A 57340-nucleotide genomic window follows, 5' to 3' on the forward strand; every position below is an offset into this window, starting at 1 on the left:
GGTCCGCAGATATTCCTGTCGCGGGCCCATCCGGACTTCATGGCCGCCCTGTTCGCGCAGGAAGTGCCCGAAGTCTATGAAGGCATCATCGAAATCCCGTCTGTCGCTCGCGACGCGGGTTCTCGCGCCAAGATCGCCGTGATCTCCAATGACGGGTCGATCGATCCGGTCGGCGCCTGTGTCGGTATGCGCGGTTCGCGCGTCCAGGCCGTGGTCTCCGAGCTGGCCGGTGAGAAGATCGATATCATCCCGTGGTCCGACGACCCGGCGACCTTCATCGTCAATGCCCTGCAGCCGGCGGAAGTCGCCAAGGTCGTGCTCGACGAGGAAGACCAGCGCATCGAAGTCGTGGTGCCGGATGAGCAGCTTTCGCTCGCCATCGGTCGCCGCGGCCAGAATGTGCGCCTTGCCTCCCAGCTGACCGGCTGGTCGATCGACATCCTGACCGAGGAAGAAGAGTCCGAGCGTCGTCAGAAGGAATTCGCCGAGCGGACCCAGCTCTTCATCGCGGCCCTTGATGTCGACGAAGTCATTGCCCAACTCCTGGCCACGGAAGGCTTCACTGACGTGGAAGACCTTGCCTATGTCGATCTCGGCGAAATTGCCGCTATTGAAGGCTTTGACGAGGACACGGCAGAAGAAATCCAGGCCCGCGCTCGTGACTATCTGGACCGCTTGGCTGCCGAGCAGGACGCCAAGCGCAAGGAGCTGGGTGTCGAGGATGCCGTGCTTGAGGTCGAGGGCGTGGAACTCGCCATGACCGTCAAGTTTGGCGAAAGTGACGTCAAGACGGTCGAGGACCTGGCCGGCCTGGTCACCGATGACCTGCGTGGCTGGTTCGAGACCAAGAATGGCGAGCGTGTGCGTGAGCCGGGCATTCTCGAGGACTTCAACCTGTCCTCTGAAGATGCCGAGATGATGATCATGCGCGCGCGGGTTAATGCCGGCTGGATTTCGGAAGAAGACCTGCCGCAGCGTGACGTCGTCGAAGAGGAGGTGGATGAAGCCGCCGCAGCCTTCGACGTCGAGAACATGGATCTGGCGGCGCTGGAAGCCGAAGCGGAGGCCCTGGGTCTCGACCTCGACGCCGAGCTGCCGGAAGAGGGCGAGGAGGCGAAGGCTGACTAACCCTCGGGCCAGCCTGTCCAGGGAACGGCGCTGTGTGGCCAGCGGAGAGGTTCGCGACGAAGCGGCGCTGATCCGGATGGCCCTCGGCCCGGGCCAACAGCTGGTTCCTGACCTCGCAGCGAAGCTGCCCGGGCGTGGGGCCTGGGTCAGTGCGCAGCGGGACCTGATAGAGAAGGCGGTCAAGAAATCCGCCTTCAACCGGGCCTTCGGGTGTCCGGTGACAATGCCGGAAGACCTGCCAGGCCTGATCGAGGCCCAGCTGGTCGAGCGCGCGCTGAGCCTTCTCGGTCTGGCGCGCCGCTCCGGAGACCTGGCCCTGGGCTATGACGCGGTGCGTCTGGCGCTCAAGGCCGGCAAGCCCGCTTGGCGCATCGAAGCGTCAGACGGGGCCGAGGATGGCCGGTCCAAACTGGACCGACTGGCCTTTGCGGCCTGGGGCGATGTCCCGGTCGCTGGATGTTTCACGGCGGAAGCCATCGGCATTGCGACAGGTCGCAGCCCGGTGGTCCACGCCAGCATGTCGGTGGGTTCGCAAGCGCGGGCTTTCACGACTGTGATGGGGAAGCTTTCGGGCTTCCGGCCGCTCGTCCCGCAAGGCTGACGTGCGGAGATTGCCGCGATAGCGGTTGATATCGGCCTTGAGCTGGCTAGTTTAGCGAGCCATCAGGCCGGGCAGTGGTTTGAACAGTGCGGGTTTCCGGCATTCGGCTACCGGAAGACCCCGCGGAACGAAAGCCGATTTGGAAGGCTCGTATGAGCGACGCAGACGACAACAACTCCTCCGGCCGCCGGCCGCTCTCTCTGAAACGCTCCGGCGGTGGCACCGTGCAGCAAAGCTTTGCACGGGGACGCTCCAAGGCAGTCGTGGTGGAGAAGAAGCGCAAGCGCGTGGCTACGCCCGCCAAGGATGGCGGTGCGGGTGGCAAGCAGTCTGGCAATGCCAAGGGTGGTGAATCTGCCCTTGCGGCCAAGGCGCGCCAGCTCGGTCTGTCCGAAGAGGAACTCGTCGCGCGCCAGCGGGCCATCGCCCGGGCTCGCGCTGAAGCTGCCGACCGGGAAGCTCAGAAAAAGCAGGCTGACGCCGAGATGCAGCAGCGTGCTGCCGATGAGCGTCGTCAGCTGGAGGAGCAGCGTGAACGCGCCGCCCGCGAAGTCGAGGAAGCCGAAGAGGCGGCCCGCCGCGCTGCCGAGGAAGAAGCGCGTCTGAAAGCGGAAGCCGAAGAGGCCAAGGCCGCCAAGGAAAGTGGACGCAAGCGCGATGACGAACCGCGTCGCCGCCCGGCGGCCAAGGATGACAAGCGCGCACCGGAGGCGTCGCCAATGGCGGATCCCGCCAGCGCGCTGGAAGCGCTTGGTGGCCGTGTGAAGCGCAAGGGCGGAGGCGCTGGTCCCGGACCAGCTGCCAAGCAGCAGCCGGCGCGGGCCAAGACCGACAATCGCCGTCGCGGCAAGCTGACCATCCAGAATATTTTGGAAGGCGATGAGGAGCGGCAGCGCTCACTGGCCTCGGTTCGCCGTGCCCGCGAACGTGAAAAACAGCGTCGTCAGGACACGTCCGGCGGTCGCGAGAAGATCGAACGTGAAGTCATCGTGCCGGAAGCCATTACCGTGGCCGACCTGGCCAACCGGATGGCCGAGCGCTCGGTCGATGTGATCAAGTATCTCATGAAGCAGGGCCAGATGGTCCGCGTAAATGATGTCCTGGATGCCGACACTGCCGAACTGGTGGTCGAGGATTTCGGTCATATCGTCAAACGCGTCTCGGAAGCGGACGTCGAAGAAGGCTTCATCGCCGATGATGATGCGGACGAGGCAAAAGTGCCGCGCGCACCGGTCATCGCCGTCATGGGCCATGTTGATCACGGCAAGACGTCTCTGCTGGACGCACTGCGCTCGACCGATACCGCATCGGGCGAAGCCGGCGGCATCACGCAGCACATCGGCGCCTATCAGGTGCAGCTGAAGGGTGGCGAGAAGATCACCTTCCTCGACACGCCAGGCCACGCCGCCTTCTCGGCCATGCGTTCACGCGGAGCCATGGCCACCGATATCGTGATCCTGGTTGTGGCCGCCGATGACTCGGTCAAGCCACAGACCATCGAGGCAATCAATCATGCCAAGGCGGCCGGAACGCCGATCATCGTCGCGGTCAACAAGTGCGACAAGCATGAAGCCAACCCGCAAAAGGTCCTGACCGACCTGCTGCAGCACGAAATCGTTGTCGAAGCGATGTCGGGTGATGTGCAGTCGGTCAATGTCTCCGCCAAGACCGGCGACGGGCTGGACGAGTTGACCGAAGCCATCAACCTGCAGGCCGAATTGCTCGACCTGAAGGCCAATCCGGAGCGCAGCGCCGAAGGCATCGTGATCGAAAGCCAGGTCGACAAGGGCCGCGGCCCGGTCGCAACCCTGCTGGTCCGTCGTGGTACGCTCAAGCGTGGCGACATCCTTGTCGCCGGCGCCCAGTGGGGCCGCGTGCGTGCCCTGGTCAATGAACGCGGCCAGCAACTCGACGAAGCGGGGCCCTCGGTCCCGGTCGAAATCCTTGGTCTAGCCGGTGCGCCGGATCCGGGTGAGGTCTTCGCTGTTCTCGACAGCGAATCCCGCGCTCGCGAGATCGCCGACTACCGTCAGCGCAAGGAGCGTGAAGCCTCCGGTGCATCCTCGTCCACGGGCGCCTCGCTCGAGCAGATGATGGCGCGCCTGAAGCAGGATGCGACTCAGGAAATGCCGTTGCTGATCAAGGCAGACGTGCAGGGTTCGGCCGAGGCTATCAAGCAATCGCTTGAAAGCATCGGCAATGACGAAGTCCGTGCCCGCGTGGTCCATGCGGCTCCGGGCGGCGTCAATGAAAGCGATGTTCTGCTCGCCAAGTCGTCGGGTGCACCCGTGTTCGCCTTCAATGTGCGCGCCAACAAGCAGGCGCGCGCACTGGCCGAACGCGAGCATGTCGAAATCCGCTATTACTCGGTGATCTATGATGTGATCGACGATGTTCGGAATACGATGGAAGGCATGCTGGCGCCGGAGAAGCGCGAGAACTTCATCGGCTACGCCGAGATCCTGGAAGTCTTCAATATCACCAAGACCGGCAAGGTGGCCGGTTGCCGCATTACCGAAGGCACCGTCAAGCGCGGCTGTGGCGTTCGCCTTCTGCGCGACGACACAGTGCTGCACGAAGGCAAGCTCAAGACGCTCAAGCGCTTCAAGGATGAAGTGCCTGAGGTCAAGGCGGGTACCGAGTGCGGCATGGCGTTTGAGCGCTATGAAGACCTGCAGAAGGGCGACCAGATCGAGTGCTTCGAGGTGATCGAGGTGGCGCGCAAGCTGGAAGCCTGATCCGACGGATCAGTCGAGAACAAGAAAGGGCGGCCCGAACGGGCCGCCCTTTTTCGTGCGGACAGGCGGGAGGGCGTGCGCCGCAATCAGTGATCAGTCGGGGCTGCGATCAGGCCCTGCTCGGGCGTCGCGTAATTGGCGAAGTCTTCATGGCGGACGATGAGGCCATCTTGCACGGTGATCACGCTGACCTGCTCGGAGCGCCAGCGGAAGTGTTGGCCTTCGGTCTGGGTCGGGTAGAGCGCGTTGACGTGACCGATAAAGACCACACGGCTGTTTGATGTGTAGACTTGGTCCCATTCGAAGCCGAGTTCGATCGGCTGATACGTGTCGACGAATTCGCGCAGCAACCCGATCATCGCTTCGCGCCCGTCATCGGACAGACCTTCAAATCCATATTCTTCGGACTCCGCCGTTGGATCACGAAAGGCAACATCCTCGGCTAGCATGGCAGCCATCGCGTCCAGCTCGAGGTCGGAATAATGCGCCATATAAGTGCGCGCGACCGCTTCCGCGCTAGCATTGGCCTCGCCTTGGGCAAGGGCGGTTGTCGGGACCAGAAGCAGCGCGGCGGCGCAGGTCAGCCCGGCGAGTACAGAATGTGATTTCATGAGGCTCAAGCTCCAATGCACAAGGGGGTCAGGCCGGTGACCCGGGGATTTTGGCTCGGGCAGTAGGTCCCCGAGCCACCGGCCCGGTCCAGGCAGGGGGCACACACCCTGCTCGGACCATCTCGAACAGCAGCCAGGGCTGCTCGTAACTGATCAGTGAGGGACCGCAATGCGGCTGGCGCCATTGAAGTCGGTATAGTCGCGATGCTCGGCCACACGACCGTCCTCGACCGTAATGATGGTTGTGATGGGATAGCGGAAGGCCTGTGCGTTTTCGCCTTCGCCGTAGATCACGTCGATATGGCCATTGAAGATGACGCGCCCGGATGCCTCATAGCTGCGGTCAACCGTGTAGCGCCCGTGATTGATCCCCCAGGCGCTAACGCCGGCGGTTATGGCCTCGGGGCCGCGCCACTCAATCCGGTCTGTGACCATGTCGATATTAAAAGATGTCGGATCAATGAAGACCGTGTCTTCAGTCATGAGCGCGGTCATGACCGCAAAGTCCTGGCTGGAATAAGCGTCGAGCCAGGCCTCGGCGACGGCGCGCGGCGTCTCTTCATGATGATCAGCGGCAGCAGCGGCAAAGCCGGTCAGGCTGCCGGCCAGAGCCAGCGAAAGCGTTGTCAGTCGAACCATGATTGTCGTGTGTCCTGAAAATATCCCGGCCGCCCTCGTCAGGCGGCGTGTGGCGTCGAATAGCGCTGGGACGGCCGCCGCGGTAAAGGGCCGGTCATGCTCAAAGTGACGAGCGCGGGAGGTCGAGGGACGAATGGGGGCTTCCGGGCGGGTCTTGCATCGCCCGGCCAAGGAGCGTACACCCGCGCGCCTCGCTTCCGCCGGGATGGAGAATTGGATGGCCCGCCGCAAGACCCAGACGCCGAAAGGCCCGAGCCAGCGCCAATTGCGCGCCGGTGAACTCGTCCGTCATGCCCTTGTCGGCATCCTGACGCGCGAAGAGCTGCGCGATCCGGACCTGGAAGGCCAGTTGATTTCCGTCACTGAAGTGCGCCCAAGCCCGGATTTGCGGGTGGCCAAGGTTTATGTGGCACCGCTCGGCCGTGGCGATTCCGCCAAGCTGGCCTCAGGCCTGAACCGGTGCGCCGGCTTTCTCCGTGGACGCCTGGGCCGTGAGATCGAGATGAAGTTCACGCCGGAGCTGCATTTCCACCCGGACAATTCCTTCGATACGGCCAGCCATGTCGACGATCTGCTGAACCGCCCGCAAGTTCGTCGTGACCTTGATGCGGACGAGGATCACGACGGCGAGGCCGAAGACTAGTTTCCGGTCGTCTCCGCTTCTGCGACCGGCAAAGGCGGCAGGTCCGTGCGCTCGAGGCGGTAGCTCCGTCCTTCTCCGGTGAGCCCTGCCTGGTTTGCCGTGATGGCGGCCACCCGCCCGGCTGCATCGCGCTCCAACGTCATATCGGTATTGAAAAGCCGCCAGTTGAAGGTGTCGATCCCGGTTGGCGTGAGGTAGAAACGCCAGTCACGTTCCGTCAGAACCAAGTCCAGCCCGCCCTCGGTCTGCATGAGCGCAACCGGGCCGAACGGGCTTCCTGAATAGGTGCCGACGGCTTCCAGATGGCCAGAGGTCAGGCGATCGGTGGCGGGCCGGCTGGCGGCTGGCGCCACGGGGCGACCCAGCACCAGCGCGTGCAGGACATCCCGGATTTCCCAATTGGGATAGGATTCAAGGCTGGTTCCATAGGCGATCGCGATGTCGCGTCCGGGCAGGACCGAAATTCCGGCACTGTATCCGGGCACCGAACCCTGGATGGTGTAGATTGTTTCGCCGCCCGATTGCTCCACACTCCAGGAGCCGACCATCTGGCCATCCGGCTCGAACAAATCGATCCGGCGACTCGCGACCGCATCCGCCAAATGTATCAAGTCCCCCATCGGCGCGACCAGGCCGGACGCCCCAAGGGCGGGCGTGTCGGTCATCGGCGCGCGCAGATCGAGCGGGAGCGGGCCTGCGGTATAGCCGGTTGGAACGCCCGGGAGCGCGGACCCATCGGCGCGCATGATCCGGCTGTTCTGCATATCCAGCGGTATCAGGAATTCAGTCGTCAGCAAGGTTTCGAAGCGTGCGTTGACGGCGCGCTCGATGATCACGGCGAGCAGGCCGTAGCCCACATTGGAATAAGCATAGCCATGCGGCCCAGCGGCAGGCGCCGGCTGGTCGGCCAGCCAGGTAATGAGCGTGTCACTCGCACCATCGGCGAGCGCACCCGGCGGCACATCGCGCGGCAGTCCGGCGGTATGGTTCAGAATGTCGCCGATCCGGACCGTCTCATAGCCGACGAGTTCCGGGACGAAGCGCGATACGGCCATGTCGGGTGACAGGCGGCCCTCATCGACCAGTCGGCGAGCCATGGCCGCGGTCAGGCTCTTGGTGATGGAACCGGTCGGAAAACGGGCCTGGGCCGTCATCGGCTCACCGGTGACCCAGTCGGCATACCCAAAGGTCAGGGCGATGGGCAGGTCTGCGCCCGCGCGGATCATGATGACGCCGGAGAAGTCGCGGGAGTCCACAAGCGGCTGGAACCAGTCGCGCACGCGTTCGTCCAGCGGACGTGTCTCAGCGGGCGACTGAGCCGCGCTCTCGATCATGAGGCCAAGCGTCAGGCCGAGCACAGCAAGCGCGGTTCTAAACATGCGAAACTCCCCGGTTCGGTTTCCACACCTAGGTGCTTCGCCCGAAGCCAGCAAGCCTGTAACCCTTGCCTTGGCGGTGCCGATCCGATAGGCCCGCCCCTCCCGCGGACGGGTCCGATCCCCGCCGCCAGATGGAGACTGATATGGGCCGACGCCGCAAGGGCGAGGACATCCACGGATGGGTGATCCTGGACAAACCGCTCGACATTACCTCAACCCAGGCCGTTTCGGCTGTCCGGCGCCTCTTCAACGCGAAGAAGGCCGGGCATGCCGGAACGCTCGACCCGCTGGCCTCCGGCATCCTGCCGATCGCGCTGGGTGAGGCCACCAAGACGGTGCCTTTCGCCGTCGAAGGCTCGAAAATCTACCGCTTCACCGTGCGCTGGGGCGAGCGGACGACGACGTTGGACCGGGAAGGCGATATCATCGCGACCAGCGATGTCCGTCCCGGTCGCGAGGCGATCGAGGCGGTCCTGCCGGATTTCATCGGGGATATCCAGCAGGTTCCGCCGGCCTTCTCCGCGATCAAGGTCGATGGCGAGCGCGCCTATGATCTGGCTCGTGGCGGGGAAGATGTGCAGCTCGAAGCGCGCGAGGTCCATATCGAGGATTTGCGCCTTCTCGACTGTCCGTCAGAGGATATGGCGGTGCTGGAAATGCGTTGTGGGAAAGGCGCTTACGTCCGTTCACTGGCGCGCGACATCGCCTTCGCCCTGGGCACGGAAGGCCATGTTGCCGCCCTGCGCAGAATTCGCGTCGGCGGATTCGCCGAAACGGAATCCACAAGGCTGGACGTTTTGGAAGAAATGGCCCATAAGGGCGCCGCTTCGGAAGCTCTGCTCCCGGTTCAGACCGCGCTGGACGACATCCCGGCGCTGGCCGTTACCGACGAGGAAACCTTCCAGTTGAAGCTAGGACGTCCGATCGTCCTGCTCCCGCGTCAAGCGCAAGAGCTGAAGGCGCAGCGCCGACCCCGTGAAATTGCGGGCAAGGACTGTACCTTTACCGCTTTGGCTCTTTGCGACGGTGTGGCAGTGGCGCTCGGAGACGCGAGAGCAGGAAAATTCCAGCCCTCGCGTGTTTTCAACCTCACACCCTGACATCAGGGTGTCGACATAACGAGTTTAGGAGAACCCGATGTCGATTACGCAAGAGCGCAAATCCGCGCTGATCGCTGAACATGCCCGTGGCAAAGCCGACACGGGATCGCCGGAAGTGCAAGTGGCCATCCTCACAACGCGGATTGCCAATCTTACCGAGCACTTCAAGACCCACAAGAAGGACAACCACTCGCGTCGCGGCCTTCTTAAGATGGTCTCCCAGCGCCGCCGGCTTCTCGACTACGTCAAGAACAAGGACGTGGCCCGTTATCAGGCTCTGATCGAGAAACTGGGTCTGCGCCGCTGATCCGCGACGCCATCCGTACGAAAGACGATATGTTCGATATCCAGAAAGAAACGATTGAGTGGGCAGGTCGCCCACTCACCATCGAAACCGGGCGGGTCGCCCGCCAGGCTGACGGCGCCGTCATGGTGTCTTACGGCGAGACGACAGTTCTCGCCACCGCCGTCGGCGTCAAACAGGCCAAGCCGGGAGTCGATTTCTTCCCGCTGACGGTCAATTATCAGGAAAAATACTTCGCAGCGGGCAAGATTCCCGGCGGTTTCTTCAAGCGTGAAGGCCGTCCGACGGACAAGGAGACGCTGACGTCGCGCCTCATCGACCGTCCGATCCGTCCGCTGTTCGTCAAGGGCTTCAAGAATGAAGTCCAGGTGATGCTCACCGTCCTGTCGCACGACCTTGAAAACGATCCCGACATTGTCGGCATGATCGGGGCCTCTGCGGCGCTGGTCCTGTCCGGTCTTCCCTTCATGGGTCCGATCGGCGCGGCTCGCGTTGGCTACAAGGACGGCGAATACATCATCAACCCGCCTTGTGACGAGATGGAAGACAGCGAGCTCGATCTCGTCGTCGCCGGTACGCAGGACGCGGTCATGATGGTGGAATCGGAAGCCAAGGAGCTTTCCGAGGACGTCATGCTCGGCGCCGTCATGGCAGGCCACGCGGCCTTCCAGCCGGTGATCGACATGATCATCAAGCTCGCCGAACGTGCGGCCAAGGAACCCTGGGATTACGCCCCGGCTGATCATTCTGCCGAGGAAGCCAAGGTTCGTGACCTGATCGGTGACGATCTGGCCAAAGCCTACACCATCGTCGACAAGACCGAGCGTTATGCCGCGGTCAATGCGGCGAAGGACAAGGCCATCGAAGCCCTGCTCCAGACGGAAGACCGTCCGGACGGCATCGAGATGACGGTTCTCAAGGACGTCATGAAAGCGGTCGAGAGCTCCATCGTTCGCGGTGGCATCATCAAGACCGGCAAGCGTATCGATGGCCGCGCCCTCGATCAGGTCCGTTCGATCGTGTCTGAAGCCGGCATCCTGCCGCGGACGCATGGTTCGGCCCTGTTCACGCGTGGGGAAACCCAGGCCCTGGTCGTTGCGACCCTGGGCACGGGCGAAGATGAGCAATTCATCGACGCCCTGACGGGAACCTATAAAGAACGCTTCATGCTGCACTACAATTTCCCGCCCTATTCGGTCGGTGAGACGTCTTTCCGTCTCGCTCCGGGTCGTCGGGAAATCGGCCACGGCAAGCTTGCCTGGCGTGCGGTCAAGGCGGTCCTTCCGGCCAAGGAAGACTTCCCCTACACGATCCGTCTGGTCTCCGAGATCACCGAGTCGAACGGCTCGTCCTCGATGGCCACGGTCTGTGGCGCTTCGCTGTCCATGATGGACGCCGGCGTGCCGATCACCCGTCCGGTCTCTGGCATTGCCATGGGCCTGATCAAGGATCCGGAAGGCGTTGCCGTTCTCTCCGACATCCTGGGTGATGAGGATCATCTCGGCGATATGGACTTCAAAGTGGCTGGTACCACTGAAGGCGTCACCTCGCTGCAGATGGACATCAAGATCGCCGGCATCAACGAGGAGATCATGAAGACAGCCCTGGCCCAGGCCAATGGCGGTCGTCTGCATATCCTCGAAGAGATGGGCAAGGCGCTGGGCGAAGCCCGCACCGAGCTCGGCGAGTTCGCGCCGCGTATCGAGACCATCACCATTCCGACCGACAAGATCCGCGACGTGATCGGTTCGGGCGGCAAGGTGATCCGCGAGATCGTGGAAACGACCGGTGCCAAGGTCGACGTCAATGATGACGGCGTGATCAAGGTGTCGTCCTCGGACGGCGCGTCGATCAAGGCCGCCCTCGACTGGATCCACGGCCTCACGGCCGAGCCGGAAGAAGGCAAGGTCTACAAGGGCAAGGTCGTCAAGGTCATGGACTTTGGTGCCTTCGTGAACTTCTTCGGTCCCAAGGACGGTCTCGTCCACGTGTCCCAGCTCAAGGCTGAACGCGTGAACCATCCGTCCGACGTGGTCGCTGAAGGCCAGGAAGTCTACGTCAAGCTCCTCGGCTTCGATGATCGCGGCAAGGTTCGCCTGTCGATGAAAGTCGTCGACCAGGAAACCGGCGAAGAGATCAAGAAGGAAGAAGAAGACGCTGAATAAGCGATCTGCTTCGATCGACTGATCAAGAAAGCCCCGCCGGAGTGATCCGGCGGGGTTTTTCGTGCCCGCTACGCAAGATGAGGAACACACGTTATAATCCGTTGCAGGCCCGACACGCGTGGCTGCTTGGCGGAGGATTGAGGGTGAACTGGACGATTGCTGACTTTCTGGTCGCGGGCTGTTTGCTGGCGGTTCTGGGGTCGGGGGCCTGGTGGGTCGCGCGCCCCGGTCGGCCCTGGTCTCGTCGCCTTGCCGATTTCGGCATGATTGGAAGCAATGTCCTGCTGATCTGGATCAATGGCGCTGTGGGTGTGATCGGGACCGAGGACCAGGACGCCAACCTTCTTTATCTCATCCTGCCGGTGTTCGGGATAGCGGGCGCCGCTGCGTCGCGCTGGACCCGACGCGCTCGTTATCTGGCCAGCCTGGCGTCGGCGATGGCCATGGTTCTGATTGGCGGTTTGGCGCTGGCCTTTGGCTGGGGAGAGGGCGGCGCGCGCTGGCCGGTGGATGTGCTGAGCGTGACAGCTGTCTTCACCGCCGGATTTCTGTTTGCGGCCTGGCTCTACCGTCAGGCAAATCAGGCGGAGTTCGTTCAGGCGGCGTCCAGCCGGGCGCGATAGCGCCGACTGCCGGGGATTTGCGCGCCGGTATCCAGGGTGATGGCGACATCGCCCTCGCCGGTCGGGGCGATCTCGGTGATGGCATCGCGATTGACCAGCCAGGAGCGGTGGACCCGGACGACATCGATGCCGGCATCGGCCAATTGCCGTTCCAACTCGGTCAGGGTGGAGCGGGCGAGGTGCTCGCCGCCGGCCAGGCGGATCTCGACATAATTCCCGGCCGCCTGGGCGGCGCGAAATTCATCGGCCGCGATTCGCAGGGTACGGCCGCCGCATTTCAGGGTCAGGCGATGAGAACTGCGCGCCTCGGCCCGGGCGGCCTCGACTTCCAGTCGCCGCATCTGCAGGGCCAGTGAGACCGCCATGATGATCTGATAGCCCGCATAGGTGCCAATATCCTTGCGCGCCTCATAGACGATTTCCCGCCATGGGGCGTCATGGAAGAACTCGTAGTCGCTCTCATAGGCAAAGGCCCAGACCCCTTCCCGGATCAGCACCATGCCCAGTACATGCAGGCTGGTATAGGCGAGGAAGCCCAGCAAATGCCAAGGCAGGGAGGTCAGCCAGCGACCGGGTTCCAGGGGGGCGCGCAATCCCAGCCACATCATGGCCGGCACCATGAGTGCCGTCATGATGATGCTCGAGCCTTCCGTAACCCAGGCAAAGAAAGGGGGTGCGTCACGTCCGTCTCGGGCGAACTCGGTGTCTATGGACAAGGAGGCGATGATCCAGAACGCCAGCAGGCTGAGCCAGGCGAAGCGGCAGGCCAGCCATAGCGCCCGCCGTTCGGCGGCGCGGGCGCGGTCTCGATCAAAGGGACGCGTGTCGCTCATGTCCGGATGCTCGCTCACGGTCTTACAAACCGCAAGCGGGACGTCAGCCGCTCATCCCCGCTCGCCGCCGCTTGACACTGAGCTGCAGCCACTGGCCCCGCCGGACTGCCTGTGGTCCCCGGGTGCTGGCGTGAAGCGGACGGCTGCATGACAGGTGTCTGCACTTGAGGAGTGTTGCCATGACCCACGAAGCCGCCCGACAAACGCATACCCTATCAGCCTCGTCCCGACATTTCGGTGTCGACTGGTTGCGGATCGGGGTCTTCTTGCTGTTGATCGTCTATCACACCGGCATGTTCTTCAATACGGAAGGCTGGCATGCCAAGAGCCTCAACGCGAATGACGCGATGGAGCCCTTCATGTGGCTCTCCAGTCCCTGGCGCCTGCCGCTGCTTTTCCTGATTTCCGGCATCGCCATCCGCTTCCTCTCCGACAAGCTGGGAAGTGGCCGTTTCGCCGCTGATCGGGCCTGGCGGCTGTTTCCGGTCATCCTGTTCGGCATGTATGTGATCGTGCCGCCGCAATCCTATTCCGAGCTGCGTATTGCCGGCCTGATCGAACCGGGCTGGTGGGACTTCTATCGCCAGTATGCCGGCGAGTGGGCGGGCCCGTGGGCGCTGCACACGCCGACCTGGAACCATCTCTGGTATGTCGTTTATCTCTTCGTTTATTGCCTGCTCCTGGCGCCGCTTATTCCGCTGCTGCGCAGGCTGGCGGACAGCGCGGCATTGCAACGGGCGGGTCTGGCCGCGGCCCGCAATGGCCTGGGACTGGCCGGTCTCATTATCCTGCCGCTCCTGCCCTTTCTTCTGGTCCGCTTTACCCTCGCCGACCAGTTTCCGACCACGCATGACCTGGTCGAGGATTGGGCCAATCACGCCAACTCCCTGACCATGGTGCTGATCGGTTATTTCCTGGCCAAGAATGACGGGCTCTGGCGTGCGATTGATCGGGCTCTGCCGGTCGCTGCAACGCTGACCGCCGGTCTGCTCGCCTATCTCTTCTGGGCCTATACCCATATCGATTTCGTGGTGTCCGAGCCGGCCCTGCTCTGGATCGCGCGGATCGGCCGGATCGTCTTCATGTGGTCGATCATCTTGACCCTTCTGGGTGCGGCGCGCCGCTGGCTGGACCATGACGGCCCGATCCGTCGCTATCTCACTGCGGCGGTCTTCCCCTGGTATATTCTGCATCAGACCCTGATCGTGTCGGTCGGCTTTGCGATCCGCGATGCGGGCTTCGGGGTCTGGACGGAATTCCTGCTCATCGAGGCGGCCACGATTGTCGGCTGCGTAATCGGATTTGAGGTCCTGCGCCGGATTCCGGTGCTGCGCCTGGTCATGGGCATGAAGGCGTTGGCGCCTGCGGTGACGACCGAACCGGCCCAAGGAGCCGCCAGGCCGGCGGCCGCCGGTGAGACATTACAAAAACTTTAGACGAAACCGCGCCGCGTCCGCCTATCTTTCCGAACAAATATATCGGGGAGTTCGTGATGTTGAAATCGATGATGAAAACCGGCCTCAAGGCCGGACTGGGACTGGTGGCGGCTTCGGCCTTCTGGGTTGCCCCGGTCGCGGCGCAGGAGCCCTACCGCCTGCCACCCCAGGACATCATCGATATCGTCGACGCGGCACCGTCGCCCTGGACCTCGCTTTCGCCGGCGCGCGACACGCTTTTGCTCATGCATCGCGAGGCCCTGCCGCCGGTTGCCGAACTGGCCCGTCCGATGGAGCGCCTGGCCGGGCTTCGCCTGGATGCGACGCTGAATGGGCGTCATGGTCCGCGCTCGGTGGTTGGCCTTTCCCTGATGGATCTGGAGAGCGGTGAGGAGCGCCGGGTCTCGCTGCCGGATGATGCCGGGATTTCCTACACAAGCTGGTCGCCGGACGGGTCGCAGATCGCCTTTGTGATGACGCGCAATGACGCGCTCAGCCTGTGGGTGGTCGATGTCGAGCGGGCCCGCGCCCGAGAACTGGTCGATAGCGGCATCAATGCCGTCTTCTCGCCGATTGACTGGATGCCGGATGGCGACAGCCTGCTCGTCAGCCTTGTGGATCCGGACCGCGGTGCCATGCCGGAGCGTCCGCGTGTGCCGGTCGGTCCTGTCACCCAGGAAGCCAGTGGCTATGAAGCGCCGGTGCGGACCTATCAGGATCTGCTGACCGATGATCATGACGCCGCCCTCTTTGCCTGGCTCGCCACGAGCCAGCTGGCCGTCGTCAATACCAGCGGCCGCACGCGGGTTCGCGAGCTCGGCGAGCCGGGCCTGTATTATTCCGCTTCTCCGGCGCCGGGCGGGGAGTATGTCCTCATCGGCGAGATGGAACAGCCTTTCTCCTACCAAGTACCCTGGTCGCGTTTTCCGGACCGGGTCTTCGTGATCGACATGGACGGTGATGAAGTGGCGACGATTGCCCGTCAGCCCCTGGCCGACAATGTACCGATCGGGGGCGTGGTCACCGGTCGCCGCTCGGTGAGCTGGCAGGCCAGTCATGCCGCCCGCCTGACCTGGGCGGAAGCGCTCGATAATGGCGATCCGCGGGTTGAAACCGATGAGCGCGACAGTGTCTGGGCGCTCGAAGCTCCGTTTGACGGTGAGCCGATGGAAATCCTGCGCACCGAGGATCGCTATTACGGCACGCAATTCACCACGGAAGGCCAGCTCGGCTTTTCCATGGAGTATGATCGCGATACGCGCGTCATTCGCCGCTGGCTGGTTGATTTTGCCGATCCGTCGGTCGAGCCGCGCCTCGCCGAGGAACGTAATTATCAGGACAGCTACGCCAATCCGGGCAGTGCGTTGAGCGTTCGCAATGAATTCGGCCGCAGCGTCGTCGGCGTCCATGATGGCTATATGTACATGGCCGGTGACGGCGCCACGCCGGAGGGCGACCGCCCCTTCCTCAACCGGGTCAATTTCGAGACGTTCGAGACGACGGAAATCTGGCGCAATAGCGGTGAGAATTACGAAGAGATCATCGGTCTCACCGCGCCGGATGGCTCGGCCTTCCTGACCAGCTGGGAAGACCCGGTGACCCCGCCGAATGTGCGCTGGCACCGCGCCGGTGAAGCGATCGCCCAGATCACCGATTTCGAAAATCCCCACCCGCAGCTCAATGAGATCAGCCGCGAGCTGATCACCTATGAGCGCGAGGATGGCGTGCCGCTCTCGGCGACGCTCTACCTGCCGGCCGGCTATGAGGAAGGCGACACCCTGCCCGTCCTCGTCTGGGGCTATCCGCTGGAATACAACGACACCTCGACGGCCGGTCAGGTCTCCGGCTCGCCCTACGAATTCACCCGTGTCGGCGGGACCAGTCCGCGCTTCCTGGTGACCCAGGGCTATGCGCTGCTGGAAAACGCCACCATGCCGATCGTCGGAGATGACCCGGAGACGGTGAATGACACTTTCATCGAACAGCTCGTCCTGTCGGCGGAAGCTGCGCGTGATGTGACGGTGGAGATGGGCTTTGGCGATGGCGAGCGTCTGGCGATCGCCGGCCACTCCTATGGCGCCTTCATGACCGCGCATCTTCTCGCCGCCTCGGACGTCTTCCGCGCCGGTATCGCCCGCTCGGGCGCCTATAACCGCACCCTGACGCCCTTCGGCTTCCAGTCCGAACGCCGCACCTTCTGGGCGGCACCGGAGACCTATTTCGAGCTCTCGCCCTTCATGCATGCCGACCAGATCAATGAGCCCATGCTGATTATCCACGGCCAGATGGACAATAATTCCGGCACCTACCCGATGCAGTCCGAACGCATGTTCGCCGCCGTCAAAGGCAATGCCGGCACCGCCCGCCTGGTCATGCTCCCCTATGAAAGCCACGGCTATCGCGGCCGCGAGAGCATCCTCCACGTTCTGGCCGAAAGCATCGACTGGCTGAACCGCTGGGTGATGCCGGTTGAGGATCCGATGGGGGAGGAGGAGGCTGCGGCGGAATAATTCTGCTGAGCTTGCAATCCAAGCCGAGAAAAGGCCCCGTCGGAGCAATCCGGCGGGGCCTCTTTCATGGCAGCGCTGTCGAGGTCAGATCTACTCGTCATCATCCATGCTAGGCACCGCCACAGCGTGGAAGCCGGCATCCACATGCAGCGTTTCACCCGTGCAGGAAAAGCCGAGATCGCTCAGCAGGTAGAGCGCGGCGCCGGCGACGCCTTCCATTTTGGTGTCCTGCTTCATCATCGACCATTCGCGGCCGGTGCGCATCAGGGCCTTGCCGCCGGAAATGCCGGCCATGGCGAGGGTGCGCATCGGGCCGGCCGAGAGCGCGTTGACGCGGATGTCCTTGGGGCCGAGGTCGCGCGCCATATAGCGGGTCGAGGCCTCGAGGGCCGCCTTGGCGACGCCCATGACATTGTAGGACGGGACGACACGTTCCGAGCCGAGATAGGTCAGCGTCACCATGGCGCCGCCATTGGGCATCAAATGGGAGGCGCGCTTGCCGGCATCGACGAAGGAGAAGGCCGAGATGTCCATCGCCCGGCGCCAGCCCTCGCGGGTGGTGTTCTCGGTGAAGGAGCCGACCAGCTCGTCCTTGCCGGCAAAGGCAATGGCATGGACGAGGAAGTCGATCGTGCCCCACTTGTCTTCCAGCGCCTTGAAACAGGCATCCATGGAAGCGTCATTGGTGACGTCGGCCTGAACCATGAAAGGCTCGCAGGGCAGGCTCTCGACCAGCGGACGGACCCGACGCTCGAGCGCTTCATCCTGGTAGGAGAAGGCAATCTCGGCGCCCTGGGCCGCCAATTGCTGGGCAATGCCCCAGGCAATCGAGTTCTTGTTGGCCACGCCCATGACAAGACCGCGCTTGCCCTTCATCAGCTCGCCGGCCGGAAACACCGTATCGCTCATCGGGAAATCCCCTTCTGGATCAGATGACGTCTTTTACGACGCTTTAGATTTTTTCGAAAATGACCGTTCCATTGGTGCCACCGAAGCCGAAGGAATTCGACATGGCGGTTTTCAGATCGGCGTCGCGAGTTTCGGTAACGATCGGCAGGTTCAGCGCCGCAATGTCGGGATCCATGTCGAAGACATTGATCGACGGGGCGACGAAGCCGTTCTGCATCATCAACAGCGTGTAGATGGCCTCATGCACACCGGCCGCGCCGAGCGAATGGCCGGTCATCGACTTGGTGCCAGAGATCATCGGCGCGCTGTCGCCGAAGACTTCCTTGACCGCTTCCATCTCCTTGATGTCGCCGACCGGGGTCGCGGTGGCGTGCGGGTTGAGATAGTCGATCGGCGTTTTCACCGTTTCCATCGCCAGCTTCATGGCGCGCACGGCGCCTTCGCCGGACGGGGCGACCATGTCATAGCCGTCGGACGTGGCACCGTAGCCCGTGACTTCGGCGATGATATTGGCGCCGCGTGCCTTGGCCCGCTCATATTCTTCCAGCACCACCACACCGGCGCCGGCACCGCCGACGAAACCGTCACGATCCTTGTCGAAGGCGCGCGAGGCCTGTTCCGGGGTGTCGTTATACTTGGTCGACATGGCGCCCATGGCGTCGAACAGGTTGGAGAGGGCCCAATGGATCTCCTCGCAACCGCCGGCGAACATGACGTCTTGCTTGCCCCACTGGATCTGTTCGGTCGCGGCACCGATACAGTGCAGCGAGGTCGTGCAGGCCGAGGTGATGGAGTAGTTCACGCCGAGAATCTTGAACGGGGTGGCCAGCGTGGCCGAGGCCGTCGAGCTCATCGCCTTGGGCACCGCAAACGGGCCGATCCGCTTGGGACCTTTCTCGCGGGTGATGTCCGCGGCATTGACGATGGTGCCAGCGGACGGTCCGCCCGAGCCCATGATGATGCCGGTGCGGTGGTTGGAAATGTCGTTTTCATCCAGACCGCTTTGGGCAATGGCCTGTTCCATGGCCATATAGTTCCAGCCGGCGCCTTCCGACATGAAGCGGTAGACGCGCTTGTCGACATGGGCGGCCGGATCAATGTCCGGCTTGCCGCCGACCTGGCAGCGGAATCCGAGCTCGGCGAAGCTTTCCATGCGGCCAATGCCGCTCTTGCCGTTTTTCAGGGACTCGGTGACTTCCGCAGCATTATTGCCGATCGGGGAAATCACGCCGAGACCGGTAATGACAACACGACGCATGAGGCTCTCCTGGGTCAGGCCATTTCGCCGGGCTTGAACAGGCCCACGCGCAAATCCTTGGCAGTATAGATGGTCTTGCCATCGACTTCGACACGGCCATCACCAATGGCCATGATCAGGCGGCGCTGGATGACGCGCTTGAGGTCGATGACATAGCGGACGGTTTTGCAGTCCGGGGTGATCTGGCCGGTGAATTTCACCTCGCCCACGCCCAGGGCGCGACCCTTGCCCGGATTGCCCTTCCAGCACAAGAAGAAGCCGACCAGCTGCCACATGGCGTCGAGGCCGAGACAGCCCGGCATCACCGGGTCGCCCTTGAAGTGGCAATCGAAGAACCAGAGGTCGGGCTTGATGTCGAGTTCGGCGATGATCTGGCCTTTGCCATGTTCGCCGGTTTCGTCATCGATGTGGACGATACGATCCATCATCAGCATGGGCGGCGCGGGGAGTTGCGCATTGTCCGGTCCCCACATCTTCCCATTGCTGGAGTCGATCAGGTCATTGTAGCTGAAAGAGCTTTGGCGTTCAGTCATGTAGCCGATCAGTTGCGCCGCGTGTGAAGGCGCATGGCGATCACCGGGCTGGTCACGAAAACCCGGCTGGCCATGGTCAGCCGGAAAGATCAGGGCAGAGCGGTATCATGGGCGACGGAGGGGCTCAAGGCGGGGTTGCCGTCCCCGTCAGGCCCGGTTTCGCTGTCCAGCTCCTGCGGATAGACGCCCCACAAGGTGTGGGGGCGTACCCAGCCGCGAAATCCCTGGGCCTCGACACGGCACCAACCGGTCCGGCAGCGTTCCAGCGAGAGGATCACGCCGGGTTCGGCGACAGCCTCGATTGGCGAGCTGTTGCTGTCCCGGGCGTGCAGCGGCGTTTCCTCGAGCGTGTAGACCGAGCGACGGCCTGACAGGATCGAGCGATGCATCCAGGTCACCTCGCCCTCCGGGTCGCGCACCCGGCGCCAGTCCGGCGTCTCCGCGATCACTTCCATCGGAAGGCCGGCGCGCAGATAGCGCCACGCAATCGGATGCTGCGAGGACGGGCCCGAACGACCATTTGCGACATCCACTTTCAGGGACACAAAGCGAGGCACGGCTTGTCCTGAAGGTGTCGCCGTGTGCTCCGTTTCCTGGCTAAAGGCGGGTCCGACAAGAGCGAGGCCGCTCAGCAAGAGGGCGGTGATGGTAGCGCGAATCATGCGGGACTCCTTCGCCTCCAGTGGTGCGCCGCTTCGGTGAATAGGGGGTAAATCCTCGCCGATTCTTGCAGAGTCGAGAAAACGTGTCGAGCTGTGGGGTGAAATTGCGCCGCGCTTGCCTATATCTTGGGGGAATACTCGCCACGGAAGTGTCTGCGGCGGGTCCATTGGGAGGGGAAGCATGAGTTTTCGTCTGGCAATAACCAGTGCGGCGGCGTTCTTGGCCGCGGGCGGGGTCGCCGCCAACATCACCGAGCCGGCTTCGGCGCAGGGCAACGAGATCGCGGCCACTGCGACGGACATGGGTGACGGTATCCATATGATCTCGACCGGTGTGGCGGGCAATCTGGCTCTCCTGACTGGCGATGATGGCGTGGTGATGATTGATGATCAGCTGCCCAATACCGGTTCCGTGATCGAAGGCGCAGTGGTCGAGATTGCCGGTGAAGGCGCGCCGCGTTTCATCGTCAACACGCACTGGCATGGCGACCATACCGGCGGTAACGCGCATTTTGCTGACCAGGGCACCACGATCGCCGCTCATCATAATATCCGGAGCCGACTCGAGGCCGCCGATAATGACTGGATCCAGCCCTCGACCCTGCCCATCCTGACCTTCGGGCAGGACCTCACCTTCCACATGAATGGCCAGACCGTGGAAGCGGTCCATGTGCCGGCCGCCCACACCGATGGTGACGCCTTCGTCTATTTCCGTGAAGCCGACATCCTGCATATGGGCGACACTTTCTTCTCCGGCCTCTTTCCCTTCATCGACCTGAATTCCGGCGGCACGGTCGATGGCTATATCGCGGCGATGGAACGCGGACTCGAGCTTGCGAGCGACCAGACCCGCATCATTCCCGGCCATGGCCCGCTATCCGGCAAGACGGAGCTGCAGGCGGCACTCGACATGCTGCGTGAGGCGTCATTCCGGGTACGGACCCTCGTCGAGGGTGGCGCTGATCTCGAGGCCGTGCGGGCGGCGGAACCGCTCGCTGACTTCGACGCGGACTGGAGCTGGCGCTTCATCACCACCGAGCGCATGGTCGAGACGCTTTACAACGACGCCGTAAGCACGGGCTGATTGGGGCTCGCTGCGGCGTGAAGCGTCTGACGAAGAGTTAAAGCGTCAATCAGCTTCCTGTGAGGTCATGGCGTTCACAAAGGATGCCATGACACCGACCCCACCCCCGCCGGCTCCGCGCGAGTCGGCCGCCAAAACGCACCGCTTTCGCAAGCCGCTCGGTTTCGCTGCCGGCCTTGCGGCGGGCGTGGCCCTGTGGCTGATCATCACCCTGGTCACGGACAGTCCGCTCCTCGGCATTCTTTTTGGCCTGGCCCCGGGCATCGCCATCGGCCTCGGCCTGCAATTGACCGCGCGACGCTAACCCGGCTCACCACAGGCCGTACATTTCGGGTCCTTGTCCAGCTTGACCGTCCGGCTCTCCATCGACAGGCCGTCGAAGAGGTGGATGCGGCCGTCCAGGGTCTGGCCGGCGCCGCAGACATGCTTGATGGCTTCCAGGGCCATCATCGAGCCGATCACGCCGGTCAGGGCGCCGACCACGCCGACGCGGGCGCAGGTTTCGGCGTCCGGCGGGGTTTGCGGCACCCAGCAACGATAGCAGGGGGTGTCCGGGCGGGCGTTGAACAGGGAAACCTGACCATCCCAGCGCCCGACAGCGCCGGAGATGAGCGGCTTGCCCGTGGCCAGGCAGGCCTCATTCACCGCGTAGCGCGTCGCGTAATTATCGCACCCGTCCAGCACCAGGTCGGCCTTGCCGATCAGGCGTTTGGCGTTCTCCTTGTCGAGCGCCTTGATGACCGATCTGACCTTGGTGCCCGGATTGAGCGCACGCAGGGCGCGGGCCCCGGTCTTGGCCTTGGCCGTGCCGATATGGCGGGTCCGGAAGATGATCTGGCGCTGCAGATTGTCCACGGTCACCGTATCGGCGTCGATCAGGCTGATCGTGCCAATGCCGGCGGCCGCCAGGTAGAGCGCGGCGGGGGCGCCCAGGCCTCCGGCGCCGATAATGGCGACATGGGTCCGGGCCAGCGCCTGCTGGCCGGGTCCGCCGATCTCCTTGAGAACAAGATGGCGGGCGAAGCGGTCGATATCGATTTCGGCAGTCATGCCCCCTTGGTGACGGGATTGGCGGTTTGCTTCAAGGGGGATAAGCGCCTGATTTTTGTGATCGACGCTCAGAAGGCTTGTTCACGGCGCGAACAGGGGCAATCTGGCGCCATGTCCGTCCCTGCCAATTCCCCCCTTCCCGCGCCGGCCTTGTCCGAACATCAGGAGCGCCTCCTCGACTGGTTGTCGAGCGCCCGCCCGAATGTTTTCCTGACGGGCCGCGCCGGCACCGGCAAGACCACGCTGATGCGCGAATTCCTGCGCCGGGCGGGGCCGCGGGCGGCGGTGATCGCGCCGACGGGCGTGGCGGCGATGCAGGCGGGTGGTCAGACCATCCATTCCTTCTTCCACTTCCCGCCGCGCATGATCGGCGCCCGCGATATCCGCAAGGTGCGCCATCGCCGCGTGGTGCAGGCGCTGGAAACCCTGGTGATCGACGAAATCTCGATGGTCCGCGCCGACATGATGTGGGCGATCGACAAGGCGCTGCGCCTCAATCGCGAGCGCAATGAGCCCTTTGGCGGCGTGCAGCTGGTCCTGGTTGGCGATCTGGCGCAATTGCCGCCAGTCGTGCAGGGCGCCGAGGCCGAATATCTGGAATCGACCTTTGGCGGGCCCTTCTTCTTCCACCCGGACAGTTTCCGCGATGCCGGCTTCTCCTATGTCGAGCTGGAGCAGGTCTTCCGCCAGACCGACAGCTATTTCGTCGACATTCTCAACGCGATCCGCGACGGCGATCTCGACAGTGACAAGGCCGCCGATCTCAATGATCGGGTCACCGGCCGTTCCGGGCTGGAGGCCTCGCTCTCCCATATCGTCCTGACCGCGACCAATGAGACCGCCTGGCGGATCAATCAGGCCCGACTGGAAGGGCTGCCGACCTCGCACAAGGCCTTCGAGGCCAAGGTGGAGGGGCAATTCGACCAGCGCCTCTTCCCGGCCGAGGAACCGCTCGTGCTCAAGATCGGCGCGCGTGTCATGTTGACCCGCAATGACCCGCAGGGGCGCTGGGTCAATGGCACGCTGGGGCAGGTGGAAGGCTTTGACGAGAAGGCGGTGCGGGTGCGCATCGGTGATGTCGTCCACGCCATCGAGCCGCAGAAATGGGAGCGCAACGCCTATGCCTTCGACCCTGAAAAACAGGCCCTGACCAAGACGACCGCGGGGGCTTTCACCCAATTCCCGCTCCGTCTCGCCTGGGCGATGACCATCCACAAGGCCCAGGGCCTGACGCTGGACAAGGTCTATCTCGACCTCGCCCGCCGCCTGTTCGCCCACGGCCAGGCCTATGTCGCCCTGTCCCGGGCGCGTTCGCTGGAGGGGTTGGAACTCTCCCGCCCGCTGACGCCCAACGATGTCATCTCCGATCCGCGGATATTCGACGTGACAGCGTTTTGTGATCCGGCGCCAGCGAGTGTCGGGGCGTGATGAGTCTCGTGCAGAGCGCCTCGGTTGTTTGTGGGGCTAGGCCAGCCGATGGCATCTACTCTATGCGAGGAGCGTACTGCGAGGCCGCCATTCTGCGCGCAGTTGCAAGCGTTAAATGAACATGATCCAGATAGATGAGCTCTCCTTCGCTTGAAAAGGCACTACAGCGACCATCGGGGCAAATTACCTCGGAAACTGCCCAAACTGTAACGTCCTCGCGGCCGGAGGCGGCGGCCCAACTCATCAGCTCTGATTCCAATTCGAAAAAGTTATAATTCAGATAGTCGTTCAGTTCATGAGCCAACTCGGCACCCCGCGGGCTCTCAAGTAAAGTCGCCGGACTTTCACTGTACACTGGTCGTGGCCCAACAATGATAACCGATTTGCCTTGGTCCAGTAGGTACTGGGCTGTCGAGGAGATCTCATCGAAATTGCTGTTGCCCCAATTTCCGGTCAGTACAACGGTCGAAACTTCCGGGTTCGACAACGCTCCAAACCTTCGTTGGTTAAACTCCCGGCATCCACGCGGCTCATACGATGGAGGTGTCGGGTATATCGGCATGCAACCGGCTTGGCTGGCCATCCCAACAGCGACATCCGGCATGAGCGCGCGGGTCGCGGCGTAAGCTTCCCGCCCAACACTGTCGCCTAAAACGACGATTGCTGGTGGCGCTGTCTCCGGCAGGCAAACGGACCAATCAAGTTCGCTTATAGGTGCCCGACCAGAAATCTCGCAGCGGCCAGGCGCCTCGTCGTACTGCGACCACTGAGCCCAGAGCTGATTGATTCGCCGCGGTATCGATCCGTGGCGCTCAAGCACCGCTTGCAGTTGCTGGGATTCCGACTGGCCTTCCGCTCGCATCGAAGTTTCGGTTACCGGTGTCGCGACCAAACTGCCTTCAGGGCTCGCCGCATCTTCTGCCGCTTCAGGGTGAATCCGACTGTTCAAAGCCCATAGGTGCGCCGCGCCCACCAAGCTCGCAACACATAGTCCTACCGCCACGGCTGCCTTGCGAGCCTTCTGGTCGGCGGGTTCTTTCGCCTGGAAGCGAAGGGGTGTTTCAATGAAACGGTACAGAAATTCGGCCGAGATGAAGATTGCGGCAAAAAGAACAATGTACTGAGTGGGGGAGAACTGAGCGCCGTACAATAGCCGAGTGAGAACAATGATCGGCCAATGTACCAAGTAGAGAGAATAGGCGCGCGTGCCGATATAGGTCATTGGCGCATTCCCGAGGACCAGCAAGGATAACCTGCTTTGAACTGCAAGCAGGACCGCAAATGAACCGATCGTCGGAAGTAGCGCAGCGACAGCGAAATTGTATTGTTGGCCATTGGCAAAAAGAAAGGCGGTGCCAATTCCGATAAGCCCTGAAGCGGTGAGTGCGGAGCCGAACACGGGCATGGCGGACCAAATTTGCCAGTTGGGAAGTCTGTGAAATGCCGCGACGCAAGCTCCAAGCGCAAACTGAAACGCGCGAGTGGGAGCAAGGTAGAACATTGCAGAGGGGTGGTTCTGCAGAACAATCCAGGATGAAAGCGCACCCAAGATGAATATAGCAGCAAAAATCATGACGCGCGACCGGTCGCTCAGGCCAAACAATGCGCTCAATAATATTGGCCAAAACAGGTAGAACTGTTCTTCGACGCCCAGCGACCAAGTATGTAGAAAAATGTTGGTTTGCGAGGTGTCTTCGAAATAACCGGAGTTCAGCCAAAAGAATATATTCGAACTTGATATAATCGCGTAAAGACCAGTTTGAGAAAAATCCATCAATCGACTGCTTCCAACAATAAAAATGGACGCCAGCAACGAAATGGAAACCACGACCGCAAGCGCAGGAAAGAGCCTTGCTAGGCGGCGAGTATAAAACTCAAAGAACGAGAACCGCCCAACTTCAGAAGATTGAAATATGATCCGGGAAATAATATACCCAGAGATGACAAAAAACACATCCACGCCGACAAAGCCGCCCGGCAGCGCCATGTAATTGAGGTGAAAAACGAGCACGCCGACTACCGCTACGGCACGTAAGCCATCTAGAGGCGCGATGTAATGTGATTTCGTGCTCGACATTAGGAAAATAGCTTTAAAAATTAGGGTGTTCCAAAAAGTCTCTCTCGACCATAAGCGGCTTGATCCAAGCGTTCAACAACTCATTCTAGCCTAGACAAGCCCCCCTAAGCGCAGGGCGCTGTGGTGGCTGCATCCAAAATCTAGGCCTAGCCAATTTTCCTTGGGTTGGTCTAGATTTTCGCTCCGTTTGGTCGATGATTTACGTCTCAAACAGCGCCGTCGACAGATAGCGCTCGGCGAAGCTCGCCAGGATCACCACGATGGTCTTGCCGGCCATGTCGTCGCGTTTGGCGACCTCCAGGGCGGCTTTCAGCGCTGCGCCGGAGGAAATCCCGCCGGGCACGCCTTCCAGCCTGGCGGCCTCGCGCGCAAAAGCGAAGGCGTCATCATTGGAGACGGTGACGACTTCGTCGATCAGGTCGGTGTCGAGAATGTCCGGCACGAAGCCGGCGCCAATGCCCTGGATCTTGTGCGGGCCGGGATTGCCGCCGGAGAGGATGGGGCTGTCGGTCGGCTCGACGGCGACGACGTGGAAGCCGGGCTTTTTCTCTTTCAGCACCGAGGCGCAACCGGTCAGCGTGCCGCCCGTGCCAACACCCGAAATCAGGACATCGGCCTCGCCGGCCGTGTCATTCCAGATTTCCAGTGCGGTGGTCTTGCGGTGGATTTCCGGATTGGCCGGATTGGCGAACTGGCTGGGCATGACGGCGCCCGGTGTGGCGTCGATGATCTCCTGGGCCTTCGCGATGGCGCCCTTCATGCCCTTGGCGGCTTCGGTCAGAACCAGCTCGGCGCCGAGATGGGCCAACAGTTTGCGGCGTTCGATCGACATCGACTCGGGCATGGTCAGGATCAGGCGGTGACCGCGGGCGGCGGCGACGAAAGCCAGACCGATGCCCGTATTGCCCGAGGTCGGCTCGACCATCACGGCGCCCTCGCCCAGCTTTCCGGCGGCTTCCAACGCGTCGATCATCGCCACGCCGATCCGGTCTTTCACCGAGGCCAGCGGGTTGAAGAATTCCAGCTTGGCCAGGATGCGAGCCTTGGCGCCATGCGCGTCGGCGAGCTTTTTCAGCTCGACCAGCGGCGTATTGCCGACCGTGTCGGCGATGGAGGCATAGATGCGGCCGCGGCCGGGTGTGTCGGTCATGTTGTTTCTCCGTTTGCGGCCAATGTAGGGAGGTGGCGGCCAAGCGCCAGTGACGTATGTGTCACTTCGTACCTGTCGAGCCGAAACCGCCTGCCCCGCGTGTCGTCTCATCCAGCGTCTCGGCCACTTCCCAGACGGCCTGGGTGACCGGGGCGATGATCATCTGGGCGATACGGTCGCCGCGATTGACGACGAAACTGGCCTTGCCGTGATTGATCAGATTGACCCGGATTTCGCCGCGATAATCGGCATCCACCGTGCCCGGCGTGTTCACACAGGATATCCCGTGCTTGGCGGCCAGTCCCGAACGGGGGCGGACCTGGGCTTCATAGCCAGCTGGCAAGGCGATCGCGATCCCGACCGGGATCAGCCGCCATTCGCCCGGCGGGATGGAGACGGGGGCGTCGGCAGGCACAGCCGCGCGCAAATCCGTGCCGGCGGACTGGGGCGTTTCGTAGGCCGGCAGCGCCAGGCCCTCATAATGATCGAGCGGTTTGATCTTCACGGGCACGGTCGACATGGCGGCATCCTGGCTGGCGAGTGATGGAACGCATCAAAGCCAAGCCCGCCTGATTTGGCCAGTGCCTGACGCGCTAGCCGAGCGCCGTGGCAATGCGGGCGGCCAATTGCTCGGCGATCCGGCCCTTCTCGGCCCGGTCCCAGGCCTCGCTCCCCGCCTCGGTGACCAGCAGGACGGCATTCTCGGCCCCGCCCATCACATCGCCGGAGACATCATTGGCGACGATCCAGTCGCAGCCCTTGCGCTTGCGCTTGGCGATGGCGAGGGCTTCGACATCATGGGTTTCGGCGGCAAAGCCGATGACAAGGCCGGGGCGTCCCGCTTTTAGTTGAGAGATGGTTTTGAGAATGTCCGGGTTTTCGACCAGCGGCAGGCTGGAGAAGCTGGCCTTGTCGAGCTTGAGCTTTCGGTCGGCGGGCTCGGCCGGGCGCCAGTCGGCGACCGCAGCCACGGCAATGAAGACATCGGCCGGCAAGGCGGTTTCGACCGCCGCCAGCATGTCGCGGGCCGTTTCGATATGGATGGTCTCGACGCCGTCTGGGTCCGGCAGGGCCGTTGGTCCGGCGACCAGCGTCACGCGGGCACCCAGCGCAGCGCAGGCCGCGGCGATGGCATACCCCTGCCTGCCCGAAGAGTGGTTGGAGATGAAGCGGACCGGGTCGATCGGTTCACGCGTCGGTCCGGCCGTGATCAGGACGTGGCGGCCGGTCAGCGGCTCAGTCATTCAGCAGGCGCTCCACAGCGTCGGCGATTGCATCAGGCTCGGCCAGGCGGCCCGGCCCAAACTCGCCGCAAGCCATATCGCCCTTGTCCGGGCCGACGAAGTGAACGCCATCGCCCTGCAAGGTCGCCAGATTGCGCTGGGTCGCCGGATGCTCCCACATCCGAACATTCATCGCCGGCGCCATCAGGACCGGCTTGTCGGTCGCCAGGAGCGTGGTCGAGGCGAGATCATTGGCCAGACCGGTCGCCGCCTTGGCCATCAGGTCGGCGGTGGCCGGTGCCACGACGACGAGATCGGCCGAGCGCGACAGTTCGATATGACCCATCTCCGCTTCGTCGGTGAGGTTGAACAGCTCGCCATAGACCTTGTCGCCAGACAGGGCGGAGACCGAGAGCGGCGTGACGAATTCACTTCCCGCGCGCGTCAGGATGCAGCGACTGGCAATGCCGCGCTTGCCGAGCGTCCGGATCAGCTCCAGCGCCTTGTAGGCCGCAATGCCGCCGCCAATGATCAGAAGAATGGACTTGTCGGCCACGTCACGCCTCCGCTGATGGTCCCGTACAGGTAAACCGTCGGCGGGGATTTCCCAAGGGTTTCAGCCGGTGAAGGTCAGCTCAGTCGACCAGATGCCGGATCTTGTGGACGTCCGAGGAGAGTGCGGCGCGCTTGTCCATGATGTGGCGGTAGAAGGCGCCCATGGAGAGCTCGATGTCGTAATGCGTGATGCGTGACAGGGCGGTAATGTCGTCGGTCTTGAAGCTGCGGCGGTCGGCCATGGCCAGCTCGACGATGCGGGCGAACATGTTGGAATAGGCTGCCGTATAGACATGAGACGGGAATTCCAGCTTGGCATGGCGTTCGCCCATGCCCTCGGTGGCTTCGTAGTAGTGCTCATCGAAGCGGGCCGAGAAGAGCTCGTCACAATGCGCCAGCATGCCGGCGCGCAGATAGGTGACATTGTCCGCGATCTCGAAATAGTGCGCGACGTCCGGATTGCCGACTAGATGGTCGAAGACCGTCTCCAGTGCCTCTTCCGCATACTTCATCAGGCGAGGCTTGAGGTGCTGCACACGGTCGATCACATCTTCGTCGATGCGAAAAAACTCGCGCTGAAGGCTGCGTGCCTCTTCAGTCATGATGAAATCCCTTGCCATGCATGGCATTTGGACAGGTGTTTCTTTCGATTTTGTGTAAATCGGAGCGAGATTTTAGCTAAATGCCAGCATAGCAGCAGCGCCAAGTGCGGCCGCACCGGCCAGCCAGGCCAGTCGCAGGAACCAGGGCCGCAGCTTCGGCCCGCCGCCGAGCGACAGTTTTCCGGCCTTCAGCTGGGCGCCAACATCGGCCCAGTCATCGATCGCATCAGGCAGTCGGCGCATGGCATCGTGCAGACGCGTCAGGTCTTCGCCGAGATCGCGAATCCGTCCTTCCGGACCCAATTCCCGCTTCATCCAGGCTTCAACGATGGGGGCGGCTGCGCCCCACATGTCGTGTTGCGGGTCGAGCTGGCGTGAAACGCCTTCGCACTGGACCATGGTCTTTTGCAGCATCACCAATTCCGGCCGCAGGCGCATGTCGAACAGATCAGTGATCTCGAACAGCTGAAGCAGGACACGCGACATCGGCACCTGATCCGCGGTCTTGCCGAAGATCGGCTCGCCGACGGCCCGCAGGGCGCTGGCAAAATCCTCGACCGAATGGCGCGCCGGGACATAGCCGGCGGCGAAATGGGCGCGGGCCGCTGCCATGTAATCGCGGGTGAGGAAGCCGTGCAGGATCAGGGCAAGGAAGCGCCGCTCGGCCCGGCCGATCCGTCCCATGATCCCGAAATCGACCGCCCAGACCGTGTCGTCAGTGCGCGCGAAGAGATTGCCGCCATGCATGTCGGCGTGGAAGACGCCCCGGTCGAGTGCGGTGGCGAGAAAGGCGCGGGTCAGGCGTGTGGCGAGGGCGGGGCGGTCGATCCCGCTTTCGATGATGGCGTCCATATCGGACAGGGCAATGCCGTCTATCCATTGTGTGACCAGGACCCGACGGGTCGAGCGCGTCCAGTCGACCGTGGGGATATGATAGCCCGCGGCGACAGCAGCCGCCTCCCCCAGCTCAGAGGCGGAGGCGGCTTCCAGGCGCAGGTCGGTCTCGACGGTCAGTGAACGCGAGACCGTCTCGACGAATTTCTTCGGCTCCAGCCGGCGGCTGGCCGGGGCAAAGCGTTCGGCCAGGCTGGCGCCGAGTGTGAGCGTGCGAATATCCCGCGCAATGCGCTGTTCGATGTCCGGCCGCAGGATTTTGACGGCGACGACCGCGCCATCCGGTGTGGTCGCCTTGTGAACCTGGGCGATCGAGGCGGCAGCCACGGGCGGGCCGAATTCGCTGAAGGCGTCGTTGACCGGCATGCCGAGTTCGTCGGCCAACACGGCTCGCGCCTCCTCATCACCAAAGGCCGGCATACGATCCTGCAGGCGGGCCAGGCCGCGCGCGAAGCGCTCGCCGATAACATCGCCGCGCGTGGCCAGGATCTGGCCGAATTTCACATAGGACGGACCCAGTTTCTCCAGCGCTCTGGCAAGGCGTTCACCCGGATTTTCGGCCAGGTCACGGCGTCGAAAGACCCGCATGACAGCCCCCGCCCAGCGGGCCGGGGCGGGATAAAGTGACTGGTACTCGGCCGGCAGGATGGCGTCATGCCGGGCGAGGGTCAGTCCGGCGCGCAAAAGGCGCCCGAAGGAAGCGAGGCTGTCAAACATTGAATGTCGGTTTAGTGTTCTTGGTGGAACTTGGCGAGCGTGGCGTGAAGTCGCGCCGTCTTTCGGCTGCTCCTGGAGTGGTTTGTCGGGGGAATGATGATTTGAAGCACCGGATTGAGTTTGACCGCGACCGGCAGCTGGGCGTGGTGCGGTATAAAGGCGAGGTGCAGCCGGAAGATCCCGCCCGGCTGATCCGTGAACTTGTCGCCAGGCCGGGTTGGACGCCTCGCTGTGACCGAATTGTCCTTTATGACGATGCGGATCTGGGTGAGTTGACGGCCTCAAACTTCAAGCGAACCGCCGCCCTGCTGCAGCCAGTCATTGCGCAATTTTACGGTCAGGCCCCCAACTTTTCCGCGCATGTTTGCGGCAATGCCCTGCAGCGCAGCTCGCTGGAATACTGGATGGCGCTGGGGTCGGCGATCTACTCGCCGCCAATGGCGCTGTTTGAAACCCGTCGCGAGGCGGAGGCCTGGCTTGCAGACCAACGCGCTGCGCTCGAAAAGCGCTAGGCCCAGCCGACATGCAGGGCGGCGATGCCGCCAGAGAAATTCGTATAGCTGACCCGGCGGAATCCGGCGGTGCGAAGCTCGTCCGCGAAATCGTCCTGATTGGGAAAGCGGCGGATCGACTCGACCAGGTATTGATAACTGTCGCGATCCTTGGCGACGTAATGGCCCAGCTCCGGCATCACATTGAAGGACCAGGCGTCGTAGATCTTCTCCCAGGCGCGGCTGGTCGGGCGTGTGAATTCCAGGCACAGGAAGCGCCCGCCCGGCTTGAGCACGCGGCGCATTTCCTTCAGCGCTGACGCGCGGTCGGTAACATTGCGGATCCCGGTCGAGATGGTGACGCAATGGGCCGTGCGGTCCGGCAGGGGCAGGCATTCCGCATTCCCGGTGAGCCAGTCGATACGGCCTTGCTCGTGCGGCTTCAGCCCGCGCTTCACGCCGGCCCGCAGCATCTGCTCATTGATATCCAGCACGATGGCTCGGGCTTTTCGGTCGCTGCTGCGCCGTTCGGCGATCGCATCAGCCTTGGCCAGGAAGCTGCGGGCCAGGTCGCCGGTGCCGCCGGCGACGTCAATGTGCAATTCGCCCGGCTGCGGGTTCGCGCGAGTCATCACCATGTCTTTCCAGACCCGGTGAATGCCCAGCGACATCAGATCATTCATCAGGTCATAGCGTCGCGCGGACCGGTCGAACACGCCGCGCACAAGCGAGGCCTTCTCCTCCCGTGCCACATCGGTGAAGCCGAAGGAGACGGTCTCGTCGGATGATCCCGATCCCGCGTGTCTGGTCTGGGTGATGCTCATAATGGCCAACATAGCCACGGACGACCCTGCGGCAAAGCGATGACGGCGGTCCTTCTTGTCGCAGGGGCGTGTCCGCGCGCGCACGAACTGGGCACTCGCCGATCTGAAGCGGCCGGACAGCGGGACCTGGTCAGGCCCTAATCATCACAGCTGACAGACGGGAGGCGGTGTGGTCAAACCTGTGACCTCACCCAGGTGGTCACGACAGATGGGACGCCGAGCCTGCCCGGGGAGACAATAAGGTGGCCAATTGAATATGAACCGGTATCACATCCAACATGCCCGAGCTTCCTGAAGTCGAAACAGTCCGCCGGGGCCTGATCCCGGCATTGGAGGGGCGCCGCTTGCTCGCGGTTGAGGTCAATCGCCCCAATCTGCGCTTTGCCTTCCCCGACCGTTTTTCCGAGCGACTGACGGGGCAAAGGATCGAGCGCATCGACCGGCGGGCCAAATATCTCTTGCTGCGTTTGGATGGGGGCGAGACGATGATCGGCCATCTCGGCATGTCCGGGCGTTTTTCGATCGAAGTCGACGGGGCGGAGGCGCAGCCGGGCGATTTTGTGTACGCGGCGCCAGCCAAGCCCAAGCATGATCACGTCGTGTTCCGGGCCGAGGGCGGGGTCGTGGTGCGCTATAATGATCCGCGTCGCTTCGGCTATATGGACCTGTTCCCGACCGAGACCGAGGCAGGGCATCCCGTGCTCGCAGCGCTTGGGCCGGAGCCGCATGGGAATGATTTCTCCGGGCCCTACCTGTCGACAGCCCTGGCCGGACGGCGCACCCCCATCAAGGCGGCCCTGCTGGACCAGTCCATCGTTGCCGGGCTGGGCAATATCTATGTCTGTGAGGCTTTGCACCGTGCTGGCATAAGCCCGCGGCGGGCGGCAGCCTCTATCCCCGGCGTGCGCGCCGAGCGGCTCGCGACTGCCGTGCGCGCAGTCATTGTCGAGGCAATTGAAGCGGGTGGTTCTTCGCTCAAGGATTTTGCTGCCACCGATGGCTCGCTCGGCTATTTCCAGCACCGTTTCCGGGTTTATGACCGGCTCGGAACGCCCTGCCCGTCGGATGGATGCAGCGGTGCCATCCAGCGTATCGTGCAGTCAGGCCGATCGACCTGGTTCTGCAGTACTTGCCAGCGCTGAAACATTTTGGGCGGGAAGCGGGTCAGCCGTTTCCCGCTAGCCAATCGGCCGGGTGCGGCTAACCTGCCCGCATCTTTCGATTGTCTGTTTGAGGAAACTGCATGTCAGCCCATTCCCTTCTGCGTCGCGCCGTCTCCGGCACGCTCGGTGCCGCCCTGCTTGCCGGCAGCGCCCTGTTTGCTTCGAGCGCCCTTGCCCAGCCCCCAGATTATTCAACCCTCGAGGCCGATCCCGCGATCTGGCATCTCTCCGATGCCGATTCCGACGTCTATATCTTCGGGACCTTCCATATCCTGCCGGCCAGTCTCGATTGGCGGACGGATGAAGTCGAGGCGCTGCTCGCGAGCGCCGATACGCTCTACCTGGAAGCCGATGTGCATTCGCCGGAGTCCCAGGGCCAGATGCAGCAACTGGTCATGCAGTACGGCCTCAATCCGCCTGGCGTGACCCTTTCCTCACTCCTGTCAGACGAAGCCAATGCGGCGCTCGCCGAGTTTGCGCCAACGCTGGGCGTCGCGCCGGCCATGCTGGAGCCGATGCGGCCCTGGCTGGCCCAGGTGATGCTGGCGGTGACCCAGATGCAGGCGCTGGGTCTTGACCCTACGGCCGGCGCAGAGTCGGGCCTGCTTGCGTTGATCGCCGGCGGCGACACGCAGTTGGGCTATTTCGAGACTGCCGAGGAGCAGATCCGCTTCCTCGCAGGTGTTCCTGACGACGTGCAGGTGCGGGCATTTGACCAGGGACTCGAGGACATGGCTGACCTGCCGACCCAGCTCAACGAGTTGGTGACGGCCTGGGCGACTGGCGACATGGCGGTGCTGGAAGACATGATCAATGGCAGCATGCGTGAGGATGCGCCGGAGGTCTATGAGACCCTCATCGTGACCCGCAACCATAACTGGGTGCCGCAGATTGCCGAGATCATGGACGGTGAGGGCACGGTCTTCATCGCGGTCGGAGCGGCGCACCTGCCGGGCGAGGACGGCGTTATCCATCTCCTGCAGGAAGAGGGTTACACCATTACCCGTCAGTAAGCGGCTCGATGCCGGGTGACTCAAACAGGGCACCCGGTATCGACGCTCGCTTCCGTCTGCGTTATAGCGGCGCGGCTTTTCCGCGCGGGACCTCCGCGCCGTCAGATGGAGCACCGAAATGGGCTACAAGACGATCCAGTACAAAACCGAGGGCCGGGTCGGCGTCATCACGCTGAACCGCCCGGAGGCACTCAATGCTCTGTGCGACGAGCTGACCACGGAATTGGCCGCGGCCCTGGCCGCCTGCGAAGCCGATGACGAGATTGGTTGCGTTGTCCTGACCGGCTCGAAGAAGGCCTTCGCGGCCGGCGCCGATATCAAGGAATTGCAGTCGCGCGACATGGTTGGCCTCTACAATAAGGACCCGTTCGCGGAGACCTGGGAGGCCGTCGCCCGTTTCCGCAAGCCGATCATCGCTGGCGTGTCCGGCTATGCGCTCGGCGGTGGCTGCGAGATTGCCATGATGTGCGATTTCATCATCGCCTCCGAGACCGCCAAATTCGGCCAGCCCGAAATCAATCTGGGCGTCATGCCGGGCGCTGGCGGCACCCAGCGCCTGCCGCGTGCGGTCGGCAAGGCGAAAGCCATGGACATGTGCCTGACGGGTCGGATGATGGATGCCGAGGAGGCCGAACGTGCCGGCCTGGTCTCGCGCGTCGTTCCGGTAGACGATTTCATGGACGTGGTCATGGAAGCGGCCGAGGCCATCGCCGCCAAGTCCCTGCCCGTCGCCATGATGACCAAGGAGACGGTAAACCGTTCCTTCGAGGTCGGCCTGACCGAAGGCGTTCGCTTCGAACGCCGGGTGTTCATGTCACAGTTCGCGCTTGAAGATCAGAAAGAAGGCATGGCGGCCTTCGCCGAAAAACGGGCTGCACATTTCAAGCATCGCTAGGCGGCAAGACACACAGGGCGGTTGACGCCCAGCCCGCAAGGGCCTATACGCCGCCGCTCACGGATTTCGCCGGGAACATCGTCCCGGCCGCATGAAGAGGTTTACATCCATGGCCAACACCAACTCGGCCAAGAAAATGGTCCGCAAGATCGCTCGCAAGACGGCCGTCAACAAGGCGCGTCGTTCGCGTGTCCGGACCTTCGTCAAGAAGGTCGAAATGGCGATCGTCTCCGGTGACCAGGCTGCTGCCAAGACCGCTTTGGTCGAAGCTGAGTCCGAGCTGATGCGTGCTGTCGGCAAGGGCGTCTACCACAAGAATACCGGTTCGCGGAAAGTCTCCCGCCTGTCGGCCCGCGTGAAGTCGATGTCGGCCTGATCCGACCCGCTTTACGGACTGCAATTCTGATACGCCCGGGGCACAAGCCCCGGGCGTATTTCTTTGTGCACTTGCATCACCCGGCGCGGTGATCTCTTCGCACTTGCCGCACGATGAGGTTTACGGAAATAATCTGCGTACGGAGGGTTGCCAAACCGAGTTGGAGTCGTTCCACAGGTCCCGAATTCAGGTGCACAGGGTTCACAAAAACGACCACATGAATTGTCATTAATGTGTCACAAACTCCAAGTTTCGGTCCGGTCACGGATTTCCCGTGTCAAGCGAAGAATCTCGGATTTTGGAAGCTGAATCATGTTGACCAAAACCGGCCTCGGAGTAACCTCAGGGCTTCTGAGGGCGACTATTCCCATGCGGAAAATTTTCCGGAAGCTGCACGACTGGGTGGAGTGCTGCGAGCGGGGGGATTTTGCCAAAATTACAAACACATAGCTTTCGCATTTGCGAGAGAAAAACAAAAGTGTGACCGACGATGGCATTTAACAAACTGGCTGTTTCCGAGGCTAAGGCGGCGACCATAGAGGGGCTCGACGCCGGGGGTATTTCGGCGATCTGGCGCAAGGTCCGCGCGCATCTTCGCGAGGAGTGCGGGCCGGCTTTGTACTCGCAGGAAATTGCCCGTTTGCGCGTCCGCCTGGCCGAAACCGGTGCCCTCGTCATTATTGCACCGAGCAGTTTCAATCGGGATTGGGTGGAAGATCATTGGGGTGCCCGAATTCGCGCACTTTGGGCCGAACTCGACCCGACGCATCGCGAGATTCTCCTGGTGTCCGAGGGGGAGCGTGAGCCGCAACCCCTGGTCGCGGCGCGCCCGGCGGCGCCGGCGCGTTCGGGAAGACCAGTGCGGTCCCAGCCTGACGCCGATTCCGATGACGCCACCGATGACTCCCTCATCGATGCCCGCTTCACCTTTGACAGTTTTCGCGTCGGTCCGGCCAATGAAGTCGCCGCCGCAGCAGCACGGACCATGGTCGGTGCCGCGACGCCGCCCTTCAACCCGGTCTTCTTCTACGGCGATTACGGGGTCGGCAAGACGCATTTGCTCCATGCCGTCTCATCCGCAGTCCAAAACACGTCACGGCCCCGCAAGGCGCTCTATCTGACGGCCGAGGAATTCCTGTCCGGCTTCGTGACCGCCATGAAGGCGCGTGACACAATTTCCTTCAAGGAGACCGTGCGGGGTGTCGACGTCCTGCTGATAGACGATGTCCACTTCATCGCCGGGAAGCCCAAGACCGAGGATGAATTCCTGCACACGATTGCGGCGCTGGTCGCCGAGAACAAGCAGGTAGTCCTGGCCTCGCACAAGCCGCCGGCCGAATTGCAGATGCAGGATGAGCGCCTGCGCTCCCTCCTCACGGGTGGCCTGTCCTGTCCCCTGGGAAAGCCGGACCTTGACCTGCGCCGCCAGATTCTCGACTGCAAGATCGCCCAGGCGGCCTGCCACTACCCGACGTTTGATGTTTCGGAGCCCGTGCGAGATTTTCTCGCCGCTCGCATCACCTCCAGCCCGCGCGAGATGGAGGGTGTGCTCAATAATGTTATCTGCCGGACCGCGCTGATCGGTCAGCCCGTGACGATGGAAGTGGTATCAACAGCGTTGCGCGAACTTTCACTGAGTTCCGAGCGCCGCCTGACGGTTGATGAAATCCAGAAGGTTGTGGCCACGACCTTCGGCATCACACCGGCGGATATCTGCTCGAAACGACGGACCCAGTCGGTCGTGCGCCCGCGTCATATCGCGATGTATCTGGCCAAGACTTTGACGACACGTTCCCTGCCGGATATCGGCCGACGTTTCGGCGGTCGCGACCATTCCACGGTCATTCACGCGGTGAGCAAGGTGACCCAGATGATCGAGGCCGGAGACCCGGTCGCGGATGAGATCGACGCACTGACGCGCGAACTGCAGGGTTGAAGGCTCCGCAGGATTGACGGAAATTCGCGTTAACGCTGGATAAATCTCTTGCGAATGCGCGAATTCATGTATCCTCTTTGACCCATCCCGAACGGATCGGGCGATTTGCGTCCGGTGCCGTCAAGACAAACAAAGATCTTCGCCGTAGATGCGGGTAGCTGACGCAGAAGACGTTGAAAGCGGAACGCGAGATATGAAGCTGACGATCGAGCGCGCGACGCTCCTCAAGGCCTTGGGCCACGTTCAGGCCGTGGTCGAGAAGCGCAACACCATTCCGATCCTGTCGAATGTGCTGATCTCGGCCGGCCCCGACGGGGCAAGCTTTGCGGCGACCGACCTGGATATCGAAATCCTCGAAACGACGGATGCGAGTTGTGATGGCGAAGGTCTGGTCACGGCTCCGGCCCATACGCTCTATGACATTACCCGCAAGCTTCCCGATGGCGCCGATGTCACGTTGGAGTTGAATGGCGGGGACCCGCGTCTGACCCTGAAGGCCGGGCGTTCAAGCTTCTCGCTGCCGTCCTTGCCGCCGGGAGATTTTCCGGTGATGCCCACCGAGGACCTTGAGCACAGCTTCTCGGTTCCCGCACGCGAGTTGGCCCGTCTTATCGACAAGACCCGATTTGCCATCTCCACCGAGGAGACGCGCTACTATCTCAACGGTATCCACCTGCACGCAGCCGAGCAGGATGGTCGCAAGACCCTGCGCGCCGTGGCCACGGATGGCGTCCGTCTGGCGCTCGCCGAAGTGGATCTCCCCGAGGGGGCCGACGGCATGCCGGGCGTGATCGTGCCGCGCAAGACGGTTCAGGAAGTCAAACGCCTTCTGGAAGACGCCGATGAGGATGTCGAAGTCTCCGTTTCCGAAGGCAAGATCCGGTTCCGCCTTGGAAAGGCTGTGCTGACGTCCAAGCTCATTGACGGGGCTTTCCCGGATTATGAGCGGGTTATTCCGCGCGGCAATACGCGCCTGATGTCGGTCGAGAACAAGCGCTTTGCCGAGGCCGTGGATCGTGTGGCCACGATTTCGGTCGAGAAGTCTCGCTCGGTGAAATTGTCGCTGGGCCCCGATGCCCTCACGCTTGCAGTCAACAACCCGGAAAGCGGGCAGGCCGAGGAAGAGCTCGCCGTGTCCTATTCGGATGAAGGTTTCGCGATCGGCTTCAACGCCCGCTACATGCTCGACGTCGCCTCCCAGATCGAGGGCGATGAAGCCCGTTTCCATTTCGCCGACGCCGCCTCGCCGGCTCTGGTCACCGATAGTGGTGATCCGGACGCGCTCTATGTGCTGATGCCGCTGCGGGTGTGACGGGCGCCGCCGACACCCCAAGACCTGACACACCGCCGCCGGTTCCGCCTGCGGCGGTTCGTCGTTTGCGCCTGACCGGGTTTCGCAGTTATGCCGATCTCGATCTGGAGCTCAGCGCCGCTCCGGTGGCCTTGTTTGGCGAGAATGGGGCCGGCAAGACCAATTTGCTCGAGGCTTTGTCTTTCCTTGCGCCGGGGCGTGGTCTGCGTTCGGCGGGTGCAGATGGCGTGGCGAGAAAGTCCGGCAATGACGTGGCAGCGGAATGGGCGGTCTTTGCCGAGGCTGACACACGGGATGGCGGGTACCGGCTGGGTGTCGGAGCGCGGGGCAGTGCCCGGCGAGAAACCCGGATTGATGGTGAGCCCGCGGCCCAGAACGCGCTTGCCCGGCTCCTGCCCATGATCTGGCTGACGCCGGCCCAGGATCGGCTTTTCGCCGGCCCGCGCGCTGACCGTCTGAAATTCTTTGATCGCCTGGTCCACGCCGCCGATCCGGCCCATGCCGACGCAGCCACCGCTTATGAGAAAAGCCGTATGCGGCGCCAGCGCCTGCTCGATGAGGGCGGGCAGGATCCGGCCTGGCTCAGCGCCATCGAAGTCGAGATGGCCGGGCATGGCGTGGCCATGGCGGCCGCGCGCCTGGATGCGTTGATTCGGTTGCAGGGCGAGATCGACCAGCGCCCGGAAGGGGTCTTTCCTCAGGCCGACCTCGCGCTGGATGGCGCTGTGGAGGCCGATCTCGCCGACGGCCTCACTGCGGGCGAGGCCGAGGACCGTTTCGTGCTGGCGCTACGCGAGGGGCGTCGCCGTGATAGCGCTGTCGGGCGCACGCTCACACGCGGCCCGCACCGGACCGAATTGCTGGCGCGACACCGCGGAAAGGACCAGCCAGCCGGCGATTGTTCGACCGGCGAACAGAAAGCGCTCATCCTGACATTGGCCTTGGCCCAGGCGCGGGCTCTCGGTCGTCAATGGGGCGTTGCCCCGCTGCTATTGCTCGACGAGGCCTGTGCCCATCTTGATGCGACCCGGCGAGAAGGCCTGGCCCGTGAAATCCTGGCCTCGGGCTCTCAGGCCTGGCTCACCGGTGTGGAGCGTGTGCTCTTTGAGCCTTTCGGTTCACGGATCCAGTATGGCGAGGTGGAGGCGGGGCGTATCGACCTGGTCTGACAGCCGCCGCCGGCCACCCGGTTTCCGTGACCTGGATCAGGCCGGGAGCGCGTTCGCATCCGATGCAGTCTCCGCGTCCTGATGGGCCTCATCGGCATCGCGATGCGCATCGACAATGGCGACCAGGAGCCCGGCGCCGGCATCGACGGCGATATGGATCAGAATGGCTGGCCACAGCGATCCGCCAATCAGGAAGACGGCTGTCATGAATACGGTGATGGGCAGGATACGCAACATGCCGGACACGCCCTGATAGGCATGCGCCACCAGGAAGACGCCGACAACGATCAGCGCTGCGACCCAGACCGGCATGGCCAATGCCAGGGTGGAAATCAGAAAGCCGCGGAAGATGATCTCTTCGGTCACCCCGGCAGTGATGGACAGGCCTTGAAAGCCGATATGTTCTGCTGTGGTGCGTGGGCGGATCAGGTCGAAACCCTCGGCCTGGGCGAAATCGGCGCGTAGCTTGATGCGGGTGGCGCGATCCAGCGCTGTGGTGATTGCGGAATAGAACAGATAGGCGATTGAGGCCGCGGCGAGGCCCCAGACCAGCCAGGCTTGCCAACCGGTCGGAGATGTCAGGCCCATGTCGGCCAAAGGCTGACCCGACAGACTCCAACAGACCAGGCAAACCAGGCACAATCCCCACAGAGAGGCGGCTGTATTGCGATACTGGGTCATTGTGGAGCCACGTTTGCGCTCCGGATTGGCCCGGTATATCAGGTCTCGGGCGATCCCGATCAAAATGACGAGGGCGGCGGCACCGAGGCCGACGAGAAGCGCGGGGGATTGGACCAGTATTTCCATGATTATACTCCCTGTCTGGCTTGACCGCCGCCGGATCGGCATGCGATCAGTGAGATACGTTATGCGAATGCGAATTCGCGTTCACATTTAGAGGCGAGATTGAGATGAGTCAAGGCGTGCGACCAACACGGCAGGCGCGTTCGCGTGAAACCCGGGACAAGCTGGTGCAGGCGCTCGATACCTGCCTGCGTGAAAAGTCCTTCGCAGACATCACGATTGCCGAGCTGGCCGAGACTGCCGGCCTGTCCGTGGGGGCGGTCTATCGCCGATTTGAAAACAAGGATGCGTTCATCCCGGTCATTTTCGAGCTTTACCGGGCGCGCCTTGGCGAGTTCACGGCCAATGAGGGGCGGCTCGAGATCGATCCGGCGATCGGGTTGCGCGCGACGTTGCGAGCGGCTTGCGAAACCGGCTGGTCCTTCCTGCAGCGCGATGGATATCTGGTTCGCGCCGCGCACCTTTATGCCCGGATACGGCCCGACCTGGTCGGTGATGACTGGGAGGAGTTGTTGGAATTGGCGCGGGAATCCGGCCGCCAATTGCTTCGTTTATTCGGGGACGAGGTGAAGCGCTCCGACCCGGACGAGGCCGCGCAGATGTTCACCTATCTGATGAACACCCTGCCGATCGAGCGCGCCCTTTACCGCGAGGAAGGTGCTGCCGTCATCCTGACCATCCCCGACAAGCAGTTCGTCTCGGCCATCGCCGACACCATGTATGGCTATCTCACAACCGCCGACTGAGGCGAAGCTTCGACCTCCCGGCAGGTTTCAGTCTATAGCCGGATCTGCGCTGCACGCGGAACCCAATGACGCTGGAAACTCTTCTTCTTTTTGCCGGAGCCCTTCTGGTCCTGTTCCTGACTCCGGGGCCGGGGATTGCGGCGATGATCGCGCGCACACTGGATACGGGTCCCTGGCATGCGGCGCTTTATGGCGCCGGCATCCTGCTCGGCGACATGTTCTGGTTCACCCTGGCCGTCACAGGCCTGTCGGCTATCGCGACTCAGCTCTCCGCCTTCTGGCTCGTGGCAAAGATTGTGGGCGTGCTCTATCTGGGCTGGATGGCTTACAAGGCGTTCTGGAGTGCCTGGACGGGCGCGCGGCCCAGACCGGTCTTCAAGGTCGGCTCGAAACGGGGGTGGATCGCGACCTTCATCGCCGGTATCGCCATGCCGCTCTCCAATCCCAAGCCGATTGTCTTCTACCTGACCCTGGTCCCCGCCTTTATCCCGCTCGAGGCGATCACCCCGCCGAGCTATTTGCTGATGCTGACAATCATGGTTGCGATGGCTGTGCCGACGGCGGGATTCTATATCGGCCTCGCGCATCGGGCCCGCAACTGGATGTCGACACCGCAGGTGCGGCGCGGCGCGGACATTATCACCGGCTGTGTCATGACCGGTATCGCTATCCTTCTTGTCCTGCGCTAGCGCCAACAGGCAGTTTTGTGACTGCACCGCATTCAGGTTTGAAACTGCCGCCAAAGCGGCACACACTCCCCGCCACATTATCAGGGCTGTTTCATGAGCGAGCTGAACTCCACGGACTTTCGTCGGCCGGACAGGTCGGGCAGCGAACTGCGTGCGTCCGTTGTCATTGCCGTGCTGGACGAGGCGGAGAATGTCGCCGCGGTCTGCGAGGAAGTGCTGCGTGAGATGGAACGCGCCGGCGCGTTTGAAATCGTCTTCGTCGATGATGGTTCGACCGATGCCACGCCGGACATTCTGCAGGGCATTGCCGATGCCGATGACCGTGTTCGCCTCGTGCGCCATGACCGGCGTTGCGGCAAGTCACAGGCCGTGCGCTCCGGCGTGCTCGCCGCGCGGGCGCCGTGGATCGCCACGCTGGACGGCGACGGGCAGAACGACCCGGCCGATCTGCCGGACATGCTCGAGAAAGCCTGGGCTGCCGATGGCACTGCGCCATTGGTGGCTGGCACGCGCGTGCGCCGCAATGACCCGGTTTCGCGCCTGATTGCCACGCGTATCGCCAATGGATTTCGCGCCACCGTGCTGGGCGATCATTGTCCCGATACGGGCTGCGGCGTAAAGATATTCGACCGCGACAGCTTCTTGCTCCTGCCCTGTTTCGAGGGCATGCACCGCTTCCTGCCGGCGCTCTTCCAGCGCTATGGGCACCCGTTGATCAATCATCCGGTGCGTCACCGGGCCCGTCATGCCGGCCAGTCCAAATACACCAATCTCGGGCGAGCCTTCGTCGGCATTTTCGACACGATGGGCGTGATCTGGCTGGTTCGCCGGACCAAGGCGCCAGGGCGGATCGAAGAGCGTTCGTCGTGACGACCAAGCTTTCGGGCACCGACCGGCTGGGCTGGAAAGACTGGCTGATCCTGGTGGTGTTGTCCGCCCTGGTCCTTCTGCCCGGAATATCCTCCTTGCCACCGGTGGATCGCGACGAGTCGCGTTATGCGGTCGCAACCAGCCAGATGCTGGAAAGCGGCGATTTTATCGATATCCGCTTCCAGGAAGAGCAGCGCTATCTGCAGCCGGCCGGCATTTACTGGCTGCAATCACTGGCGGTCGCGGTAACCGGAACCGGCGATGACCGGGAGATCTGGGCGCATCGGATCCCGTCCTTTCTAGGCATCCTCGCGGCGGTCCTGATGACCGGCGCCATCGCGACGCGGCTCTTTGGGCGCCATGCCGGCTATGGCGCTGCCCTGCTGGTCGCAACCGCCTTCGCGGTCGGGTTCGAGGCCCGCATCGCCAAGACGGATGCGGTATTGCTCGCCACCATTACGGCCGCCCACCTCGCCCTGATGCGGATCTATCTCGAGCCGAAGGGCCATTGGTGGCGACCGGCCCTGTTCTGGGCGGCGCTCGGCGGCGGGATGATGATCAAGGGGCCGATCATCCTGCTCTTCGTCGGCCTGACGCTTCTCGCGCTGCTGATCTGGGATCGAAAGCTGCGCTGGCTGGGCGCGCTGAAACCCCTCTGGGGTGTACCGCTCTTTCTGGCCATAGCCCTGCCCTGGTATATCGCCATCGGTATCGTTTCGGACGGCGGTTTCTATGCCGAGGCGGTGGGCGACAGCCTGATGGGAAAGGTCGGTGAGAGCCAACAATCCCACGCCGGTCCACCGGGTTATTATCTCGGCCTGCTCTCGCTCAGCTTCTGGCCGGGCTCGCTCTTTTTCGTGTTTGCGATCTGGTCGGCCTGGACCCGACGTGCGGAGCCGGCGACCCGCTATCTGATCGCCTGGATCGTGCCAGCCTGGATCGCCTATGAGCTGATCGCCACCAAGCTCCCGCACTATGTCATGCCACTTTACCCGGCGATGGCCTGCCTCGCGGTGGCGGCGATCTTCCAGCCCGGTGAAAAGCAGGCCCCGCTTTGGCTTCGCATCGCGGCGGGCCTTTACGCGGTTGTCTGGCTGGTCACGAGCGGTTTCGTGGCCGCGTTTGGCGCGGCCATGATGCAATGGTCGGAGGGGCGTCTCTCTCCGGTTCTGATCGCGGCGGGAGTGGCCATCCTTGTTCCGGCCCTGGCCGCGCTTGGCCTCTATCTCACAGGTCGCAAACCCAAGGCACTGGCCGCTGGCCTTGTCGCGGGTGGTCTCTCGGTGGTGACCGTCTACGCCGGAACCCTGCCGCGTCTCGACACGCTTTTCCTGACGCCCCGTGTCGTGGCAGCCGTGGACGCGCACGGAGACTGCGCCCCGACGCGCCTCGTTACTTCCGCCTATCGTGAGCCCTCCCTGGTCTATCTCCAGGGGCCCTACGACACGCACCTGGCGACCGGTCCGGCGGACGCCGCGGACACGCTCGCTGACGACACGGCCTGCACCCTGGCGCTGATCGATTCCAGCGAGGCGGAGGCCTTTCTCGCACAGGTCGAATCGCGCGGTTTGAGCCTTGATGCGCTGGCCGTGATCGAGGGGCAGAATTACTCGAATGGCGACACGATGAGTCTCACCCTTTATCGCGGCGGGGACAGTGTTGCGAATGGTGAGTAGAAATCGTTTCTGAGCAAGGGTTTGCGCCGCTTTCGCGGGTCTGTGTGCCCCTGAGGTGACTCACGCGTGCGCGCGTGCGTACGCGTGTGCGCGCGAGTGGTCACAAAGCCGCGAAACCTGTACAACAAAATCATGACGGAACAAGCGAATCAGGAATACGGCGCGGAGTCGATCAAGGTCCTCAAAGGGCTCGACGCCGTGCGCAAGCGCCCGGGCATGTATATCGGTGATACCGATGACGGTTCGGGTCTTCATCACATGGTCTATGAAGTCGTCGACAATGCGATCGATGAAGCGCTGGCAGGCCATTGTTCGGAAGTCCTGGTGACGCTCCACGCCGATGGTTCGGCCTCGGTGCGTGATGATGGTCGCGGTATCCCGACCGATATCCACCAGGAGGAGGGCGTTTCGGCGGCCCAGGTCATCATGACCCAGCTCCATGCCGGCGGGAAGTTCGACCAGAATTCCTACAAGGTGTCCGGCGGTCTTCACGGTGTCGGTGTTTCGGTGGTGAATGCCTTGTCGGACTGGATGGACCTGACCATCTGGCGCAATGGCAAAACCCACTGGATGCGCTTCCGTCGCGGTGATGCCGAGGAAGATCTCAAGGTGATGGGGGATGCCGAGCCGGGTCAGAAGGGCACGGAAGTGCGCTTCATGCCGTCGGAAGACACCTTCACCATGACCGAATTCAACCGCGAAACGCTGCAGCACCGCCTGCGCGAGCTCGCCTTCCTGAATTCCGGCGTCAAGATCACCCTGCGCGACGAGCGCGAGGCCGAGCTCTACTCCGACACCATGGTCTATGAAGGCGGCGTCGCGGAATTCGTCGCCCATCTCGATCGCAACAAGACACCCATTTTCATGCCGCCCGTCCTGATCACCGGCGAGCGTGATGGTGTGACGGTGGAAGCGGCGCTGGAGTGGAATGACAGCTATCACGAGAATGTCCTCTGCTTCACCAACAACATCCCGCAGCGCGACGGCGGCACGCACCTGGCCGGTTTCCGCGGCGCGCTGACCCGTGTCATCAACAGCTATGCGGCGTCCTCGGGCCAGGCCTCCAAGGCCAAGGTGTCGATCTCCGGTGATGATGCCCGCGAAGGCCTGACCTGTGTCCTGTCAGTGAAAGTGCCGGATCCGAAATTTTCCTCCCAGACCAAGGACAAGCTGGTTTCGTCAGAAGTTCGTCCGGCCGTTGAAGGTGCGGTGGGCGAGGCCTTGACGGAATGGTTCGAGGAACACCCGGCGGAAGCGCGCATGGTGGTCGGCAAGATCATCGAGGCTGCTGCGGCGCGCGAAGCCGCCCGCAAGGCGCGCGAACTGACCCGGCGCAAGTCGGCACTGGAAATCTCTTCCCTGCCCGGCAAGCTCGCCGACTGTCAGGAGAAGGATCCGGCCAAGTCCGAACTCTTCATCGTCGAGGGTGACTCAGCCGGCGGCTCTGCCAAGCAGGGGCGCCATCGGGAAAACCAGGCCGTGCTGCCGCTGCGCGGTAAAATCCTCAATGTCGAGCGGGCCCGCTTCGACAAGATGCTCGGCTCGGAACAGGTCGGCACCTTGATCACGGCGCTGGGCACGGGCATTGGCCGCGACCAGATCAATTACGAGAAGCTGCGCTATCACAAGGTCATCATCATGACCGATGCCGATGTCGACGGCGCCCATATCCGCACCCTGCTTCTGACCTTCTTCTACCGTCAGATGCCGGAGCTGATCGAGCGTGGCTATCTCTACATCGCCCAGCCGCCGCTCTACAAAATCACCAAGGGCCGGTCCGAACGCTATGTGAAGGACCAGGCCGAGATGGATGCCTATCTGATCGAGGAGGGGGCGTCAGACGCGCATCTCACCTTGCACGACGGCGAAGTCGTCACCGGTCAGGATCTGACCACACGGGTAGCCGCGGCCCGACAGGTCAAGCTCTCCATCGACCGCATGGTCGCGCGTGCGCCGGGCTTTGCTCTGGAAGCCGCTGCCCTCGCCGGCGCGCTGGTGCCGGAACCCTCGGAAGACGGGATTCGTGACGCCGCGGCCCGTCTCAACACCTTCGCCGATGAAGGTGAGGACACCTGGGGTGGTCACCTCGATGAAGAGGACGGCAATCTGATCTTCGAACGCGAAGTGCGCGGCGTGACCGAAACCGTCGTGCTCGACCGCAATTTGCGCGCCAGCCCGGACGCCAAACGCCTCAATGAGCGCGCCGTCGCCATCGCCGGCGATTATGCCGGCCCGGCCAGTTTCGTGCCCAAATCCGGCCCGGTCACCATCAACTCGCCCCGCGAGCTGGTCGACGAAGTCATCGTCTCCGGCGCCAAGGGCATGAAATTCCAGCGCTATAAGGGTCTGGGCGAAATGAACCCCGGCCAGCTCTGGGAAACCACGCTCGACCCGGATGCCCGCTCACTTCTGCAGGTCTCGGTCACCCATGCCGACACCGCCGATGAGCTCTTCTCCAAGCTGATGGGCGACGTCGTCGAACCGCGGAGAGACTTCATCCAGGAACACGCGCTGGAAGCGGAAGTGGACGCTTAGCGTCTCCGATATCTGAACGAAAAACGCCCGCCTGGTCTGCCCAGGCGGGCGTTTTTTGTTCCAACCACACTATGATTGTCATCCCCGACGCATGCCCCGCGAAAGCGGGGCGGAGATCGGGGACCCATATGCCCGTCGAGATATAGGTCCCGGCTCTGCAGCCCGCCTACGCGGGCTATCCGGCCGGGATGACAAGGGGGCGTGCGCTCAAGAAGCCCCCTAATGAGCCTCACCCCAGGTCATCCCCGCCTTCGCATCCACCACCAGCGGCACGCTCAGTTCCAGCGCGGGCGCACAGGCCTCGCCCATCACCTTTGAGGCCAGCCCGATCAAATCGTCCGCCTGGTTTTCCGGCACCTCGAAGACCAGTTCGTCGTGCACCTGCAGCAGCATTTTCGCGTCGAGATTGGCGGCCTTGAGCGCGTCGTCCATGCGGATCATGGCGCGGCGGATGACGTCGGCGGCTGAGCCCTGGATGGGGGCGTTGATGGCCTGGCGTTCGGCGAACATGCGCATATTGGGGTTCTTGTCGCGAATGCCGGGGAAATGGCAGCGGCGACCGAAAATGGTCTCGACATAGCCGGTCTCGGCGGCCTTGGCCTTCATCTCATCCATATAGGCGCGGATGCCGGGGAATTTCTCGAAATAGGCATCGATGAAGGCCTTGGCCTCATCCCGTTTGACGCCGATCTGGTTGGCCAGACCGAAGGCGGAAATGCCGTAGATGACGCCGAAATTGATCGCCTTGGCCTTGCGCCGAACCATCGGATCCATGCCTTCGATCGGCACGCCAAAGACTTCCGAAGCCGTCATCGCGTGAATATCGGTGCCGTCGCGGAAGGCCTGTTTCAGGCTTTCAACGTCGGCGATATGGGCCAGCAGGCGCAGCTCGACCTGGGAATAGTCGGCGGCAACCAGGACATGGCCGGGTTCGGCGATGAAGACTTCGCGGATCTGGCGACCGGCCTCGGTGCGGATCGGGATATTCTGCAGATTGGGCTCGGTCGAGGACAGGCGCCCGGTTGTGGTCGCGGCAAGCGAGAAGGAGGTGTGGACCCGTTTCGTGTCGCGATTGATATGGGCGAAGAGACTGTCGGAATAGGTCGATTTCAGCTTGGCATATTGCCGGTATTCCAGGAGCGCGACCGGCAGGGCATGACCCTCGGCGGCGAGCTGATCGAGCACCGCCGCATCGGTCGACCAGGCCCCGGTCTTGGTCTTTTTGCCACCCGGTAAGCCCATCTCTCCAAACAGGATTTCCCCGATTTGTTTCGGTGACGCAACATTGAAGTCGCGGCCCGCGGCTTCATGCGCTTCCGCCTCTGCAGCAGCCATTTTCTGGGCGAAGTCGGAGGAAAGGCGGTTCAGCTGGTCCGGATCGACCTTGATGCCCGTGCGCTCCATCCTGGAGAGGACATCGGCCATCGGGCGTTCCAGCGTCTCGTAAACCGTGGCCATCTTCTTGGCGACCATGGCCGGTTTGAGAATCTCCCACAGCCGAAGCGTGATGTCGGCATCCTCGGCGGCATAGAGCGTCGCCTTGTCCAGCGGCACCTTGTCGAAGGTGATCTGGTTCTTGCCGGTGCCGCAAATCTCCTTGAAGGGGATGCAGGTATGGCCGAGGTGAAGCTCGGCCAGTGCGTCCATGCCATGCCCGTGCAGGCCGGCCTCCATGACATAGGAGATCAGCATGGTGTCGTCATAGGGCGCGACATCAATGCCATAGCGCGACAGCACGCCGAGATCATATTTGAAATTCTGGCCGATCTTGAGGACGCCCGGATCCTCCAGCAGCGGTTTGAGCGCCTCCAGCGCGGCATCCATCGGGATCTGCTCGGGCGCCTCGCCGGTGTCGAACATGTCGCCGGACCCGTCCGGATCGACATGGGCGAGCGGGATATAACAGGCCTCACCGGGAGCGGTGGCGAGCGAGATGCCGACCAGGCCGGAGGCGGTCGAGGACAGGGCATCGGTCTCGGTATCGACCGCGATCTGACCCGCCTCGCGGCATTTTTCAATCCAGCGCTCGAGCGCCTCCATCGTCGTCACGCACTCATACTTGTCGCGATCAATCGGGGCCGTGGCGTCGCCGGTCTCATCGGCCGGCGGGCCACCCAGCGCCTCTTCCACCTTGCGGGTGAAGGAGCGGAACTCCATCCCGCGCAGGAAGGGGACGAGCACGTCCGGGTCGGGCTCGGCGAGACCGAACTCCTCCAGCTTTTCCGGCATCGGCGCGTCGAGCTTCAGCGTCACCAGATCGCGGGAAATGCGGGCATCCTCGGCATGGGAGAGAAGTTTCTCGCGCCGCCCCTTCTGCTTGATCTCGCCGGCCCGCTCGAGCAGCGTGTCGAGATCGCCATACTCATTGATCAGCAGGGCCGCGGTCTTCACGCCGATCCCCGGTACGCCGGGCACATTGTCGACACTGTCGCCGGCCAGCGACTGGATATCGATCACCTTGTCCGGGCCGACCCCGAATTTCTCCATCACTTCCGGGGCCTGGATGCGACGGTTCTTCATGGCATCGAACATGGAGACCTTGTCGGTCACCAATTGCATGAGGTCCTTGTCCGAGGAGACGATGGTGACATCCGCGCCCTTGGCCTCGGCCTGGCGGGCATAGGTGGCGATGATGTCGTCGGCCTCGTAATTTTCCAGCTCGATGCAGGGCGTGCCGAACGCACGCGTGGCATCGCGGATGATGGAGAATTGCGGCACCAGGTCTTCCGGCGCCGGCGGGCGGTGCGCCTTGTACTGGTCGTAGAGCTCATTGCGGAAGGACTTGCCGGAATGGTCGAAAATCACCGCCAGGTGGGAGGGCTGGTCCTCCCCCTTCAGGTCTTCCAACAGCTTCCACAACATGTTGCAAAAGCCTTGCACCGCGCCGACCGGCGTCCCGTCCGACCGGGTCAGCGGCGGCAGCGCATGATAGGCCCGGAAAATATAGCCCGACCCGTCGATCAGATAGACGTGGCTGGTCTCGTCGACGGGTTTGGTCGTGGCCATGGGCAAGTCTCCGGGCGGAAGGTCAGGCGGGCAAATCAGTCAGCCGCGAGACTAGCGCGGGCCGGGCGCTCGGTCATCGGGGGAGTGCGGTGGTTTGCGGGGAGAGGAGTGCGCCTCGGCGCGCTTCGTCCCTCAAGGGCCGGAGAGGCCGGTTGTTCAACGTGCTTCATCCTATCGTCGTCATCCCGCGGTGGCCGCGTTGCGGGCATCCGGGGGCCTTGGCTACCCGGCGTGACCGTTCCGGCGGCGTGTTCGCGGCAAATCTGCTCGCAATATTGCTGGGGTCCCCCGGATCGCGGCCTTGCCGCGACCGTGGGATGACGTTGATTTGGACACTTTATCCCCGCCCGACACCGCCAATACCGTCATCCTGACGCAAGTCAGGACCCAGTTTCGCAGGCTCGATTTCGCCAATCTTGGCAAGAGCTTGCGTCGCAGACTGGGTCCCGGCCTTCGCCGGGATGACGGAGTGTGGGGCGGGAATTTTCACAAAACTTATCCTCCCCCCTCTGCCCCCACGCCATAATGCCTGTGGTTTTCGGGACGGGAGGCGCGAGCTCAGTCACTTGTGCCCGGAAGCGAGCGGAGCCTGTCCGGGCGGTGGTGTGACAGCCATTGGCGCTGGCAGGGCGTGCGACCAGGTCGCGGGGCACTAAACGACCGACCCCATCTACCTGGCGTGTTGGAATCGGGGTGGAGACAGCCCGGGAAATCTCCGCGGACGGGATGTCGGCGATGTCACGTTATTCAAATCAAACCGGTTGACGGCATTGGCCGACATCCCGTTCCCCTCTCATCCCTCCGGCGCTTGACGCGTGCGGAGCCAGGCGTGTGTCGCAATCAAAAAAAGCCCCGAAGCAGGTGCTCCGGGGCTCTTCTTCAATCGCGGCAAGGACGCCTATTCCGCGTCGAGCGGGTCGACATCATCCATCAGCTTTTGCGTCAGGAAGGTGTAGAGCAGCGCATCGCGGCGGGCCAACTCCTCGAGATTGGCGGCGGCGGAGTGACCCCCGGCCGTGTTCTCGTAATAGAGATAATCATGGCCCAGCTCTTCCAGGAGGTGCGCCATCTTGCGGGCATGGCCCGGATGGACACGGTCATCCTTGGTCGAGGTGTAGAGGTAGATTTCCGGATAGTCGCCGTTCGCATCCACATTGTGGTAGGGCGAGATCGAGCGCAGGAAACCGCCCTCGTCCGGGTCTTCCGGATTGCCGTACTCACCCATCCAGGACGCACCGGCCAGAAGGGTGTGGTAGCGCAGCATGTCGAGCAGCGGCACGGCCGAGACGACCGCATTCCACAGGTCCGGACGCTGGGTGTACATGACACCGGTCAGCAATCCGCCATTGGAGCCGCCATACACACCCAGATGGCGCGGGCTGGTAATGCTGCGTGTCGACAGGTCCTCGGCCACGGCGATCAAATCGTCATAGATGCGCTGACGATCCATTTTCAGACCGGCCTGGTGCCAGGCCGGACCGAATTCCCCACCGCCACGGATATTGGCCACCACATAGGCGCCGCCATTTTCCAGCCAGAGCTGACCGCGAGAACCGGAATAGCTCGGGCGGATGGAGACCTGGAAACCGCCATAGGCGTAGAGCAGGGTCGGCGTCGTGCCATCCATCACCGTGTCTTCGTGACGGACCACGAAATACGGGACCATGGTGCCGTCCGTCGACTCGGCTTCAAGCTGTTCGACGATCAGGCCTTCGGCATCGAACTGGGCCGGGATCGACTTGATCTCTTCAACGGTCAGCTCGGCCGCATCGACCATGAAATAGCTGTCCGGCGTCAGGAAGCCTTCGGCATTCATGAAGGCAACGTCGTGGTGCGAATTGGTCGAACCGAGGCTGATCGTCATATTGGCCGGGACCGGCACGGTCTCGGACGTCCACTGGCCATCGGCATAGTGGAAGGCTTCGAGGCCGCCGACGACATTCTCGTCAATCGCCACCAGGAAGGCCGATGCGGTGGAGCCCATACCGCCCATGGACTGGCGCGGGCCAGGCACGAAGACCGTCTTGACCGGCGGCAATTCACCACTGGCCGCGAAGTCCGCCATGGTGAAGGAGAGCAGCGCGCCCTGCGGGAAGGTTTCGCCCCCCTCGACCGGGGTCCATTCCTCTTCGATCGTGAAGAGCAGCTCGCCCTGGTAGATGTCCTGGATGGAGGACTTGCTCGGCAGTGGCAGCTGAACGGGATCGGCATCGGCCGGCAGATACCACCAGGTCGTGTCGTAGAAAGTGTCGGCTTCCGAGGCCATCATGTAGACACTGCCGTCATGGTCTTCGACCCGGAAGGAGAAGAGGCCGACATCATCGGCATCGCCGCGCACGACTTCGGTCGCATCGGCGAGATCGGTGCCGCGCTCCCAGCGATAGGCGACCGACGGATAGCCCGAACTGGTCGTGTCTTCCGGGCTGGTGGCCAGGCCGACCATCACGGTGTTTTCGTCGATCCAGCTGACGCCACCCTTGGCTTCCGGGGTTTCGAACCCGCCCTCGACAAAGGCGCGCTCGGAGATCGAGAATTCACGCCGGATGGCTGCGTCGGAGCCGCCATCGGACAAGGTCAGGATGCAGCGATCATAGTCGGGCGCCAGGCAGTTCGATCCGCGCCAGACCCAATTGCGGTCCTCGGCTTCGGACAGGGCGTCGAGATCAAGCACAACATCCCATTCCGGATCATCGGTGAGATAGCTTTCCAGCGTAGTGCGACGCCACAGGCCGTGTGTCTGCTCGGCGTCCTGCCAGAAATTCCAGATATAGCCGCCTGAATAGGAACCGTAGGGAATCCGGTCATTGGACTGGTAGATGGCCAGCGCCTGATCATAGAGCGACTGGTAGCGCTCATCGCCCTGAAGGCGATCAAAGGTGCGGTCATTTTGACCCTCGACCCATTCCAGGGCGCGCTCGCCCTCGACTTCTTCAAGCCAGACCCGCGGGTCATTATTGGGATCAATCTCGACGATCTGGCGCTCGGCCGGCGCGTCCGGTGTTGTGGAGGCCACGTCTTCGCCCTCATCGCTGGCGGGCTGGCTGCAGGCCGCGAGAATGGCGGCGCTGGCGGTGACCGCCCAGATACTCCGATAAACTCTCATCAGTCTCTTCCCCTCTGATGTTTCCGACGCAATTAACACCGGAGCGGTAGTGGACGTAAAGGGATGGGGGCGGTATCGGAGCCGTTATGGATGCACGTTTGATGAATGGCGCCGGCAATCGGTTCATCCTTGCCGATCTGCGCGGGCGGGCCGCCCCCTTCAATCCTTCCCGCGACGCGGTGAGAGCGATGGCGCACGACCATCATTTCGATCAACTCCTTGTGCTTGAGGACAGCGACAGCGCCGACGCCTTCATGCGGATCTGGAATGCCGATGGTGATGAGGTCGGAGCCTGCGGCAACGGAACCCGCGCGGCCGCCTGGGCCATGATGCAGCAAACCGGCGCCAGCGCTGCAAGCCTGGGCACTGCAGGCGGCCTCCTTCACGCCAGCGACGCTGGCCCGATGACGGTGAGCGTCGACATGGGGCGGCCGCGTCTCGACTGGCAGGACATTCCGCTGGCCCGTCCTATGGATACGGTTCGGCTCGACTATGCCTGCGAGGCCGACGGATTGCGCATCGAGGCGCCCGGCGCCGTTTCCATGGGCAATCCGCACGCCGTCTTCTTTATCCGGGATGTCGAAGCCCTGCCCGTGGCGCGCTTGGGCCGCGAGGTGGAGCTGGACCCGCTCTTCCCGGAACGCGTCAATGCCGGCTTCGCACAAATTCTTGATGCCCGACACATCCGTTTGCGGGTCTGGGAGCGCGGCGCCGGGATCACTGCAGCCTGCGGCACCGGGGCCTGCGCCGCGCTGGTGGCCGCCCATCGCCGGGGTCTGGCCGAACGCAAGGCGTCGGTCATGGCCGATGGCGGCGAGCTGTTCGTGGAATGGCGGGAGGACGACGACCATGTCATCCTCACGGGTCCGGTCGAGGATGAGGGTCCCGTCACCCTCCATCTGGACTAGACCCGACAGGGCCATGCACACAGGTGTGAGTTTCGCGGTTGGCAAAACCTCATATTATCCCTGAACTGGTCGCAAAGGGGCCGCGTTTCGGGGGGAAACACTCAACATGACATTCAAGGCAATCACGCTCGCCGCCATTCTGACCAGTCTGGCAACCGGATCCGCGCCCGCCCAGGACACCGAAGCCGAGGCGCCAACGCCGCAATCCATCGCGCTGGAAATGTTCGCCGAAGCAAGCAATTCCCTGCGCGCCGGCGATACCGAAACCGCCCGCCGCCTGATGCTCGCAGCGCTCGACATCAAACCGGCTCACCCCGCCGTCCTGCGCGCCCTTGTGACTATCGCCACCCGCGCCGAACGCGCCGATGATGCCTTCACGGCGCTCGACTGGACGGTCGAGGCCGGGCTGACCTTCGAACCCGCGGACGAAACCCTGAACCTGCTGGAGGCCGCCGACACGGACCGGCTTTCCACGATCATGGCAGCGCTTGCGGCGAACGGAGAGCCGGTTGGTGCGGGCGAGGTTGTTGCCCGTATCGATCGCCCGGATGCACTGATTGAAGGCGTGGCGGTGGATATCGAAACAGACCGCATCTTTGTCTCTTCCGTCGCCGCGCGCGAAATCCTGCTGCTGGAGCCCTTTGCTCGCGACGAGCCGGTGGTTTTCGCGGATCGCGATGACGGATTATGGTCTGTCTTCGGCCTCTTTGTGGATGATCGGACCCGCATGCTCTGGGCCGCGTCAGGCACAGTGCCGCAGACTCCGCTCGAAGCGGGAGAGGCAGACGGCACGGCCCTGTTCGCCTTCGACATGATCACCGGCGATCTCCACCGCCGCTACACGATTGACGGTGCGGTCCAGATGGCCGACTTCGTGGTTCGCGACGGCAGCGCCTATATCTCCGACAGCCAGGCGCCGCGTGTCTATCGGCTCGATAATGTATCCGGCGAACTGGAAGTGCTGGCAGAGGACCCGCGCTTCGTCAGTCTGCAGGGTGTCGCCCTGGCGCGTGGCGCCCTTTATGTCGCTGATTACTCGCTGGGCATTTGGCGGATCGACCTGATGGATGGCAGTGCCAGCCTGGTGCGCGCCTCCGATATCAGCCTGATCGGCATTGACGGACTTCGACAGACCCGCGACGGGCGGCTGATTGCCGTGCGCAACGGGGCGCGACCCCACCAGGTGATGGCGATTGACCTCGACCCGACCGGCCGCGAGGTGGCGAATGTCGAGGTCCTGTTGCGTGGTCACCCTTCCATGCAAGGCAATACCGAGCCGACATTGGTCGATCTGGCCGATGGCCGGGCCTGGGTCGTTAGCAATGCCGCCTGGCCGCTCTTTCCCGCGGATGGCGCCGTGTCGGAGGAAGCGCGGCCGGCCACGGCGATTGTCGAGCTGGATCTGCGCTGATCCGGCTCAGCCGGTTTCACCAAGACTCAGCCCAACGCCACAGGCCTGGCGGATGACGATATCTGCCGCGCGTGCCCTCTGCTCCAGATGCGCCAATTCTTCCGCCGTAAAGCGTTCGTGCAATGGCTCCGGCCCCGCCAAGGCCGGATCCTGGCTGATACGGCCGAGATCGGGCATCGCCGTGCCCAACACGCTGAGCTGCTCATGGCTGAAACGGGAATTGGCCTCGCGGGAGATACAGGCACAGGTCGCTGTGTCGACACCTGCCCCCTCACAAGCCTGCTGAACCGGAGCTTCATCGGCATGGTCGAGCGCGCGTGCGCTGCCGGTCCAGAGAGACAGGCTCAACATGGCCAGCGGAATATAACGATTTCGCTGTATCATCACCGGTCCCCCCAATCCCCCAATCACGTAATCAGGCGTTTGACGCCCGTCCGCACGCGCCTATGCTCACACGTAGAGAGTCCGTCCCTTCGAAGCGAGCGTGACGAGTCATATTGAATGAGGCGAGGGACCGCCAGCCTTAAAAGGAGCCCGACATGAGGCGCGTTTTGATCACTTTGGCCGGCCTGGCCGTACTGGGCGGCTGCGCAACCCCGACGCCCTATCAGGCCGCGGACGAAAGCGGGCGCGGTTTTTCGGAGACCCGTATCGAGAGCAACCGGTACCGGATTTCTTTCGAGGGTAATTCGCTGACTGATCGCGAGACAGTGGAAACCTATCTTCTTTACCGCGCCGCCGAACTGACGGTCGAAAACGGCTATGACTATTTCACCGTCGTCAATCGCGCGACCGACGAGGATACCCGCGTCATGGCGTCCGGCATTGGCCGCTCGCCCTATACAGGTTTCTCGGTTCAATACGCCTATTTCCACCCCCGCTGGGGCTGGCGCGGATGGCATGATCCGTTCTGGGATGATGTCAGCTATCGCGAAAGCACCCGTTATGAAGCGAGCGCCGAGATCTATCTCGGTCGCGGCACCAAGCCGGACGACCCCAGCGCTTTCGGCGCGCGCGATGTCATGTCCAATCTGGGCGAACAGATCGTCCGGCCGACCAGCGACTGATACGCCAAACGACACTCTGTTCTGACGGGGCCGGCGGCAATCGCGGGCCCCGTTTTCGTTCCGGTTTGCATCCCGTCACCCAAGATGCCGGATTGTCACGGTGCGCGGCGAAGCGTCGCGACCGGGCTCGAGCGCTTACACTTGTGCTTGACACTCATTCTCGGTCGCAATAGCGGGATAGTGATTTTCATTCTCATGCCCGGGCCAGCCAATGTTCAGTAAAGTATCCCTTCTGCTCACCACCGTACTCACCGTCAGCCTCGGGGCCGGCCACGCCGCCGCCCAGGAGGAGGATGCCGACGTTATCGAGATCAATGGTCGCTACCTGTCTCTCGATCAGCTGAACTCGGTCAAGACACCGACCCCGGTCATCGACGTGCCGCAAAGCCTGTCGATCATCACCGACGCACAGATTGCCGAGCAGGGCTTCGTCAATTTTGGCGACATCCTGCGCTACACGCCGGGCCTGTCGATCAGCCAGGGCGAGGGGCATC

Annotated in this window: 49 protein-coding genes and 1 pseudogene (2 of these 50 only partly in view); 30 read left to right on the forward strand and 20 right to left on the reverse strand. The window is 62.9% G+C overall.

The annotated features are described in order from the left end of the window. The 3 genes from nusA to infB all read left to right on the forward strand — a co-directional run. Window positions 1–1128 carry the 3' portion of a transcription termination factor NusA gene (gene nusA / locus Q0X62_RS11825; protein ID WP_297735900.1) on the forward strand. Its footprint begins 591 nt before the window's first position, so 1128 of the gene's 1719 nt are visible here — the last part of the coding sequence; its start codon lies off the left edge, out of view; it ends in the stop codon at window positions 1126–1128. Window positions 1129–1141: 13 nt separating this feature from the next. Beyond that, entirely contained in the window at window positions 1142–1729 is a 588-nt protein-coding gene (locus tag Q0X62_RS11830; RefSeq protein WP_297736485.1) for an RNA-binding protein, read from the forward strand. Window positions 1730–1881: 152 nt separating this feature from the next. Further along, complete coding sequence (gene infB / locus Q0X62_RS11835) at window positions 1882–4467, forward strand: translation initiation factor IF-2 (protein WP_297735903.1); 2586 nt, start codon at window positions 1882–1884, stop codon at window positions 4465–4467. An 86-nt stretch (window positions 4468–4553) separates the two neighbouring features. Here infB and Q0X62_RS11840 read toward each other — a convergent pair whose 3' ends face one another. Both Q0X62_RS11840 and Q0X62_RS11845 read right to left on the reverse strand, forming a co-directional pair. Beyond that, a complete protein-coding gene (locus Q0X62_RS11840; RefSeq protein WP_297735905.1) occupies window positions 4554–5078 on the reverse strand; it encodes a nuclear transport factor 2 family protein in 525 nt (174 codons plus the stop codon). A gap of 153 nt (window positions 5079–5231) precedes the next feature. Beyond that, complete coding sequence (locus Q0X62_RS11845) at window positions 5232–5717, reverse strand: nuclear transport factor 2 family protein (protein ID WP_297735908.1); 486 nt, start codon at window positions 5715–5717, stop codon at window positions 5232–5234. Window positions 5718–5934: 217 nt separating this feature from the next. On the opposite strand from Q0X62_RS11845, the gene rbfA reads away from it, so the two are divergent. Then, the gene (gene rbfA, locus Q0X62_RS11850; protein WP_297735911.1) at window positions 5935–6360 is read left to right on the forward strand and encodes a 30S ribosome-binding factor RbfA; all 426 of its coding nucleotides are present in this window, start codon (window positions 5935–5937) and stop codon (window positions 6358–6360) included. Here rbfA and Q0X62_RS11855 read toward each other — a convergent pair. Beyond that, window positions 6357–7739: a serine hydrolase gene (locus Q0X62_RS11855; RefSeq protein WP_297735915.1), complete on the reverse strand. Its 1383-nt coding sequence runs from the start codon at window positions 7737–7739 to the stop codon at window positions 6357–6359. The two genes, rbfA and Q0X62_RS11855, sit on opposite strands and share 4 nt — an antisense overlap. A gap of 143 nt (window positions 7740–7882) precedes the next feature. Between Q0X62_RS11855 and truB the strand changes: the two genes are divergently transcribed. The 4 genes from truB (at window position 7883) to Q0X62_RS11875 (ending at window position 11931) form a co-directional block, all read left to right on the forward strand. Continuing rightward, a complete protein-coding gene (gene truB / locus Q0X62_RS11860; protein WP_297735918.1) occupies window positions 7883–8839 on the forward strand; it encodes a tRNA pseudouridine(55) synthase TruB in 957 nt (318 codons plus the stop codon). 37 nt (window positions 8840–8876) lie between these two features. Next, a complete protein-coding gene (rpsO, locus tag Q0X62_RS11865; RefSeq protein ID WP_291843872.1) occupies window positions 8877–9146 on the forward strand; it encodes a 30S ribosomal protein S15 in 270 nt (89 codons plus the stop codon). A gap of 29 nt (window positions 9147–9175) precedes the next feature. Further along, window positions 9176–11308, forward strand: coding sequence for a polyribonucleotide nucleotidyltransferase (gene pnp, locus Q0X62_RS11870; protein WP_297735923.1), 2133 nt, complete (start codon window positions 9176–9178; stop codon window positions 11306–11308). 143 nt (window positions 11309–11451) lie between these two features. Further along, a complete protein-coding gene (locus Q0X62_RS11875; protein WP_297735926.1) occupies window positions 11452–11931 on the forward strand; it encodes a hypothetical protein in 480 nt (159 codons plus the stop codon). Here Q0X62_RS11875 and Q0X62_RS11880 read toward each other — a convergent pair. Further along, complete coding sequence (locus Q0X62_RS11880; protein WP_297735928.1) at window positions 11904–12764, reverse strand: LytTR family DNA-binding domain-containing protein; 861 nt, start codon at window positions 12762–12764, stop codon at window positions 11904–11906. The genes Q0X62_RS11875 and Q0X62_RS11880 overlap by 28 nt on opposite strands. Before the next feature lie 179 nt (window positions 12765–12943). Here Q0X62_RS11880 and Q0X62_RS11885 point away from each other — a divergent pair, with 179 nt between their 5' ends. Together Q0X62_RS11885 and Q0X62_RS11890 are read left to right on the forward strand one after the other, a co-directional pair. After that, a complete protein-coding gene (locus Q0X62_RS11885) occupies window positions 12944–14200 on the forward strand; it encodes an acyltransferase family protein (RefSeq protein ID WP_297735930.1) in 1257 nt (418 codons plus the stop codon). 56 nt (window positions 14201–14256) lie between these two features. Next, on the forward strand, window positions 14257–16710 hold the full coding sequence (locus tag Q0X62_RS11890) for a prolyl oligopeptidase family serine peptidase (protein ID WP_297735932.1): 2454 nt from the start codon (window positions 14257–14259) through the stop codon (window positions 16708–16710). Between the two features lie 90 nt (window positions 16711–16800). Here Q0X62_RS11890 and Q0X62_RS11895 read toward each other — a convergent pair whose 3' ends face one another. The 4 genes from Q0X62_RS11895 to Q0X62_RS11910 all read right to left on the reverse strand — a co-directional run bounded on the left by Q0X62_RS11895 (window position 16801) and on the right by Q0X62_RS11910 (window position 20072). Continuing rightward, on the reverse strand, window positions 16801–17619 hold the full coding sequence (locus tag Q0X62_RS11895) for an enoyl-ACP reductase (protein WP_297735935.1): 819 nt from the start codon (window positions 17617–17619) through the stop codon (window positions 16801–16803). 43 nt (window positions 17620–17662) lie between these two features. Then, a complete protein-coding gene (fabB, locus tag Q0X62_RS11900; protein ID WP_297735938.1) occupies window positions 17663–18877 on the reverse strand; it encodes a beta-ketoacyl-ACP synthase I in 1215 nt (404 codons plus the stop codon). 14 nt (window positions 18878–18891) lie between these two features. Beyond that, entirely contained in the window at window positions 18892–19410 is a 519-nt protein-coding gene (gene fabA, locus Q0X62_RS11905; RefSeq protein ID WP_297735941.1) for a bifunctional 3-hydroxydecanoyl-ACP dehydratase/trans-2-decenoyl-ACP isomerase, read from the reverse strand. A gap of 89 nt (window positions 19411–19499) precedes the next feature. Continuing rightward, window positions 19500–20072 carry an SH3 domain-containing protein gene (locus tag Q0X62_RS11910; RefSeq protein WP_297735944.1) on the reverse strand — a complete coding sequence of 191 codons (573 nt, stop codon included), beginning with the start codon at window positions 20070–20072 and terminating at the stop codon, window positions 19500–19502. A 181-nt stretch (window positions 20073–20253) separates the two neighbouring features. Between Q0X62_RS11910 and Q0X62_RS11915 the strand changes: the two genes are divergently transcribed. Both Q0X62_RS11915 and Q0X62_RS11920 read left to right on the forward strand, forming a co-directional pair. Continuing rightward, a complete protein-coding gene (locus tag Q0X62_RS11915) occupies window positions 20254–21156 on the forward strand; it encodes an MBL fold metallo-hydrolase (protein ID WP_297735947.1) in 903 nt (300 codons plus the stop codon). Between the two features lie 67 nt (window positions 21157–21223). Continuing rightward, a complete protein-coding gene (locus Q0X62_RS11920; protein ID WP_297735950.1) occupies window positions 21224–21460 on the forward strand; it encodes a hypothetical protein in 237 nt (78 codons plus the stop codon). On the opposite strand, the gene Q0X62_RS11925 is transcribed toward Q0X62_RS11920, so the two are convergent. Next, the gene (locus Q0X62_RS11925) at window positions 21457–22206 is read right to left on the reverse strand and encodes a HesA/MoeB/ThiF family protein (RefSeq protein ID WP_297735954.1); all 750 of its coding nucleotides are present in this window, start codon (window positions 22204–22206) and stop codon (window positions 21457–21459) included. The two genes, Q0X62_RS11920 and Q0X62_RS11925, sit on opposite strands and share 4 nt — an antisense overlap. A 111-nt stretch (window positions 22207–22317) precedes the next feature. On the opposite strand from Q0X62_RS11925, the gene Q0X62_RS11930 reads away from it, so the two are divergent. Next, a complete protein-coding gene (locus Q0X62_RS11930) occupies window positions 22318–23634 on the forward strand; it encodes an AAA family ATPase (RefSeq protein WP_297735956.1) in 1317 nt (438 codons plus the stop codon). Window positions 23635–23689: 55 nt separating this feature from the next. On the opposite strand, the gene Q0X62_RS11935 is transcribed toward Q0X62_RS11930, so the two are convergent. From Q0X62_RS11935 to ubiB, 6 genes and pseudogenes are all read right to left on the reverse strand, one after another. Further along, a complete protein-coding gene (locus Q0X62_RS11935) occupies window positions 23690–25711 on the reverse strand; it encodes an acyltransferase family protein (RefSeq protein WP_297735959.1) in 2022 nt (673 codons plus the stop codon). Window positions 25712–25910: 199 nt separating this feature from the next. Further along, window positions 25911–26861, reverse strand: coding sequence for a cysteine synthase A (gene cysK / locus Q0X62_RS11940; RefSeq protein ID WP_297735962.1), 951 nt, complete (start codon window positions 26859–26861; stop codon window positions 25911–25913). 61 nt (window positions 26862–26922) lie between these two features. Next, on the reverse strand, window positions 26923–27381 hold the full coding sequence (dut, locus tag Q0X62_RS11945; protein WP_297735965.1) for a dUTP diphosphatase: 459 nt from the start codon (window positions 27379–27381) through the stop codon (window positions 26923–26925). A 73-nt stretch (window positions 27382–27454) separates the two neighbouring features. Next, window positions 27455–28640: pseudogene (coaBC, locus tag Q0X62_RS15665) on the reverse strand (bifunctional phosphopantothenoylcysteine decarboxylase/phosphopantothenate--cysteine ligase CoaBC). A gap of 79 nt (window positions 28641–28719) precedes the next feature. Beyond that, entirely contained in the window at window positions 28720–29241 is a 522-nt protein-coding gene (locus Q0X62_RS11960; protein WP_297735974.1) for a protoglobin domain-containing protein, read from the reverse strand. A gap of 72 nt (window positions 29242–29313) precedes the next feature. Further along, window positions 29314–30852, reverse strand: a complete 1539-nt coding sequence (gene ubiB / locus Q0X62_RS11965; protein ID WP_297735977.1) for a 2-polyprenylphenol 6-hydroxylase — start codon at window positions 30850–30852, stop codon at window positions 29314–29316. 101 nt (window positions 30853–30953) lie between these two features. Here ubiB and Q0X62_RS11970 point away from each other — a divergent pair, with 101 nt between their 5' ends. Next, window positions 30954–31364 carry a hypothetical protein gene (locus Q0X62_RS11970; protein WP_297735980.1) on the forward strand — a complete coding sequence of 137 codons (411 nt, stop codon included), beginning with the start codon at window positions 30954–30956 and terminating at the stop codon, window positions 31362–31364. Here the strand turns inward: Q0X62_RS11970 and Q0X62_RS11975 are convergent. Next, window positions 31361–32167: a class I SAM-dependent methyltransferase gene (locus tag Q0X62_RS11975; RefSeq protein ID WP_297735983.1), complete on the reverse strand. Its 807-nt coding sequence runs from the start codon at window positions 32165–32167 to the stop codon at window positions 31361–31363. The two genes, Q0X62_RS11970 and Q0X62_RS11975, sit on opposite strands and share 4 nt — an antisense overlap. Before the next feature lie 278 nt (window positions 32168–32445). Here Q0X62_RS11975 and mutM point away from each other — a divergent pair, with 278 nt between their 5' ends. From mutM to recF, 7 genes are all read left to right on the forward strand, one after another. Then, on the forward strand, window positions 32446–33309 hold the full coding sequence (gene mutM, locus Q0X62_RS11980) for a bifunctional DNA-formamidopyrimidine glycosylase/DNA-(apurinic or apyrimidinic site) lyase (RefSeq protein WP_297735986.1): 864 nt from the start codon (window positions 32446–32448) through the stop codon (window positions 33307–33309). 101 nt (window positions 33310–33410) lie between these two features. Further along, on the forward strand, window positions 33411–34343 hold the full coding sequence (locus Q0X62_RS11985) for a TraB/GumN family protein (protein WP_297735989.1): 933 nt from the start codon (window positions 33411–33413) through the stop codon (window positions 34341–34343). Between the two features lie 118 nt (window positions 34344–34461). Further along, window positions 34462–35238: an enoyl-CoA hydratase gene (locus tag Q0X62_RS11990; protein WP_297735991.1), complete on the forward strand. Its 777-nt coding sequence runs from the start codon at window positions 34462–34464 to the stop codon at window positions 35236–35238. 109 nt (window positions 35239–35347) lie between these two features. Further along, window positions 35348–35614 carry a 30S ribosomal protein S20 gene (gene rpsT, locus Q0X62_RS11995; RefSeq protein WP_297735993.1) on the forward strand — a complete coding sequence of 89 codons (267 nt, stop codon included), beginning with the start codon at window positions 35348–35350 and terminating at the stop codon, window positions 35612–35614. A 490-nt stretch (window positions 35615–36104) separates the two neighbouring features. Further along, a complete protein-coding gene (gene dnaA, locus Q0X62_RS12000; protein ID WP_297735996.1) occupies window positions 36105–37550 on the forward strand; it encodes a chromosomal replication initiator protein DnaA in 1446 nt (481 codons plus the stop codon). A gap of 193 nt (window positions 37551–37743) precedes the next feature. Beyond that, on the forward strand, window positions 37744–38862 hold the full coding sequence (gene dnaN / locus Q0X62_RS12005) for a DNA polymerase III subunit beta (RefSeq protein ID WP_297735999.1): 1119 nt from the start codon (window positions 37744–37746) through the stop codon (window positions 38860–38862). After that, a complete protein-coding gene (recF, locus tag Q0X62_RS12010) occupies window positions 38859–40031 on the forward strand; it encodes a DNA replication/repair protein RecF (RefSeq protein WP_297736001.1) in 1173 nt (390 codons plus the stop codon). Before dnaN ends, recF begins: the two co-directional genes overlap by 4 nt. A 36-nt stretch (window positions 40032–40067) precedes the next feature. Here recF and Q0X62_RS12015 read toward each other — a convergent pair whose 3' ends face one another. Beyond that, on the reverse strand, window positions 40068–40838 hold the full coding sequence (locus Q0X62_RS12015) for a CPBP family intramembrane glutamic endopeptidase (protein ID WP_297736004.1): 771 nt from the start codon (window positions 40836–40838) through the stop codon (window positions 40068–40070). Between the two features lie 104 nt (window positions 40839–40942). On the opposite strand from Q0X62_RS12015, the gene Q0X62_RS12020 reads away from it, so the two are divergent. The 5 genes from Q0X62_RS12020 (at window position 40943) to gyrB (ending at window position 47351) form a co-directional block, all read left to right on the forward strand. Then, complete coding sequence (locus Q0X62_RS12020; RefSeq protein WP_297736006.1) at window positions 40943–41581, forward strand: TetR/AcrR family transcriptional regulator; 639 nt, start codon at window positions 40943–40945, stop codon at window positions 41579–41581. Between the two features lie 65 nt (window positions 41582–41646). Then, window positions 41647–42270, forward strand: coding sequence for a LysE family translocator (locus Q0X62_RS12025; RefSeq protein ID WP_297736008.1), 624 nt, complete (start codon window positions 41647–41649; stop codon window positions 42268–42270). Between the two features lie 93 nt (window positions 42271–42363). Then, window positions 42364–43140, forward strand: coding sequence for a glycosyltransferase family 2 protein (locus Q0X62_RS12030; protein WP_297736010.1), 777 nt, complete (start codon window positions 42364–42366; stop codon window positions 43138–43140). Then, on the forward strand, window positions 43137–44816 hold the full coding sequence (locus tag Q0X62_RS12035) for a glycosyltransferase family 39 protein (protein ID WP_297736013.1): 1680 nt from the start codon (window positions 43137–43139) through the stop codon (window positions 44814–44816). The genes Q0X62_RS12030 and Q0X62_RS12035 overlap by 4 nt, the downstream gene beginning before the upstream one ends. Before the next feature lie 129 nt (window positions 44817–44945). Next, window positions 44946–47351, forward strand: a complete 2406-nt coding sequence (gyrB, locus tag Q0X62_RS12040) for a DNA topoisomerase (ATP-hydrolyzing) subunit B (RefSeq protein WP_366946154.1) — start codon at window positions 44946–44948, stop codon at window positions 47349–47351. Window positions 47352–47570: 219 nt separating this feature from the next. Here the strand turns inward: gyrB and polA are convergent, their stop codons facing one another. Together polA and Q0X62_RS12050 are read right to left on the reverse strand one after the other, a co-directional pair. Next, window positions 47571–50357 (reverse strand): DNA polymerase I, encoded by a 2787-nt coding sequence (polA, locus tag Q0X62_RS12045; RefSeq protein ID WP_297736019.1) that lies wholly within the window; start codon window positions 50355–50357, stop codon window positions 47571–47573. Window positions 50358–51255: 898 nt separating this feature from the next. Then, a complete protein-coding gene (locus Q0X62_RS12050) occupies window positions 51256–53460 on the reverse strand; it encodes a prolyl oligopeptidase family serine peptidase (protein ID WP_297736021.1) in 2205 nt (734 codons plus the stop codon). Window positions 53461–53546: 86 nt separating this feature from the next. Between Q0X62_RS12050 and dapF the strand changes: the two genes are divergently transcribed. Both dapF and Q0X62_RS12060 read left to right on the forward strand, forming a co-directional pair. Further along, on the forward strand, window positions 53547–54368 hold the full coding sequence (gene dapF, locus Q0X62_RS12055) for a diaminopimelate epimerase (RefSeq protein ID WP_297736024.1): 822 nt from the start codon (window positions 53547–53549) through the stop codon (window positions 54366–54368). A 106-nt stretch (window positions 54369–54474) separates the two neighbouring features. After that, the gene (locus Q0X62_RS12060; protein ID WP_297736026.1) at window positions 54475–55779 is read left to right on the forward strand and encodes a hypothetical protein; all 1305 of its coding nucleotides are present in this window, start codon (window positions 54475–54477) and stop codon (window positions 55777–55779) included. A gap of 6 nt (window positions 55780–55785) precedes the next feature. On the opposite strand, the gene Q0X62_RS12065 is transcribed toward Q0X62_RS12060, so the two are convergent. Beyond that, the gene (locus Q0X62_RS12065) at window positions 55786–56163 is read right to left on the reverse strand and encodes a hypothetical protein (RefSeq protein WP_297736029.1); all 378 of its coding nucleotides are present in this window, start codon (window positions 56161–56163) and stop codon (window positions 55786–55788) included. Window positions 56164–56318: 155 nt separating this feature from the next. Here Q0X62_RS12065 and Q0X62_RS12070 point away from each other — a divergent pair, with 155 nt between their 5' ends. Next, window positions 56319–56846: a hypothetical protein gene (locus tag Q0X62_RS12070; RefSeq protein WP_297736031.1), complete on the forward strand. Its 528-nt coding sequence runs from the start codon at window positions 56319–56321 to the stop codon at window positions 56844–56846. Between the two features lie 211 nt (window positions 56847–57057). Next, on the forward strand, window positions 57058–57340 hold the start of the coding sequence (locus Q0X62_RS12075; RefSeq protein ID WP_297736034.1) for a TonB-dependent siderophore receptor. Its footprint extends 1817 nt past the window's final position; 283 of the gene's 2100 nt are visible here — the first part of the coding sequence; its start codon is at window positions 57058–57060; the stop codon falls past the right edge of the window.

Source organism: uncultured Maricaulis sp. (assembly GCF_947259345.1).
In the GTDB taxonomy this organism is placed as follows: Bacteria; Pseudomonadota; Alphaproteobacteria; order Caulobacterales; family Maricaulaceae; genus Maricaulis.

Bases quoted from the DNA above. Each gene is read 5' to 3' on its own strand.
- Q0X62_RS12020 (WP_297736006.1), top strand. From the start codon at position 40,943: ATGAGTCAAGGCGTGCGACCAACACGGCAGGCGCGTTCGCGTGAAACC.
- Q0X62_RS12015 (WP_297736004.1), bottom strand. From the start codon at position 40,838: ATGGAAATACTGGTCCAATCCCCCGCGCTTCTCGTCGGCCTCGGTGCC.
- Q0X62_RS12060 (WP_297736026.1), top strand. From the start codon at position 54,475: ATGACATTCAAGGCAATCACGCTCGCCGCCATTCTGACCAGTCTGGCA.
- dnaN (WP_297735999.1), top strand. From the start codon at position 37,744: ATGAAGCTGACGATCGAGCGCGCGACGCTCCTCAAGGCCTTGGGCCAC.
- dut (WP_297735965.1), bottom strand. From the start codon at position 27,381: ATGTCGACCGTGCCCGTGAAGATCAAACCGCTCGATCATTATGAGGGC.
- infB (WP_297735903.1), top strand. From the start codon at position 1,882: ATGAGCGACGCAGACGACAACAACTCCTCCGGCCGCCGGCCGCTCTCT.
- mutM (WP_297735986.1), top strand. From the start codon at position 32,446: ATGCCCGAGCTTCCTGAAGTCGAAACAGTCCGCCGGGGCCTGATCCCG.
- fabA (WP_297735941.1), bottom strand. From the start codon at position 19,410: ATGACTGAACGCCAAAGCTCTTTCAGCTACAATGACCTGATCGACTCC.
- fabB (WP_297735938.1), bottom strand. From the start codon at position 18,877: ATGCGTCGTGTTGTCATTACCGGTCTCGGCGTGATTTCCCCGATCGGC.
- Q0X62_RS12070 (WP_297736031.1), top strand. From the start codon at position 56,319: ATGAGGCGCGTTTTGATCACTTTGGCCGGCCTGGCCGTACTGGGCGGC.
- Q0X62_RS11925 (WP_297735954.1), bottom strand. From the start codon at position 22,206: ATGACTGCCGAAATCGATATCGACCGCTTCGCCCGCCATCTTGTTCTC.
- Q0X62_RS11895 (WP_297735935.1), bottom strand. From the start codon at position 17,619: ATGAGCGATACGGTGTTTCCGGCCGGCGAGCTGATGAAGGGCAAGCGC.
- truB (WP_297735918.1), top strand. From the start codon at position 7,883: ATGGGCCGACGCCGCAAGGGCGAGGACATCCACGGATGGGTGATCCTG.
- Q0X62_RS11855 (WP_297735915.1), bottom strand. From the start codon at position 7,739: ATGTTTAGAACCGCGCTTGCTGTGCTCGGCCTGACGCTTGGCCTCATG.
- rpsT (WP_297735993.1), top strand. From the start codon at position 35,348: ATGGCCAACACCAACTCGGCCAAGAAAATGGTCCGCAAGATCGCTCGC.
- Q0X62_RS12050 (WP_297736021.1), bottom strand. From the start codon at position 53,460: ATGAGAGTTTATCGGAGTATCTGGGCGGTCACCGCCAGCGCCGCCATT.
- cysK (WP_297735962.1), bottom strand. From the start codon at position 26,861: ATGACCGACACACCCGGCCGCGGCCGCATCTATGCCTCCATCGCCGAC.
- Q0X62_RS12065 (WP_297736029.1), bottom strand. From the start codon at position 56,163: ATGATACAGCGAAATCGTTATATTCCGCTGGCCATGTTGAGCCTGTCT.
- Q0X62_RS11880 (WP_297735928.1), bottom strand. From the start codon at position 12,764: ATGAGCGACACGCGTCCCTTTGATCGAGACCGCGCCCGCGCCGCCGAA.
- Q0X62_RS11975 (WP_297735983.1), bottom strand. From the start codon at position 32,167: ATGAGCATCACCCAGACCAGACACGCGGGATCGGGATCATCCGACGAG.
- ubiB (WP_297735977.1), bottom strand. From the start codon at position 30,852: ATGTTTGACAGCCTCGCTTCCTTCGGGCGCCTTTTGCGCGCCGGACTG.
- Q0X62_RS12025 (WP_297736008.1), top strand. From the start codon at position 41,647: ATGACGCTGGAAACTCTTCTTCTTTTTGCCGGAGCCCTTCTGGTCCTG.
- Q0X62_RS11920 (WP_297735950.1), top strand. From the start codon at position 21,224: ATGGCGTTCACAAAGGATGCCATGACACCGACCCCACCCCCGCCGGCT.
- Q0X62_RS11840 (WP_297735905.1), bottom strand. From the start codon at position 5,078: ATGAAATCACATTCTGTACTCGCCGGGCTGACCTGCGCCGCCGCGCTG.
- Q0X62_RS11960 (WP_297735974.1), bottom strand. From the start codon at position 29,241: ATGACTGAAGAGGCACGCAGCCTTCAGCGCGAGTTTTTTCGCATCGAC.
- polA (WP_297736019.1), bottom strand. From the start codon at position 50,357: ATGGCCACGACCAAACCCGTCGACGAGACCAGCCACGTCTATCTGATC.
- Q0X62_RS11885 (WP_297735930.1), top strand. From the start codon at position 12,944: ATGACCCACGAAGCCGCCCGACAAACGCATACCCTATCAGCCTCGTCC.
- Q0X62_RS11985 (WP_297735989.1), top strand. From the start codon at position 33,411: ATGTCAGCCCATTCCCTTCTGCGTCGCGCCGTCTCCGGCACGCTCGGT.
- rpsO (WP_291843872.1), top strand. From the start codon at position 8,877: ATGTCGATTACGCAAGAGCGCAAATCCGCGCTGATCGCTGAACATGCC.
- dapF (WP_297736024.1), top strand. From the start codon at position 53,547: ATGGATGCACGTTTGATGAATGGCGCCGGCAATCGGTTCATCCTTGCC.
- Q0X62_RS11910 (WP_297735944.1), bottom strand. From the start codon at position 20,072: ATGATTCGCGCTACCATCACCGCCCTCTTGCTGAGCGGCCTCGCTCTT.
- pnp (WP_297735923.1), top strand. From the start codon at position 9,176: ATGTTCGATATCCAGAAAGAAACGATTGAGTGGGCAGGTCGCCCACTC.
- Q0X62_RS11935 (WP_297735959.1), bottom strand. From the start codon at position 25,711: ATGTCGAGCACGAAATCACATTACATCGCGCCTCTAGATGGCTTACGT.
- Q0X62_RS11890 (WP_297735932.1), top strand. From the start codon at position 14,257: ATGTTGAAATCGATGATGAAAACCGGCCTCAAGGCCGGACTGGGACTG.
- Q0X62_RS11845 (WP_297735908.1), bottom strand. From the start codon at position 5,717: ATGGTTCGACTGACAACGCTTTCGCTGGCTCTGGCCGGCAGCCTGACC.
- Q0X62_RS11915 (WP_297735947.1), top strand. From the start codon at position 20,254: ATGAGTTTTCGTCTGGCAATAACCAGTGCGGCGGCGTTCTTGGCCGCG.
- rbfA (WP_297735911.1), top strand. From the start codon at position 5,935: ATGGCCCGCCGCAAGACCCAGACGCCGAAAGGCCCGAGCCAGCGCCAA.
- dnaA (WP_297735996.1), top strand. From the start codon at position 36,105: ATGGCATTTAACAAACTGGCTGTTTCCGAGGCTAAGGCGGCGACCATA.
- Q0X62_RS12030 (WP_297736010.1), top strand. From the start codon at position 42,364: ATGAGCGAGCTGAACTCCACGGACTTTCGTCGGCCGGACAGGTCGGGC.
- Q0X62_RS11930 (WP_297735956.1), top strand. From the start codon at position 22,318: ATGTCCGTCCCTGCCAATTCCCCCCTTCCCGCGCCGGCCTTGTCCGAA.
- Q0X62_RS11990 (WP_297735991.1), top strand. From the start codon at position 34,462: ATGGGCTACAAGACGATCCAGTACAAAACCGAGGGCCGGGTCGGCGTC.